The following is a 55544-nucleotide window of genomic DNA, read 5'->3' as shown; positions in this document are numbered from 1 at the left end:
TCGACCAGAACCGCGCCCGCTGGGACCAGCTCCTCATCCGCCGCGGCCTGGCCGCCCTGGAGCACGTGGAAGAGCTCGGCGGCGCCAGGGGGCCGTACGCGCTCCAGGCCGCCATCGCCGCCTGCCACGCCCGCGCGCTCAACCCCGAGGACACCGACTGGGTACGCATCGCCGGCCTCTACGAGGAGCTGGCCAAGCTCTCGCGCTCCCCCGTGGTCGAGCTCAACCGGGCGGTCGCCCTGTCCATGGCGTACGGCCCGGCGGTCGGGCTTGAGCTCCTGGACCAGATCATGGACGAGCCCTCACTGAAGGACTACCACCTGCTGCCGAGCGTCCGCGGCGATTTCCTGTACAAGCTGGGACGGCGGGAGGAGGCGCGGGCCGAGTTCGAGCGGGCGGCGAGCATGACCCGCAACGCCCGCGAGCGCGCCCTGCTGGAGGAACGCGCCGCCGCCTGCCGCGGCGACACTGGTTGATCGTTCCGGCGGCCCTGTCCTGTTCGTTGTTCGCGGTGCCGCGTCTCGAAGAGATCACCCCCGGCAATCTCTTTCCTCATCGCTCGTGAGGTTGACGCGGTCGCCGAACAGGCCGCTGGCGCGGGTCAGCAGGACGTCGCAGGCCGGGCATGCCCGGTGCTGGGCGATCAGGTCGCCGTCGGCGCCGTCCCCGTTCACTTGGCCGATGGGGATGGTGAGCACTGCCCGGTCCCGGGGTGCCGGCCCATCCCGGCGTTCGAGTGGGTCAGGGGCGGCGGCCGGTGAAGTACAGGAACGCGGTCTGCGGGTCGGCGTCCGCCGGGGGCACGGCCTGCGGCTCGAAGGCGCCGGTCGCCTGGAGGGCGGCGTAGTGGGGGCGCAGGCTCTCATGGGTGCTGATGACGGCCTCGCGGTCCAGGGTCTCGTCTCCGCCGACCGCACGGGCCAGGTCCCAGGTGTGGACGAGCAGTTCCAGGGCCCCCACGACGTCGGCCGCTCGCTCGACGGGGACGGGCCCGATGGGGCTGAACGGAAGGGGCGTGGCCGCCAGTGCCGGATCGGTGAGGATGGCGCGGAGTTCCGCCCGGACCTCGGCGTAGGCGGCGGCGAGGTGGGCGCCCGGCTCGACGTGCGGGGCGTCGGCCATGCCGGACACGCCGACGCCGTGAGAGGGCTGCGGCGGGGTGCCGCGCACGACCGAGACGATGCCGCGGTGCCCGTTGATGACGTGCGCCACGACGTCGCGGGCCGTCCATCCCTCGCAGGGACTGACGCGGTCCCATCGGTCCGCGGGAGTCGCCTGAACGCGGGCCAGGAAGCCCCCTGCGAGGCGGTCGAATCGATCGGCGATCGCGGACATGGATGATCCCATCTTCGAGGTCGGAATGAGGACGCACCCCACTATATGTAGGAAATTTCCTACACGTCACGTCGATCTTCGCCCGCGCCATGACCAGACCCCCGTCGGTACGGGGGTGACGTGGCCGGATCGCCGCGCCTACGGCAGGTCAGCGACCACATCCCCAGTCCGTACGTGCGCGGCCAGCTCGGATGCGGCGGGCACGGGGCGCGGCGAGAGCCCGGCCGCGGCGAAGGAAAACCGAACGTCGGCCCGGTTGTCCGGCGTCCTCGCGACTATGGGGGCCGATTTCCACCCTTGACCTGAGCATCCTGACAAAAGACTCTTTGCCGGATATCACCGTAAACAGGTTTTGCAACGGCAATTACCCAGATTTACTCGCGCGCGTTTTCACGATCAATCGCGTCCGGAGGCGACGCGGTCGCGCGGCGTCGGCTGGTGCCCTGCGCCAGGGGCATGGGGAGCCAGTGCTCGGACAGCCATCGGACACGTCTTCCGCGAAGACCGTTGGCGGACTGTCTCAAAAGCAGCTTCCACAACGTGAAAGAAACTTCAGCCCTATCGTCGGGGACGACGGGAGCCGCATAATTTCGCGTTCGTCAAGCATCTGATCGCGTTTGACGGAGCAGGAGGAGCAATGAGGTGATCTCAGGGAATTGCCGGTAGGTCGTTGTGCTCGAAATGGGTGAGGACAAGTCCTGCGCGGGCGATGTCGCCGATTCTGCTGGGGCTGACGGTGATGTGCTGGAGGGTCCGCCAGCGGCCTTTGAGCAGGGCGAATCCGCGTTCACCGAGACAGCGCAGGGCCCGTAGGAGCCGATTGTAGGTGCGGTTGTCCGGGCTGAGGATCTGATTGCCGGAGGGTTGTTTGATCGGCGTGTGGATGCCGATTCCGGCGCCGTCGTAGCCGCTGTCGGCGAGGGTGGGCAGGCCACGTGCGGCAGCGGCGTACAGCGCACCCAGGACGTTCGCACGGGCGGCTGTCAGATCATGGACGGAGCCGGGCTCGACCTCGCCGATCCACAACGGCAGGCCGTCTGGTGCCGAGAGGCTTGGAGGTTGCCGGCGTGCTGGTGGGCCTTGCCGGAGTACCACTTGCCGGAGTACCAGGCGTCGATGGACTCGCCCTTGACGCTGACGGTCTGCTCGGCGCAGCGATCGATCGGGATCAGAGTGCCGTCCAGGATCACATACGCCAGTCCCTCGGCTTGAGCGCGGTCCAGAGCTTCGGAAAGATCTGGGGCTTGATCTGCGAGAACCTCGATTGACTCGTGGATGTAGCGGTAGGCGGTGGGCCGGGAGACTCGGTGATCGCGGCCGAGCTTGGGGATGTCGTTCACGCCGCGGAACCAGCACAGCACCATGACCGCCTGCCGGAACGGGGTCAAGGCCCGGCTGCCCTTGGGCGTCCTACGCAGCCGGCGCTCTGCCCGCAGCAACCCCGCGACGTACTGAACCAGTGCACGAGAGACGTCAAGCGTGGGACGATGATCAATCACGTGGAGACTTCCGGCCGGTTGAGCGTCTTGTGGTGAGAGCTCTTCTACCGGGGGCTCCACGTCTGTTTCAGGCCTTCGGCAACTCCTCCCGAAAGGTCCGGAACGCCACCATAGGCGTCCAAGAAATCCCCATTCACTCAGTCGCTGGGCCACGGCGTCTACCGACTCCCTAGGCTGCGGCCGCGGGCCAGGTCGCGGTTCTGGCCCACATGTCGAAATGAGGGCCGGCGCCTAGGTCGCCGGTGCGGACCTGCCGGGTTTCGGCCACCCAGATGGAGCCATGGGCCAGTGGTGGAGCTGGAAAAGGGCCAGGTCGGCGAGGGTGGACAAGATGCCGGCGATGCCGTAGATGCCGCTGGGGAGGCGGGCTGGATTCGCCTTGCTCCCGGCCGCGGCCGGTCTCAGGCCTGGCCGAGAACCTCCGCCGTCTCGGCGGGTGCGGGTTCGGCGGCCGGTGGCTGTCGGCGGAGGGCCGCCAAGGCGAGCACGGCCAGGGCCAGGGTGGCGACTGCGCCGATCCCGGCGACGAGGTTGAGGCCTGCAGTGAACGCCTCCCGGGCGGGTGCGAGTACGGCTTCCGCCTGGGCGGGCGGGAGGTGTGCGACGGCGGTGACCGCGGCCTCGATCGAGTCGCGGGCGGCGGAGGTCGCCTCCGACGGGAGGCCGGCGGGAAGCGCGGTGGGCACGGCCTGACGGTAGACGGCGGCTCCGACGCTGCCCAGGACGGCCACACCCAGGGCCAGGCCGAGTTCGGTGCTCGTTTCGGACATGGCCGCAGCGGATCCGGCCTTCTCGGGCGGGGCGGAGCCGACAACGAGGTCGGTGCCCAGCGCCATGATCGGGCCCTGGCCGACGTAGACGACGACGATGCCGGCGATCAGGAGGGGGAGCCCGGCTGCCTGGCCGAGCAGGACCAGCAGGAGGAAGCCGGCCGCCGATACCGCCAGGGACCCGGCGACCACGACCCGCTCGGGCAGTCGCCGTACCAGGATGGGGGCAGCCAGGGAGGTGAGGATCATGGCAACCGACGAGGGCACCAGCCACAGGCCCGCCGCAAGCGGGGACAAGCCCTCGACTCCCTGGAGGAACCGCGTGACGAACAGGTAGGTGCCAGCGGTGGCGGCCAAGCCCAGGAGCAGGACGAGCAGGGCGCCGGCGAGGGCGCGATTCCGGAAGAGCGTCACGTCGAGCACCGGGTCGGCGAGCCCGCGCTGCCGCCGCCAGAACACCGCTCCGGCGGCCAGACCGGCCAGAACGATCCCGCCGCTCAGGACCGGGTCGCCCCCGTGGGACAGCAGCTTGACGCCGTACACGATCGTCAGCATGGCGACCAGGGAAAGCGCGACGCTGACCGGGTCGGGCCGCCCTGCGGTGGTGTCGCGGTACTCCGGGATCATTAGCGGCCCGCCCACCAGCAGCAGCGCCATCACCGGCACGGCGATCAGGAACGCCGCCCCCCATCCGAACGATTCCAGCAGCGCCCCGCCGACCACCGGCCCCAGGGCGACTCCGCCGGACATGCTCGCCGCCCAGATGCCGATGGCGGTCCCCCGCTGGCGTGCGTCCCGGAACATGTTGCTGATCAGCGCCAGCGTGGAGGGCATCAGCGTCGCCCCCGCAATCCCGAGCAGCGCCCGGGCGGCGATCAACGCCTCCGCGCTGGGGGCGTACGCAGCAGCCACCGATGCCATGCCAAACGCCCCCGCTCCCCACATCAGCAACCTGCGTCGCCCGATCCGGTCGCCCAGCGTCCCCATCGTCACGAGGAATCCGGCGATCATGAACCCGTAGACGTCGGTGATCCACAACATCTGCTCGCTGCTGGGCTGCAGATCCGCCACGAGATGTGGCACTGCGAGGTAGAGCACTGTGACGTCCATGGCCAACAGCAAGGTGGGCAGGGCCAGCATCGCGAGCCCGGCCCACTGGCGCGCCCCAGCGACATTCGGTCGCCGACTTGCGACTTCTCGTTGAGATGGTGATGTCATGCGGCCAAGCTAAACTGTCACATCGATGTGATAGTCAAGCCGTACGCCGGAGGGCAACATGCGCATCGGGGAACTCGAACACCGCACCGGGGTCAACCGGCGCCTCCTGCGCTACTACGAGGAGCAGGGCCTCCTCCGCCCCGAGCGCAAACCCAGCGGCTACCGGGACTACGCCGAATCGGACGTGGCAACCGTCCGCCACATCCGCAACCTGCTCGCCGCCGGACTGTCCACGATCACCATCGCCGACCTGCTGCCCTGCATGGGCAAGGACGGCGACGCTCTCATCGCCGACTGTCCCGAACTCCTGCTCGACCTCCACCGCGAACGCGCCCGTATCCAGGCCGCCATCCACGAACTGGAGACCGCCCGCACCACCCTGGACGCGGTCATCGCCACCGCACCCCCCGAGGCCGAGCAGGCCGCCCGCGCCTTGCTCACCCCAGCGTCCTGACGGATCCGATACGGCAGGCGCACGGGCTGCTGGGGCCTGGCCATCACCCACCGCAAGGGCAACCTGTCATGGATCTCCGCCGCCAAGCCCGGCCGCTCCAGCGAGATCACCATCGCCCGCCACAACAAGATCACTGCGCTTGCGGGAGGCCGGGCTCGGTGCCATCGGCGATCTGGGCTTCGTCGGCCTGGACGACGATCCTGACCATCCAGTCGTCATCACCGGCCGCCAGGCGGCCCGCGGCCGGCCGCTCACAGCCATAGACAAGGAGGTCAGCCAGCTCGTCAACGCCGAACGCGCCCCCGTCGAGCACGGCTTCGCCGCCCTGAAGAACTGGCGGATCCTCTAAGGTCCGCATGTACGCCGGTCGCGCCACCACGCTGCTGCGCGCCCTGATGGTCCCGGTCAACGCCGAGATCGCCCGATGACAGATGATCGCTCGATCAGAGACTCCGCCACTACCAGCACGAGTACGCCCCAACCGTGCCACACCAGGCTGTGCACCTGCGACTTCAGGATGAAACGATCTCAATCGCGCCGAACTATTTCGCTGAGATCACCTCAATGAGCGCCGAATTCGTCAACTGGAGCGAGGTCAAGGCCAAGCCGCGCGAGTTCGACCCCCGGAGCGATTCGGAACGTGAAGTGGGCCGGGAGGCGGCGCGGGCGCGGCGCGAGGCGTACCAGCACCCTCGCCAGAGAGCTGTTCGACCTTGTCGAGCAGAGCGAGCCATCGCCTCCCGGCCGCCGGGCCCGAGCTATCCGGTGTGCCGCCAGCCGGTTCGACACCTTTGCCGCGGTCTCCCATCGGATGGCCTGGAAGCTGACGCGCGCGCCCCGCCGGACGCTCTTGACGCCCCCGCACCGGCGCCCCCTGAGGTGTGAGTTGCCCAGGATGCGACACAAAAGATGTCTCTTGTGGTGGGAGCGCTCCCAATCAGCTCTTTGAGAGGTTTGTCCAGGAAAGTCGGGCTTCAGAGTTCCAAATCGCACCATTGGTAACGGTTACGTTTCGGCGGATTGACGTGCGGACCCGGCAAGTGCACCCTTTGTGGGAGCGCTCCCAAAGACTCCCACCGCGGCGGAGCGCATGCCGCGGTGCACTCCCCCACCATTCACCCGAGAAGGGGTCCACCCATGATGATCAGCAAGCGGCGCGGCGGTCTTGCCGCGGCCTCGGTGCTCGCCGCGGCGGCGCTGACCGTCGCGTCCTGCAGCTCCGGCGGCACCTCGCAGTCCAGCGCTCCCGCTTCCTCCGCCCCTGCCGAGCCGGTCACGATCCGCGTGCAGACCTTCGGCGGCGGCACCAACTTCGGCTACGAGAAAGCCGTCGCCAAGTGGAACGCCGAGCACAAGGACATCCAGATCAAGCACGAGAACCTGACCGACCAGTTCGAGCAGGTGTACTGGCCACAGATGATCCAGTGGCTCACGTCCGGCAACGGCGCGGGCGACGTGGTCGGCATCGACGAGGGCGGCATGGGCCTGGCCAAGGCGCACCCCGAATGGTGGGCCGACCTGAAGGAGCACGGCCTGGAATCCCGCAAGGCGGACTTCCCCGCCTGGAAGTGGGAGACCGGCGTCGCCTCCGACGGCAAGGTCTTCGGCCTGGGCACCGACATCGGCGGCATGAGCATCTGCTACCGCACCGACCTGTTCAAGAAGGCCGGCCTGCCCACGGAACGGGACAAGGTCAGCGCCCTGTGGCCGACGTGGGACGCCTTCATGAAGGTCGGCCAGGACTTCCAGGGCAAGGTCAAGGACACCAAGTGGGCTGACGGCACCAACACGCTGTACCAGGTGGTGCTGTACCAGGAGGCGGCCAAGAACGGCAACGTCGCCTACTTCGACCAGCAGAACAACCTCATCGTCGACAAGAACCCGGCGGTGAAGACGGCGTTCGACTTCGCCCAGAAGATGACCCAACAGGGCCTGACCGCCAAGCTGCGCAACTTCACCCCCGAGTGGGCGGCGGGCACCCAGAAGGGCGCGTTCGCCACGCTCGGCTGCCCGTCCTGGATGCTCGGCGTGGTCAGCGGCAACGCCGGCGAGAGCGGGTCGGGCAAGTGGGACGTGGCCTCGGTCCCGGGCGGCGGCGGCAACTGGGGCGGCTCCTGGCTGGCCGTGCCCAAGCAGTCCAAGCACCCGAAGGAAGCGGCCATGGTCGCCGACTACCTGACGCAGGCGCAGACCCAGGCGAGCATCTTCGCCGACTTCGGCAACATGCCGAGCAACACCAAGGCCCAGCAGGAGCCGGCCGTGCAGGGCGCGAAGAACGAGTTCTTCAACGACGCCCCCATCGGTGAGATCTTCGCCAAGTCCGCCTCGAGCCTTCAGCCGGTCTTCCTCGGCGTGAAGCACGCGCAGGTGAAGAACGCCATCGAGTCGGTCATCCAGGGCATGGACGACGGCTCCGTCGCCCACGACAAGGCCTGGCAGCAGCTGGTCGACGACGCGGTCAAGGCCGCGGGCTGATCTCCCCGCCCGGCCCGCCAGAAGCGGGCCGGGCACGTTGCCGTCGACAAGCTGCCGAAAGGTTCTGTCATGAGCCTCGACACCCTTCCGCGGGCGACGCGGAGCTCCCACCGCCGTGGGCGCCCGCCCGGCCGCCGCTGGCGTTCCCGGCTGGACGTCAAGGCGATGCCGTACGCCCTGGTGTCCCCCTACTTCATCCTGTTCGCCGCCTTCGGGCTCTTCCCGTTGGCCTTCACGCTGTACTACTCGCTCTACGACTACGACCTGGCCGGGACCACGGAGTGGGCCGGGCTGGACAACTACACCGCGCTGCTGGGCGACGAGGACTTCTGGCGTGCCGTCATCAACACGATCGGCATGTTCGTCATCGCCACCGTCCCGCAGATGTTGCTGGCGCTGTTTCTCGCCAACGCGCTCAACAAACGTTTCAAGCTGCGCCTCGCGATCCGCATGAGCGTGCTGCTCCCGTTGGTGACGTCGGTGGTCGCGGTTGCGGTGGTGTTCACGCAGCTGTTCGCCCGGGACTGGGGCCTGGTCAACTGGATCCTCAGTTGGTTCGGCATGGACGCGCTGAACTGGCGGGCCGAGCGCATCCCGTCGTGGATCGCCATCGCCACCATGGTCGACTGGCGCTGGACCGGCTACAACGCGATCATTTTCCTGGCCGGCATGCAGACGATCCCGCGTGACCTGTACGAGGCCGCCGCCATCGACGGCGCGTCCCGGCGCCGGCAGTTCTGGCAGATCACGCTGCCGATGCTGCGCCCCACCATGATCTTCGTGGTGCTCAACTCCACGATCGGCGGGCTGACGCTGTTCTCCGAGCCGACCACGTTCTACAACGGCAATGTCGACGGCGGGTCGCAGGGCCAGTTCCAGACGGTGGCCATGTTCATCGTCAAGGAGGGCTTCCGCGAGTTCGACTACGGCTACGCGGCCGCGGCCGCCTGGCTGCTGTTCCTTCTCATTCTCATCGGAGCGGCGATCAACTTCCTGTTCGTGCGCAGGATCGGGGGCACGAGATGAACAACTGGTCTCCGACCATTCTCACCAGGGTCATGCTGGGGGTGGCCGTCTTCCTGTCGGCGTTCCCGCTGTACTGGATGCTGGTGATCGCGTCGCGGACGAACGCCGACGCGGTGGCGATGCCGCCGCCGCTGCTGCCGGGCGGGAACCTCGGCGAGAACATCCTCGCGGTGATCAACCACGAGGACGCCAAGTTCCTGCTGGGCCTGACGAACTCGTTCATCGTCGCCACCACGGTCACCGTCTCGGTCGTCATCATCTCGACGCTGGCCGGCTTCTCCTTCGCCAACCTGAACTTCAAGGGCAGGAACCTGCTGCTGGTGCTGGTGCTGCTGACGATGGCGGTGCCGCTGCAGCAGATGGGCGTGGTGCCGCTCTACCGGCTCATGGTGAGCCTGGAGTGGACGGGCACGCTCAAGGCGGTCATCCTGCCGTACCTGCTCAACGGGTTCGGCGTGTTCCTGATGACGCAGTACACCCGGCAGGCCGTGCCGATGGAGCTGGTCGAGGCGGCCAGGGTGGACGGCGCCGCCACGCTGCGGATCTGGTGGAACGTCGTGCTGCCCGCCGTGCGTCCGGGCATGGCGGTGCTGGGCATCAACACGTTCATGCTCATGTGGAACGACTTCATGTGGCCGCTGATCGTGCTGAACGCGGACAACCCGACGGTGCAGATCGCGATCACGAATCTCAACGCGAGGTTCTCCACGAACTACACGTTGATCTTCGCGGGCACGGCGCTGTCCATCATTCCGCTCGTCGCGGTATTCGTCGTATTCGGCCGTCAGATCGTCGGCGGACTCATGGAAGGTGCGGTCAAAGCGTGACGACACAAGAGGAACAGACGCGTGCCGGGCTGCGCTTTCCCGCGGGCTTCACGCTGGGCGCGGCGACCTCGGCGTACCAGATCGAAGGTGCCGTCGACGAGGACGGGCGCGGCACCTCCATCTGGGACACGTTCGCCAAGACACCGGGCCGGGTGCTGAACGGGCACAACGCGGACGTGGCCATCGACCACTACCACCGCTATCGGGACGACGTCGCCCTCATGGCGGACCTGGGCCTGACGGCCTACCGGTTCTCGGTCTCCTGGCCCCGCATCCAGCCGACCGGCTCGGGCAAGGTCAATCAGAAGGGGCTGGACTTCTACAAGCGGCTCACCGACGAGCTGCGGGGGCACGGCATCGACCCGTGGCTGACCCTCTACCACTGGGACCTGCCGCAGGAGCTGGAGGACAAGGGCGGCTGGCCCAACCGCGACGTCGCGTACTGCTTCGCCGACTACGCGGCGACGGTGCACGAGGCGCTGAAGGATCACGTGCACACCTTCAGCACCGTCAACGAGCCATGGTGCGCCGCGTTCCTCGGCTACGCCTCGGGCGAGCACGCCCCTGGCCGGCGTGAGCCGCAGAACGCGATCAGGGGCGCGCACCACCTCAACTTGGCGCACGGGCTGGCGGTGCAGGCGATGGGCGCCCGGCGGGTGGGCGGCTGCGTCAACCTGTACGCGGTCGACCCGGCGACCGACAGCGTGGAGGACCTGGACGCGGCGCGGCGCATCGACGGGCTGCAGAACCGGTTCTTCCTGGACGCGCTGCTGCTGGGCCGCTATCCGGAGGACGTGCTGGACGACCTGCCGGTCGAGATCGACTTCATTCAGCCGGGCGACATGAAGACCATCAACGCGCCCATCGACCTGCTGCTCGTCAACTACTACAGCCGCTTCACGGTCTCGGGAGCACCAGGCGGCAAGCAGTCGGCGTCGGCCGCTCCCACGGACACGGGTTCGCCGTGGGTGGGCAGCGAGCACGTGTCGTTCGTCAGCGCCGGTCATCCGGTGACGGCGATGGGCTGGGAGATCGACGAGAGCGGCCTCGTGGAGGTCCTCACGCGGGTGGCACGGGAGTACCCGGCGATCCCGATGGTGGTCTCCGAGAACGGCGCCGCCTTCGACGACGAGCTGGTGGACGGCCGGATCCACGACCGTGAGCGGCAGGGGTACGTGGAGGCGCACCTTGGCGCGTGCAAGGAAGCCATCGACCGGGGTGTGCCCCTGGAGGGCTATTTCGCCTGGTCGCTGATGGACAATTTCGAGTGGGCGTGGGGCTACGGCAAGCGGTTCGGCCTGGTCCATGTGGACTTCGAGACCCAGGAGAGGCGGCTGAAGGACAGCGCGCTCTGGTACTCGGAGATCATCCGGCAGAATAGTCAGCATGAACCGACCGACTCTTGAGGCTGTCGCGGCTCGGGCCGGGGTAGGCCGGGGCACGGTGTCGAGAGTCATCAACGGCTCGCCGAACGTCAGCGCCAAGGCCCGCGAGGCCGTTGAGCTGGCCATTCGCGAGCTGGGCTACGTGCCCAACCGTGCCGCGCGTGCCTTGGTGACGCGCCGTACGGACACGGTGGCGCTGGTGGTGTCCGAGTCGCAGCTGCGGGTGTTCGACGAGCCTTACTTCGCCGGCACCATCCGCGGCATCGGCTCGGCGCTGGCCGAGACCGGGCTCCAGCTCATCCTGGCCATGGCGCGCACCCCCGAGGAGCACGAGCGCCTGGAGACCTACCTGACGGGGCAGCACGTCGACGGCGTGCTGCTGCTGTCGCTGCACGGCGCCGACCCGCTCCCGGGCCGGCTGGAGGCGATGGGGGTGCCGACCGTACTGGGCGGCCTCCCCGTCGGCCTCAACCCATACAGCTACGTGGACATGGACAACAGGGCAGGGGCCCGGCAGGCGGTCAAGCACCTGCTGGGCCTCGGCCGCCGCCGGATCGCCACGATCGCCGGCGCCCAGGACATGGGCGTGGGTGTGGACCGTCTGGCCGGCTACCGTGACGCGTTGCTGCCCTCGGGCCTGCCGGAGCTGGTGGCCTACGGCGACTTCTCCGAGCAGAGCGGCGCGGCCGCGATGGCCGAGCTGCTGGATCGCCATCCCGACCTCGACGCGGTGTTCGCGGCCTCCGACCCGATGGCGCTGGGCGCGATGCGGGTGCTCAAGGCCGCCGGCCGGGCGATCCCGGAGGACGTGGCGGTGATAGGATTTGACGACTCCAAGGCCGCGCTGAGCGCCGACCCGCCGCTGACCACCGTCCACCAGCCGACCGAGGCCATGGGCCGGCAGATGGCCAAGCTGCTCGTCGCCCGCATCAACGGCGAGGTGCTGCGCCAGCCCGTCGTGATCCTGGACACCCATCTCGTACGCCGCGAATCCGCCTGACCAGCGAGGAGTTCTGTGGACAGCAGGACCAAGCGCCAACTATCCGCCGCCGAGCTCGACGCGCTCGCCCGCCGGGCGCTGGGCACGGGCGTGGCGTCTTCGACCGAGCTGACCGACGGCTACGCCAACGCCGTCTGGCGGCTCGCGCTCGAGGACGGCCGCGACGTGGTGCTGAAGTTGTCGCCGCACCCCGACCTGGACCAGCTCAGCTACGAGCGCAACCTGCTGCGCACGGAGGCCGCCGCCATCGAGCTCGCGATCGGGGCGGGGGTCCCGGTCGCGCCGCTGGTGCACGCCGGCTACGACGACCCGGTGCTGGGTGGCGACTACCTCATGCTGGCCGCGCTGGACGGCGTGTCGTGGAACGACGTCAAGCCGGACGGCGAGGACGCGCTGCGCCGGGAGCTGGGCCGGCATCTGGCCAGGCTCAACGCGGTGACGGGCGAGGTGTTCGGCTATCCGTACGCCGGGATCGTGGGGACGACGTGGCGCGAGGCGTTCCTGGCGATGGTGGCGGCGCTGATCGCTGACACCGAGCGTTATCCGACGCCGCTGCCCCGGCCGGCCGAGGAGATCATGGCCGTGTTCGAGAACGCCTCGCCCGCGCTCGACGAGGTGACGACGCCGCACCTGGTCCACTTCGACGTGTGGGTGGGCAACGTCTTCCTGGACCTGCGCGGCACGCCGCGGATCCAGGCCATCATCGACCACGAGCGGGCGTTCTGGGGCGACCCGATCGCCGAGTTCGTCACACCGACGATCTTCGGCGAGCTGCGCGAGGACGACCCGCTGCTCGCGGGCTACCGGGAGGTGACGCCGCTGGAGCTGACTCCGGCGGCGCTCACCCGGCTCGACCTCTACCGGGCCTACCTCTCCTTGATCCTGCTGGTGGAGAACGGTCCCCGGCAATACCCGGAGGACGAGTACGCCAGGCTCCGCGACGGCGCGACGCGGTCACTGACCGACATGCTGGATCGCCTCGTACGCTCCTCCCTCGGCGCCCTGGGTTAGCTTCGCGCACTGGCCGGCGCCCGCGCCGGCCAGCTCGTTCGGCACGCCGAGGTCCGCCGGCGCGGATGTGTTGCCCATGCAGGCGAGGGCTCCCTTGACGGAGGCGCCGGACAGGATCGGCGCCGTGTTGCCGGTCAGCAGCGCGGCGCCGCGCAGATCGGCGCCCACGACGATCAGCTCGGCCGCGCCGCTGACGGTCAGGGCGCCCTCGACGCGGGCTTCGAGCAGGTGGACGGCGGCCGGCTTCGACGCGGCCAGCGCGCCCGTGACGCGGCCGCCGGTGACCACCAGCGAGGCGCCGGGCTTGACCGTGACAGGACCGGTCACCTGCGCGTGGTCGAGGCAGGTGACGCCGTCGGCGACGACGAGCGCGCCCCGGTGCTCGCCGGTGACCGTTCGGGTGCAGGCGGGCGGCGGCGCGATCGTGGTGACGGTGAAGCTCTTGGCCTTGCCGTAGTTGCCGGCGGCGTCGATCGAGCGGTATTCGATCGTGTGGCGGCCGCGCGGCAGCTTGCCGTACACGAGCGAGTCGATGACCGTGCCCTGCTCGGAGAACGTCCACGGCAGCTCGGAGGACGTGGGCCAGCCGAAGTAGTTGAACCAGCCGTCGCCGTCCACCCGGGACTCCGAGACCACGTACCCGTCGCGGTCGTCGGTCCCGGTGAGCCGCATCGAGAACGGGCCGTTGTAGACGTAGGTGTCACCCGACCGGGCCAGCGGCTGCGCCAGCTCGTACGCCGTACGCGGCCGCTCGGCGTCGACCGACCACGTGAGCGTGCGGGCGCCGAGCGCCGCGGTCAGCGTGTGCGTTCCCGGGCCGAGATCGAGCTCGCCCAGGTCGAGGTCGGTGCCGCCCTTGACCTGTTTCCCGTCGAGCGTCCAGGTGATCTCGGGGACGGCGCCGGCCGGGTGGGTGGTCTCGACGTACACGACGTCGGCGCGGCCGAGCGGCCGGTCCGTCGGCGTCGAGGAGACGACGGCGGGCTCGGCGCCGTCCGGCGGCGTGGTCAGCGCGGTGTCCACCGTCCAGGTGCGGGATCTGGTCATGGACTGCCTGATCGCCGGGTCCCTGACGAACTCGGTCGGGTCGGAGACGGTGGCCGTGACCGTGTGCGTGCCCGGCGCCAGGTTCAGCGTGCGCAGGTCGAGCGTGTCCCGGTCGTCCGGCAGGTCCCGGCCGTCCACGGTCCACGTCGTCGTCAGCGAGTGGCTCACGGGACGCATCGGCTCCACCCACAACACCCGGTCGGCGCCGACGGGCGCGTCCACGGGCGCGGAGTCCTGGATCAGCGTGGTCTTGGCGGTGATGCGCTGCGTCATGATCTCGCGGCTGACCTGGTCGAAGTAGTAGCCGAGCGTCTTCATCATCGAGTGCGCGCTCGGCCGCCACACGCCGGTCGTGTAGTAGAGGCCGCCCTCGTAGCGGCCGATCGGGCCGCCGGACTCGCTCGGCTCGCCCAGCCAGCGCCACCACTTCTTCTGCTGGTCGCGCAGCTGCTGCTCGGTCAGCAGGGTGTGGTGGGCGCTCGACGGCTCCGGGCCGGTGTAGGCGCCGCCGGGGACGCCGCGCTGGTAGTAGTCGTACTCGTCCTGCAGGCCGCCCAGGGAATGGCCCAGCTCGTGCGGGCTGATCAGGGCGGACATGCTGTTGCTGCCGGAGGCGGTGGCGTACGTGCCGCCGGCGCCGCCGTAGGTGGCGCTGTTGGCCAGCGCGAGGATCTGCCGGTTGGCGGGCGCGGTGCCGGTCACCAGGTTGGCGTACCGGGTGGCGGCGGCGTTGTCCATGGTGATGAGGCGCTGGACGCTGCTGGGGTTGCAGCGGCCCCAGAAGCCCATGCTCAGCGGCGTCGTCCGCCTGGGCGCGTCCAGGCCGGGGTCGCAGCTGATGCCGGACTCTCCGGAGACGATGTCGATCCGGTAGACGTTGATGTAGTTCCGGTACGACTTGAACGGCTCGATCGACCACATCACGTTGAGGTGCCGGTCGGCGTCGGCCTGGAACTCGGCCTGTTCGGCCTCGGTGTAGCCGTCGCCCATGAGGATCAGGTTGAACCGCTTGGCCGGCGGGCCGGTGACCTGCACGGGCACCACGGTGGCCGCGCCGGGCTCCGCGGCGACGGTGGCGGTGGCGGCGGCGGCGGCGGCGTCGGATAACGGGACGGACGACACGGACAGGACGGCGGCGGCCGTGATCAGGACCGCGAATCTGCGCATGCCTCGCACTATCTCTCAGCTGACGATCATTGCCCAGAGTGCCGCGGGCCGCCGGCGCGGGTTCAGGCCTCGGGCAGCTCGGCCAGCATGATGGGCTGCGTCGTGGGTTTCTCGGAGCCGCTCGCCGGCTCCACCGTGATCGCCACGCGGTCGTCGTCACGCAGCGGCGTGATCATCATGGGCGCGGTGACGCCGTCCTCGGCGGGGCCGAGCATCCCGGCCCGGCGCGGGCCGCCGGGGCCCATCAGCCACAGCTCGTACGCCTGCGTGTCCGGCAGCTTGCGCAGGTCGGACGAGGTGAACACCATGCGGCCCTTCGACCGCGAGATCACCACCGTGGCGGTGCCGCCGGAGGTGACCGGCCGGCGCAGCGTCTCGGCGTCGGGCGCGGCCAGGACGGCCACCAGCTCGCCGTTCCTGGCGGTCAGCTCGCCCAGGTCGCGGCGTGCGTCGAAGGCGACGGCGCCGAGCGCGACCGCGGCCGCCGCGGACATCGCCACCAGCCCCGCCACCACCTTCGAGCGCTTGCGCCGCAGCGGCACCACATTCCGGCGGCTCTCAGGACCGCCACTCTCGGGACCGCGACCCGCGGGACCGCCACCCGCGGACCGCGCCGGGTGTCCGGGCGGAAGGGCGAGCGTGGGCGCGTCGGCCGGCGCCGCTCCGGAGCCCCGTGTCTCGGGGCGCCGCCAGATCGTCGGGCTGTCGTCGGGCACCCCGCCCTCGCTCCGGGCTCGGGACTCGTGCGCGGCGGCCAGCAGGCGGCTGCGGAGCCGGTCGGGCGGCGACTCGGCCACCGTCTCCGCCAGCCTGGCGGCTGCCTCCCGCAGCCGCCGGACCTCGGCCCCGCAGACCTGGCACGCACGCAGGTGCTCCTCGAACAGCACCCACTCGGCGTACGGCAGTGCGTGCACAGCGTAGGCACCGGAGAGGGTGTGGGGTTCGTCGTTCATCATCCACTCCCACGGTGAGAGGCGGCTCACGCATGTACTTCGGCTGCTCGGGCACGCCGGATGGCCCCGGATCCTGCTCATTTCCCATGACGTGCGACACAGTGGACGGAGCGGGTGTCAAATCCTGGACATTGGGGTCGGTAGCGGCGGGCTACGTGGAATACCCTCGTATCTCGTGAGCAGCAATCTTCTGGATCTTGATTCCTGGCGAGCCCTCCCCGCGGCGCAACAGCCTGACTGGCCCGACCGCGGCGAGCTCGACAAGGTCGTCTCCGAGCTCGGCGGCCTGCCCCCCTTGGTCTTCGCCGGCGAGTGCGACCAGCTCAAGGACCAGCTGGCCGCCGTCGCCCGCGGCGAGGCCTTCGTCCTGCAGGGCGGCGACTGCGCCGAGACCTTCTCCGGCGCCACCGCCGACAACGTCCGCAACAAGCTCAAGACGCTGCTGCAGATGGCGATCGTGCTGACGTACGCGGGCAAGGTTCCGGTCGTGAAGATCGGCCGAGTCGCCGGCCAGTTCGCCAAGCCGCGTTCCAAGCCGACCGAGACCCGCGACGGCATCGAGCTGCCCGCCTACCGGGGCGACATGGTCAACGGTTTCGAGTTCACCGCCGAGTCGCGCAAGCCGGACCCGTGGCGGCTGCTCAAGGCATACCACTCCTCGGCCGTGACGCTGAACCTGGCGCGGGCGTTCACCAAGGGCGGCTACGCCGACCTGCGCCAGGTGCACGCCTGGAACCAGGACTTCGTGGCCGAGTCGCCGGCCGGGCGCCGCTACGAACAGCTGGCCAGGGAGATCGACCAGGCGCTGGCCTTCATGCACGCCTGCGGGGCCGATCCGGAGGAGTTCCACACGGTCGAGTTCTACTCCTCGCACGAGGCGCTGATCCTCGACTACGACCGGGCGCTCACGCGCATCGACTCGCGTACGGGGCTGCCGTACGACGTGTCGGCGCACATGGTCTGGATCGGCGAGCGCACCCGCCAGCTCGACGGGGCGCACGTCGACTTCTTCGCCCGCATCCGCAACCCGATCGGCGTCAAGCTCGGCCCGACGACCACGTCCGAGGAGGCGCTGGCGCTCGTCGAGCGGCTCAACCCGGGCAACGAGGCGGGGCGGCTCACGTTCATCACCCGGATGGGCGCCTCCAAGATCCGCGAGCACCTGCCCGCGCTGGTCAAGGAGGTCACGGCCTCCGGGGCACAGGTGGCGTGGATCTGCGACCCGATGCACGGCAACACGTTCGAGGCGCCGAGCGGGCACAAGACGCGGCGGCTCGATGACGTGCTGGACGAGGTGGCCGGGTTCTTCGAGGTGCACCGGGCGCTCGGCACGCATCCGGGCGGCATCCACATCGAGTTCACCGGCGACGACGTGACGGAGTGCGTCGGCGGCGGGCACGGGATCGTCGAGGGCGACCTGGCCACCCGCTACGAGACGGCCTGCGACCCGCGCCTCAACCGCAGCCAGTCCCTCGACCTGGCCTTCCGCGTCGCCGAGCTCTACCGCGGCTGACCCCGCACGCGGGCCGGACCACCCCGTCCGGCCCGCATCCGAACACCGCGTTCGGCCCGCATCCGGGCCAGATGTGCCCGCCCGCCGCGCCCGCCCCCACGTCCGCGGCGCATGCGCCCGCCCGCGCCCCCGGCCGCGTGTCCGGCCAGAACGCCGGATAGCCGCACCTGCCCGTGCCATCGCGTCTAGGGCGCGTATCCCTTCCGGCGAGGCCTTGCCTCCGTCGGCCCAGGTGGCGGACTGCCGCAGGCCTCCTCATAGGTGCCCGACCTGGGTCACGTGGCCGCCGTTCGCGGCCAGCCAGCCGCCCTCGCGGGGCGAATACATGGCGGCGGCGTGATCTGCGTCTCATCGGCGGCAAGACCAGAACGATTTTCGGGTTGCTGCGGGACCGGCGGCACTATGATCGCCCCCAAGACGCCAAAAATGGGAGAAAACGTGGACAGTGCCCCCGAGGGGGTGGACCCCAACGTCCCCAACGTCGCGCGAATGTATGACTATTACCTCGACGGCAAGGACAACTTCGCGGCCGACCGGGCAGCGGCGGAGCAGATACTCAAGACCTTCCCCAACACCAAGGAGGGCTGCCGCGCCAACCGCGCGTTTCTGAAGCGCGCCGTGCGGCACGTGGTGGACGAGGGCGTCCGGCAGATCGTGGATCTGGGCGCCGGCCTGCCGACCCAGGGCAACACTCACGAGATCGCCCCCGACGCGCGCGTCGTCTACGTGGACTACGACTCCGTGGTGTGCGTGCACGGCAGGGCGCTGCTGGCCAGGAGGGAGAACGTCGACTTCATCCAGGCCGACGTGCGCGATCCGGACGTGCTGCTGGACAAGCTGGACGGCCTGATCGACTTCGACAAGCCCGTGGCGTTCCTGCTGCTGGCCGTCCTGCACTTCGTCCCCGACGACAACGCCTACGACCTGGTGACGAAGCTGCGGGAGGTGAGCGCGCCCGGCAGCCACCTCGTGATCAGCCATGCCGTGGACAGCACGCCGGACACGACCCCGCAGGCGATCGAGATCTACAAGAAGGCCACGGCCTCGCTCAACCTGCGCACCCGCGAGGAGATCCTGCGCTTCTTCGACGGGTACGAGCTGGCCGAGCCGGGACTGACGTTCCCGGCCGGGTGGCGTCCGGACGACCCGGACGCCCCGGGCAACGGCATCGACTTCGGCTACGTGGGAGTCGCTCGCAAGCACAGAGCGGCGAACGCTTAGGCCCGAGAGCGGCAGCTTGCGTGACCAGCGAGGGCCGAGTGAGCGCGACCATAAGCACGAACATGCCGAAACCCCGCCTGGAAGGGCGGGGTTTTCGCGTTGTCAGTTCTGTTCGGCGTTCTTCATCTCCTCGGCGAGCTCGGCCCTGATGGCGTCCATGTCGAGCGCCCGCACCTGCCGGATCAGGTCCTCGAGCGCCGGCCCCGGGATGGCCCCGGCCTGTGCGAAGACCACGATGCCGTCGCGGATCGCCATGAGCGTGGGGATCGAGGTGATGTCGAAACCCTGTGCGAGCGCCTGCTCGGCATCGGTGTCAATCTTCCCGAAGGTGATGTCGTCGTGCTTGTCCGACGCCTGCTCGAAGATCGGCCCGAACTTCTTGCACGGCGGGCACCACTCTGCCCAGAAGTCGAGCAACACGATCCCCTTGTCGGCGATGTCGTTGAAGTTCTTCTCGGTTACTTCGATGGTCGCCACAAGCGGCTCCTTGCTCGTCGGTGACGTTTTGTCCTCGCTGTCAACCACGTACCCGCCTCCAGCATTCCATGCGCGGCCCCCGCTCGGGGCCGCGCATGGAAAGATCAGCGGGCGCTGGGCAGGCTCAGGCCCACGACCAGGGGATCATGGTCGGAGGAACGGTAGGCGTCCGGCTTGTACAGGCCGGGCGGGTTGTACTCGGTGTTGTAGTCGAGGATGCGCGGCTCGTCGGCGTTGATGTGCCAGATGGTCGCGCCGGTCACCCGCTTGAGCAGCTGCTTGCCGACCAGGGCGTGGTCGAGCTCGCCCGCGAGGCCGTCGAAGACGTAGCTGTAGCGCTGCGGCGCCGGCACGAACTTCTTGGTCACGCTGGCCAGGCCGCCGGCCTCCAGGGTGTCGATCGGGTCCTCCTCGCCGTAGGCGTTGAGGTCGCCGAGCACGATCGGGTTCGGCAGGTCCTGCTCCTCGATGATGCCGAGCAGGGCCTTGGCCTGGGCGACGCGGGTGGGGTTCCAGCAGCCCTGGCCGTCACCCTGGTCGGTGTCGGGGCCGCTGGAGGGGCAGGTGCCCTTGGACTTCAGGTGGTTGACCACCATCGTGAACGGCTGGCTGCCGCTCTTCCTGCGGAAGGTCTGGATCAGCGGCGGGCGGCTGAACACCGGGTCCTGGGACGCCTTGGCCTCGCCGACCGGGGTGAGCTTGCCCGGTTTGTAGATCAGGCCGACCTGGATGGCGTCGGTGCCGGGGTACGGGTGCGCGAGCGCCGCGTACGTGCCCGCCCCGACCTCGGCGTTGACGGCGTCCACGAGCGCCTGCAGCGCGGTCTGGCCGTTGTTCTCGACCTCCATGAGCGCGACCGCGTCCGCGTTGAGACCCTTGAGCGCGGCGACCAGCTTGGCGAGCTGGCGCTGCTGCTCCGCGGCGGTGGTGGCGCCGCGCGAGCCGAGCGTGGTGAACCAGTTGAGCGTGTTGAACGAGGCCACCTTGACGTTGCCGATGACCGGCAGCGGCCTGGGCAGGCGCGGGTTGAGGTTCTTGTAGTCGACCGGCTTGGTCGGCTGCAGCCGGTACTTGCCGAACCCGTACCCGAGCACGCCGGTGAGCCCGGTCGCCACGTCGCCGGCCCGCACGATCGGCGGCAGGGTGGCGGGGTTCTCCCGGTTGGAGCCGTCGTCGACGAGCAGCGAGCGGCGGGCGTTCAGCGCGGGGTCCGCGCCGGGCCGGTCCGTCGGCTGGTAGAGCCTGCCCTGCGAGGACAGCGTGACCTCGCCGTAGCGGCCCAGGTTGTAGTGGTCGCTGACGGTCAGCGGCTGCGTGAAGGTCAGCAGCATGTTCTCGGCGGGCTCGAGCCCGCCGGAGTCTGTGGGCAGCGTGTACGACTGCGCCGCCACGCTCCCGGCACCGCACACGTCCACCGCGGTGACCGGCGACAGCTCGGTCCACCCGTTGAACTCGATCGCGCGGCCGGTGACCAGCACCCGGTCGCCGACCTTGACGTCCTTGAACGACTCGCGCGCGAACGCGAACAACCCTTCGGAGGTCTTCGGGTCGGCGTCGGGCCGCGTGTCCTGCAGGAAGAAACCGCTGAGCTGGTCGGTGCGCTGGAAGTCGCCGGTCACGACGCCCTCGACGCGCACGGTCTGGCCGGCCAGCGGGGTGGCGTCACCGGCGCCCTGCACCTGCGCGACGCGGTGAGTGGCGGGGGTGTCGCAAGGGGTGGCCGGGGCGGCCGCAGCCGGGGTCGCGGAGAGGGCCATCGCGACCATGGCAGCAAGGGATGCTCGGGATAAAACGCGCATGCCGGGAACTTTACGGCCTGTTCGACCGCATATTTCCACGTAAAAGTGGATAAAACATTAAAACATCGAACCTTGACACGTGGCCCTCGCGGGTATGACCACTGCATGGACTGGGTCACCTGCGCGTATTCGGTTGCCTGCAGCGGAATCACTACCCGGCCGTCCGGCCTCTGCCTCGCCCATCTGCCGCCCGAACAACTCCCTGAGGCGCTCGACCAGATGTTCCCCGGCCGCCTGCTCGACCTGCGGGGCACGACCGTCACCAGTGACCTGTTGTCCAGGGTTCTGGAGGCCATCGGCGACAGGCCGGGCCGGGCCCGGCTGGACCGGGTCAGGTTCACCGGCGACGTGCGGCTGTCGGGCGTGACGTTCGCCGGCGACGTCTCGCTCGACGGCGCCAGATTCGACCGGCTCGCCTCGTTCTTCGGCGCCCGGTTCGAGGGGAACGTGTCGCTGGCCGGCGCCAGGTTCGCCCGCGAATTGTCCTTCCACGGCGTCACCGTGCGCGGGCACGTCTCGCTCGACCGGGCCATGATGGCCCGCGACGCGCTGTTCAGCCAGGCGGTCTTCGGCCACGGGCTGTCCTGCGAGCGGGCCAGGTTCGACGGGTACGCCACGTTCGACGGGGCCCGCCTCGGTGACGGGGCCGCCTTCAGAGGGGCGCGTTTCGGCCGTACGCTGTCCTTCCGCAAGGTCAGCGGGCACGCCGGGTTCGAGGCCGCGCACTTCGCCGCGGACGCGTACCTGTCGGCCACCGGCCGGTTGTCGGCCGCTCGCGCCCGCGCCGACGGCCTGCTGGACGTGGCGGTGGCGCGGTGCGGCGTGGACCTGCGCGGGGTGGAGGTGGCGGGGACGACCACGCTGCGGCTGACCGACTCGCAGGCCGACCTGGAGGGCGCGGTGTTGCGTGGCCCGGCCACGGTGAGCGGCCGGGGCACCTCCACGGTGACCTCGCTGCGCCAGGTGGACGCCGCCGACCTGGCGCTGCGCGGGCTGGACCTGTCCTCCTGCCGGTTCGCGGGGCTCGCCCACCCGGCGGGTGTGCGGGTCAAGGACTGCACCTTCGCGCTGACCACGCGCGGCGTACGGGTGAGCCTGCGCCGGCCGATGCTGCGCTGGTTCTCCCGGCGCAGCGCCCTGGCGGACGAGCACGGCATCGACGGCGGGCCGGCCCCTGGTGATCCCGGCGTCACGCCTGACCGGCTGGCCGCGCTCTACGCCGGGCTACGGCCCAGCGACCGCGCCACGTCGGCGGACTTCGCGTTCGCGGCGATGGAGATGCGCCGCCGGGCCGGCCACCGGTGGTGGTTGTCGGTGTGGTGGCTGCTGTCCGGGTCCGGCATGCGCATGGGCCGGGCGGCGGCCTGGTTCACGCTGCTCGCGGCGCTGGCCGCGGCCGCCGTCCTGTGGGCCTGAGCCGTACCCCCTGGCGGGGGCATCTGGCCAGGACGATGCACCGTTAGAGCTGTGCCGCGATGTCGGCGACGCGGCGGAAGTGGGACGGCCAGCCGCCGCCCATGATCCGGCGCGACAACTGCTGGAGCTCGTCGTCCGGATCGAAGCCCTCGTGGTCGAGGAACAGCCTGGTGCCCTTGCCCTCGGGCTCCAGCCGCCAGGTGACCGTCCAGTCGGCCATCTTGCGGTCGCTCCAGCTGATCCTCAGCAGCTTCTCCGGCTCCAGCTCCAGCACCTCGCAGTAGACGATCCCGTCGAAGCCCACCTGCTTCTTGGGCTGGGTCTGGAACGTGAACCGATGGCCCACCTCCGGCTTGAAGTCGTTCGGCATGAGCCACTGGGCGACCAGCTCCGGCTCGGTGAGCGCCCGCCACACCTTCGCCGGCGGGTGCGCGATGAACTGGTCGAGCCTGATCGCACGGAGGTCTTCAGCTGTCCTGTCCATGGTCTTCCATTTCGTCGAGGAGCTTCGTCAGGTTCGCGAGCTTCTCCCGCCAGAACCGTTCGTACGGGGAGAGCCAGTCGCGGATCTCCATCAGCGGCGCCGGCTCCAGCCGGTAGTGCCGCTCCCGGCCCTTGCGCGTCTCGGACACGAGCCCGGCGTCCCTGAGCACCTTGAGGTGCTCCGACACGCTGGGCCGGCTCATGTCGAACCGCTCGGCCAGCCGGCCGGCGGGCTGGCCGCCCTCTTCGAGCAGCAGGCGCAGCAGCTCGCGCCGGGCCGGGCTGGCCAGCGCGGTGAACACGTGGTCGGCGGTCATAGCTCGCTGACGACGAAGCCGTTGCCGAAGGGGTCGTGGAAGAGCAGCTGCCGTCCCCACGGCTGGTCGGACGGCCCTTCGCAGGCGACGCCGTTGTCGCGCAGCCGTGCGGCCAGCGCGTCGAGGTCCGGCGCGCCGACCACGAGGCCGCCGATCGGCGCCATGTCAGGGAACCAGGAGGCCAGCAGGAGCGCGGTCTCGGCGCCCTTGGGAGCGACGGTGAGCCAGCGGCCCATCGGGAACGGGTTGTCGGTGCGCACCTCGAAGTCGAGCACGCCGGTGTAGAACGCCAGCGCCCGCTCCTGGTCGGCGACTGGCACGGTTATGGTGAGGATGGAAGAGATCGGCATGCCAGCCACTATACGTAGGTTTTTTCCTACGCGACAACCCGGCCGCGCAACATCGGGGAATTCCCCGAGTGAACCCCTGAGGGGGTCCCTCGTAGACTGACCATCATGCGTATCGACGACTACGTGGCCGAGCTCGACCACGCGCTCGCCGGGCCCCACGGCCCCAAACGCGATCTGGTCGTCGAGGCGCGGGACAGCCTGACCGACACCGCCGACGCCCTCGAGGCCGGCGGGCTCGACCGGGCGGAGGCGGAGCGGATCGCGGTGGCGGAGTTCGGCCCCGTCGACGAGATCGCGCCCGGCTACCAGGCCGAGCTGACCTCCACGTCGGGGCGGCGGCTGGGTTTCCTGCTGTTCATCAGCGTGCCGATCATCGTGCTGATGTGGTCGGTGTTGTGGCGCATGTATCCCGCTGACGACGACGTCTGGAGGACCCAGCCCGCGTGGTTCTCGCCGGTCTCCCGGCTGCTGGACATCTTCCAGCTCGCGGTCGGCGTCTACGGCGGGCTCGTGCTGTTCGCGCTGGGCCGGGGCGCCAAGTGGATCCGCCGGCCGCGCCTGCTCACCAGGTCGCTGGCGGTGGTGGTGTGGATCTCGCTGCCGGTCAGCATCGGGCTCGCCCAGCTTCTCACGCACGGCACGGAAGGCGCCAACAGCCTGGACTTTCTGCCCTCCATGCTGGCCAACCTCGTGACCACGGCCCTGTGGGGACTGCAGGTCTACGGCGCTGTCTGGTGCATGCGCATCACCCGGGCCGCCCGCCCCGGCGCCGGCCGGTCAACCTGACGCCCGGGCCTCTGCGCGCAGCACGCTGCCGATCACGGTGGTGAACTCCCGCCAGGCCGACCGCTCCCCTTCGAGCTGCCTCCTGCCCGCGTCCGTCAGCCGGTACGTGCGGCGCTTGCGCCCGCCGACGGTCGCCCACTCGCTGGACAGATAGCCGATGCGCTCCAGCCTGCGCAGCGCCGGGTAGACCGTGCCCGTCGGCACGCTCAACGCTCCCCCGCTGCGTTCCTGCAACGCCTCGATGATGGCGTAGCCGTGCAGCGGCTCCCGCTCCAGCACTGAGAGCAGCAACGCGTCCATGTGCCCGCGCAGCGCGTCCGGATTCATATGTCAGATCTTAGGCAACCGGTCAGCATGTAGCCAGTCTACATGTAGGCTGTCTATATGTAGGTAGGCATAACAACGGAGTGGTGATGGATGTACTCGACCTGGCCCGCACCCAGTTCGCGGTGACCAGCGGCCTGCACTTCCTGTTCGTCGTGCTCACCCTGGGGCTTGCGCCGATGGTGGCGATCATGCACACCCGCTGGGCGATCTCGGGCAGGCCGCTGAACGAGGCGATGACCCGGTTCTGGGGGCAGATCTACGTCATCAACTACGCGCTGGGCATCGTGACGGGCCTGGTGATGGAGTTCCAGTTCGGGCTGTCGTGGAGCGGGCTTTCCCACTACGCGGGTGACGTGTTCGGCGCGCCGCTGGCCATGGAGACGCTGGTGGCCTTCTTCCTGGAGTCCACGTTCCTGGGACTGTGGATCTTCGGCTGGGGGCGGCTGCCGAAGTGGCTGCACCTGGCGTGCATCTGGCTGGTGACGCTGACGGCGTACGCCAGCGCGTTCTTCATCATGGTCGCCAACTCGTACCTGCAGAATCCGGTCGGCTCGGTCGTGCGCGACGGGCGGATGGAGCTGGTCGACTTCGGCGCGCTGCTCACCAACCCGTCGCTGGTCTTCGCGTTTCCGCATGTGGTGGCGGCCGGGCTGTTCACCGGGGCCATGGTGATGGTGGGGGCGAGCGCGTACCAGTTGCGGCGCCGTACCGAGCACGTGGAGTTCTTCACCAAGTCCCTGCGTGCCGGCGTGGTCGTGGCCGCGATCGGGATCTTCCTCACGATGGGGTTCGGCTACGCGCAGTTCGCCGTCATCCCGGTCGAGGGCAAATTCGACGGCAACGTGGGGGCGGCGATCGGGCTCGCGGTCATGATGGAGATCGGGCAGTTGCTGGGGCTGATCGTGCTGCTGGTGATGTTGCCGATGATCCGCGTCCTGCCACGCTGGCGGTGGACGCACCTGGTGCTGATGGCGATGACGCCGCTGCCGTTCGTGTTGTCCATCGCGGGCTGGGTGGCCAGGGAGGTCGGCCGGCAGCCGTGGATGATCTGGGAGAAGCTCACCGTGGCCGACGCCATGTCGCCGGGGCTGACCTCGGGCATGGTCACGGCCTCGCTGATCGGGTTCGTGGCCGTGCTGGGGTTGCTGGCGGTCGTCGACTACGTGCTCATCGCGCGGGTGGTCAAGCGGGGACCGCGCGGCCTGGATCTGGGCGCCGCCTCCGACGAGGCCCGTACGCCGGCTCTGAGCTTCTAGGGGTGCTGACATGGAAGTGATCTGGTTCGTTGTCTTCGCGGTGCTGCTGGCCGGCTATTTCGCCCTGGAGGGGTTCGACCTCGGGGTGGGGCTGCTCCTTCCCGTTCTGGGGAGGACGGGCGCCGGACGCGACCGCATGGTGGCCGCGGTGGCACCGTACGTGCTGGCGAACGAGGTGTGGCTGGTGGCGGTCGCCGGGACGCTCTTCGGGGTCTATCCGCTGCTCGAAGGCGAGGTGTTGTTCGGGCTGTACCCGGTGGTGGTGGCGATGCTGCTGAGCTGGGTGCTGCGGGACGCCGGGCTGTGGTTCCGGCGCAGGATCGACGGCTCGCGGTGGCGCGGGTTCTGGGACGCGATGATCGCGTTCGGGTCGCTGGGGTTGTCCTTCGGGTGGGGCATGGCGCTCTACGCCGCCGCCACCGGGTTCGCATCCTCGCCGGTGCATCCGCTCGGGCTGATGCTGGGCGTGGTGGTGACGCTGCTGTTCGCGCTGCACGGGTGGACGTTCCTGGCGTGGCGGGCGCCCGGCGAGTTCGGGGCGGCCCGGTCGGGGCGGGCGCTGCTGCTGTCCGGGGTCGTCGCCGCGCTGCCCGCGGCGGGGGTGCTGGCGGGGGCGATGCCGTACCTGCTGGAGCACAGCGCGCCGGCGGCGACCCTGAATGTGCTCAGTGTCATGGTCCTGCCGGTCGCACCCATCATGGTGGGCGCGCAACTATGGGTGTGGCGCACTTTCCGTCCAGGAAAGGATGCCTTCCGGCTCCCGTCGTTCTTCTAGAGGACTCGTGCACAAGGATCTCCTACGGCTCATGCGGGCCGAGCGGTCGGTACGCCGTCACCTGGCCGTCACCATGGCCGTGGCCGTGCTGGCCGGGCTGCTCGTGCTCGTGCAGGCCGAGTTGCTCGCCGGGGTGTTGTCCGGACGGTTCGCCGTCATCGCGCTGGCGGGGCTGGCGGCGGTGGTCTTCCTGCGTGCGGCGCTCGCGTGGACGCAGGGCGTCTTCGCCGGGCGTACCGCGACCGGGGTCAAATCCGCGCTTCGCCACCGGCTGCTGGGCCGGCTGCGCGAGCTCGGTCCTGGGCGGCTCACCGAGCACCGCTCGGGCGGCCTGGTCACCCTCACCGGGCGCGGGCTGGACGGGCTGGACGCCTACCTGACCGGTTACCTGCCGGCCATCGCGGTGGCCGCAGTGGTGCCGCTGGCCGTGCTCGTGCGGTTGTTCGCCGCCGATCTGGCTTCAGCGGTCATCGTGCTGGTCACGTTGCCGCTGATCCCGGTCTTCGGTGCGCTGGTCGGCATGACGACCAAGGCCGTGACCGAGCGCCAGTACCGGGCGCTGTCGCGGCTCGGAGGCCATTTCCTGGACGTGGTGCGCGGGCTGCCCACCTTGCGGGCCTTCGGGCGGGCGCGTTACCAGGCCGGCGTCATCCAGCAGGTGGCCGACGCGCACCGCAGCGCGACCATGAAGACGTTGCGGGTGGCGTTCCTGTCGTCGCTGGTGCTGGAGCTGTGCGCGTCGTTGTCGCTGGCGCTGGTGGCGGTGCCGATCGGACTGCGGCTGCTCGGGGGTTCGCTGGATCTGACGACCGCGCTGCTGGTGTTGTTGCTGGCGCCGGAGGCGTACCTGCCGCTGCGGGCGATGGGGACCCGCTTCCACGCCTCCATGGAGGGGGTGGCGGCGGCCGACGCGGCCTTCGCCGTGCTCGACTCCGCCGGCGACCCGCCGGCTTCCGGAGGGCGGCAGGCCGCGCCTTCCAGCGGCGCCCCGGAGATCCGGCTGGAGAACGTGACCGTCCGCTACCCGGGCAGGGACGCCGCCGCGCTGGAGCACGTCACCCTCACCATCGGGCCGCGCGAGCGCGTCGCCCTGGTGGGCGAGAGCGGGGGCGGCAAGAGCACGCTGCTGCACCTGCTGCTCGGCTTCGTACAGCCGTCGGAGGGGCGGGTCCTGGTGGACGGGGTCGATCTGCGGGAGCTGGATGTGGCGAGCTGGCGGGCGCGGCTCGCGTTCGTGGCGCAGCGGCCCCATCTGTTCGCGACGTCCGTGGCCGACAACATCCGGCTCGGTGCGCCCGCGGCCTCTCTGGACGAGGTACGCCGGGCCGCGACCGCCGCCCACGCCGACTTCGTGGCCGCGCTCCCCCAGGGGTTCGACACCGTCGTGGGCGAGCGGGGGGCCAACCTGTCCGCCGGGCAGCGGCAGCGCATCGCGCTGGCGCGGGCCTTCTGCCGTCCCGACGCGTCGGTGTTGCTGCTGGACGAGCCCACGGCGCGGCTGGACGGGCGCAGCGAGGCGGCCGTGGTGACGGGGACGGCGGAGCTGGCCCGCGACCGTACGGCCGTCATCGTCGCCCACCGGCCTGCCATGATCGACCTCGCCGACCGTGTCATCCGGCTCCACGAGGGACGCGTCATCTCCGACACCACCCGCACCCCGCCATCCCCCGCCCGCGAGCCCGCCGCGCCGCTTCACCGCGGGGTGGCCGATCATCGCGATCAGGGAGAGGCGCCTCAGGGCGGACCGGCAGCGGTGCTTCCGGGCGAGCACGGGGTGGCGGCTGCGGACGGGCACGTGGCGGCGGGGCGGCGTGAAGGGGACGAAGGATGACGGGGCGCATGGGGAAGCGGCTGGTGTGGGCGGTGCTGGCCGGAGCGGCGGCGGACCTGGCCGGGCTGGGTCTCATCGCCGCCGCGGCCTGGCTGATCACCAGGGCCGCCCAGCAGCCGCCCCTGGCCGCGTTGAGCGTGGCGATCGTGGCGACCAGGGCGTTCGCCACGAGCAAGGGCGTCTTCCGCTACGTCGAACGCCTCACCGGCCACGACGTGGCACTCCGCGCCCAGGCCGGCACCCGTGAGGACCTCTACCGGGCCCTGATCCCGCCCCAGCAGCCCCGCCACGGCGGCGCGGACCTGCTCAGCCGCATGGTCGACGACACCGAGGCCGTACAGGACCTGCTCGTCCGCTGCCTGCTGCCCGCGGCCGCCGCGGCCATCGCCGGGCTGGCCGCGGTGATCATCGGGCTGACGATCCTGCCGGCGGCGGCGCTGGTGCTGGTGGCCGGGCTGGCGCTGGCCGGGGTGCTGCTGCCCGCGGGTACGGCCGCCGCCGCCCGCCGCTGGTCGGCCAGGATCGCCCCGGCGAAGGCGGCGCTGGCGGGCCGGGTGGCCGACCTGGTGCACGGCTCGGCCGACCTGGCCGCGTACGGCGCCGACGACGCGGCACTGGACAAGGCGGAGGCGGCCGGCGAGGTGCTGGCCGCGCTGGAGCGCCGCCAGGCACGCGTGCAGGCCGCTGCCCTGGCCGGGGGCACGCTGGTGCAAGGGCTGACGGTCGCGGCCGTCGTCCTGCTCGCTCAAGGGGCAGGCGTCGGCTCGGTCGGCACGGCCGTGCTCGCGCTGACGGCGCTGGTGTCCTTCGAGCCGGTGCTGCCGCTGGCGGCGGCGGGCGAGCGGATGGCGGGCATCACGGCGGCGCTGCGGCGGCTGCGCGAGGTCCGCTCGGCGGCTCCGGCCGTCACCGACCCCGACGCCCCCGCGCCCGCTCCCGAGGGCCCGCTGACCATCGAGATCGACGACCTCGTGGTACGCCACGCCCCCCGCCCCACCGACCAGGACGACGCCACGCCGCCAATGCACGACGGCCGCCTCACCCCCACGGACGACGCCACGCCGGCGTTGGACGGGGTGTCGTTGCGGCTCACCCCGGGCAAGCGGGTGGCGATCGTGGGACCGAGCGGGGCGGGCAAGAGCACGCTGCTGGCCGTGCTGATGCGGCTGGTCGAGCCGGAGTCCGGGCACGTCAGGGTCAACGGCGTGGACGTACGGGACCTGGCCGGCGACGACGTGCGCGCGTTGATGACGGGCCTCACCCAGGACCCGTACATCTTCCGCGCCACCCTCCGCGACAACCTGCGCCTGGCCGGCCCCGAGGCCGACGACGAGACGCTGCGGGGCGCCGTACGGGACGCCAGGCTCGACACCTGGGTCGAGCGGACCGGCTGGGACACCGAGCTGGGCGAGGACGGCAGGACGGTCTCCGGCGGGCAGCTGCAGCGGCTCGCCCTGGCCAGGGCCCTGCTGTACGACCCGCCGGTGCTGCTGCTCGACGAGCCCGCCGAGGCGCTCGACGAGGAGACCGCCGACCGGCTGATGAACGACCTGCTGGACGTGACCAGAGACCGCACCACGCTGCTCGTGACGCACCGGCTCAAGGGCCTGGAGACCGTCGACGAGATCGTGGTGCTGGAGGAGGGCCGTGTGATCCAGCGCGGCCGCCACGACGAGCTCGTCGCCGTGCCCGGCTACTACCGCGACCTGTGGGAGTCCGAGATCCTGACCAGGAGGTAAGCCCCGTCCTGAAGATGGGCATTGAGTTGAGATCGCCAACAGGTTTAAGATGCAAACCAGTTTAAGGAATCGAGAGGTTTGCGATGTTGGACGATGAGCGGGCGCCCAGCCCGGAGGAGACGCTCCGCGTCATCAAGGAGCAGCAGGCCGCCGCCGAGCGGCACATCTACATCGACCCGCTCGTGCTCTACTTCCCCTGGGGCGTCGCCTGGCTGCTCGGCTTCACCGCGTACTTCCTGCACTACGGGCTGGACGGGCGGCCGTACGCGCCGATCTCGCAGCCTCAGGCGCAGTCCGTGCTGATGATCGCGCAGGTCGTGGCCGGGGCTGTGGCCGCCTACGGGATCGCGCGGATGAACAGGCAGGTCCGCGGCAGAACCCGCGCCCAAGGGGCGATGTATGGCTATACCTGGTTCGCCGGGATATCGCTGGTCTCCCTCATCGCCATCAGGCTGGGCCCCCTGCTGCCGGCCCAGGAGATCGGCCTGCTCTGGGCCGGCGCGATGCTGACGATCGTGGCGCTGCTGTACATGGCGGGCGGCGCCATCTGGCTGAACTGGCACATGTTCTTCGTCGGCGTCTGGGTGGCCGCCGTCAACGGGGTGGGCGTGCTGCTCGGCGCCGGCTGGCACGCGCTGCTGACGGCGGTGCTGCTGGGCGGCGGGTTCATCGTCGCGGGCCTGTGGCTGAGGCACCGCACATGACGGCGGAGCAGTCGCTGCCCGAGCTCGACCCGGTCATCCACGCCCAGGCCAGGCTCCGGGTGGTCGCCGCGCTCAACGTCCTCGGCGAAGGGGACGAGATGGCCTTCGGCTCGCTCAAGGACCTGCTGGGCATGACGGCCGGCAACCTGTCGGTCCACCTGAGCAAGCTCGAAGAGGCGCAGTACGTCCGCATCACCAAGACGCACAAAGGCCGCACCCCGGTCACGTACGTGGCGCTGACCAAACGGGGGCGGCTGGCTTTCGAGGACTACACCAAGGCGATCCGCGCCTTGCTGGACAACGCTGGGGGAACCATATGACGATCCTCGCCAGAGCGATCGACGTCACCCGCCGCTACGGCGACGTGCTGGCGCTCGACCGCGTCTCGCTCGACATCAGGGCCGGCGAGCTGGTCGGGCTGCTCGGCCCCAACGGCGCGGGCAAGTCCACCCTGATCAACCTGTTCGTGGGGCTGCGCCGGCCCACGTCGGGCACGGTCGAGCTGCTCGGCGGCTCGCCGCTGGACGCCGCCGTTCGCCGCGGCATCGGCGTGACACCGCAGGAGACCGGGCTGCCCGAGTATTTACGCGTCGGCGAGATCGTCGACTTCGTGTCAGCACATTTCCCGGAGAAGACGGACAAGGGAGAGCTGCTGGCCCGTTTCGGGCTGGGCGACCTGATCAAGCGGCAGGTGGGCGGCCTGTCGGGCGGGCAGCGGCGGCGGCTGGCCGTGGCGCTGGCGTTCACCGGGCGGCCGCGGCTGGTGTTCCTCGACGAGCCGACCACGGGGCTGGACGTCGAGGCCAGGCGGGCGCTGTGGGACGGCGTCAAGGCCTTCCACGACGACGGCGGCACGGTCCTGCTCACCAGCCACTACCTGGAGGAGATCGAGGCCCTGGCCGAGCGGGTCGTGGTCGTCGGCCACGGCCGCGTGCTCGCCGACGACACGGTGCGGGCCGTACGTGACATGGTGGGCGTGCGGCGGGTCTCCCTCGTCGCCGAGCACCTGCCCGAGCTGCCCGGCGTGCTCGGCTCCGAACGGGTGGACGGCCGGATCAGCCTGGTCACCACCGACCCGGACCGGCTGGTCGTCGAGCTGGTGCGCAGCGGCGCGCCGTTCTCCGGCCTGGAGATCAGGCCGACCACCCTGGAGGAGGCCTTCCTCGCCATCACCTCGAAGGAGAGCGCACATGTCTAGCCTGGTCGTCGCGCACACCCGCTATCTCCTGATCGAGCAGATCAGGGTGCCCATCGGCCTGCTGGCCGGCTCCCTGTTCCCGGCCATCGCGATGCTGGCCTTCGTGGTGCCGTTCGCGGGCCAGGATCCGAGGGCCGCGACGGCGGCGACGGGCTCACTCACGATCTTCGCCGCGATGTCGGCCGCCCTGCTCGGGCTCAGCATCTCGGTCTCGCAGGACCGCGAGCAGCCGTGGAACCCCTACCTGCGCACACTGCCCGCGGGCCCGTTCCCGCGCTTCGCCGGGCGGATCCTGTCGACGCTGGCCGTCATGCTGGTTTCGGTGATCCCCGTGGTGGTGGTGAGCGCGTTGTTCACCCAGGCGACGATCACGCCGGCCAGGTTGGTGCTCGGCCTGGGCGCGCTGGTGGTCGGCCTCGTCCCGTTCCTGCTGCTCGGCCTGTTCCTCGGTCTCACGCTGTCGTCCAAGGCCGCGATCGGGGTGTCGCAGCTGGTGTTCTTCCCGCTGGGCATCCTCGGCGGACTGCTGCTGCCGCCGCAGGTCTTTCCGGAGTTCGTCCAGGTCGTCTCGCCGTACGTGCCCTCCAGGGGCGCGGCGGAGCTGATCTGGTGGGCCACGTTCGGCACCGGCCCGAACACAGTGGCGCTGGTGATGCTGGCCGTGTGGACCGTGATCGCGGCGGCGGCCGCCGCGTGGGCCTACCGCCGTGACGAGGGCCGGCGTTTCACCTGATCAAGGGGGGTGTGCCGCCGAGTCCGCAGCGATCTCGACGGCACACCCGTCAATGTGGGGGTCCTGGGTTATTTCTTCTCTTGGAGCGTGACGGTGACTTCGTTGGTCTGACCGTCCCGCACATAAGTGATCTTGACCTGTTGGCCAGGTTTGAAACCTCTGACCTGCCCAACTACATTATCTCCCCCGTCAACCGCCTTGTCGCCGATCCTGGTGATCAGATCGCCCTGCCGCAGGCCGGCCTTGTCCGCAGGGCTGCCTGCGGTGACCTGCCTGATGAGGGCGCCCGGCACGTCGCCGGTCGCGTCGGTGACGCTCACGCCGAGGAAGGCGTGGCTCACCTTGCCGGTGCTGATGAGCTGATCGGAAACCTGTTTGGCGGTGTTGACGGGGATGGCGAAGCCGACGCCGCCGCCCGCGGCCTCCGAGGCGATCGCGGTGTTGATGCCGACCAGCTCGCCGGCCGCGTTCACCAGCGCGCCGCCGGAGTTGCCGGGGTTGATGGAGGCGTCGGTCTGGATGGCGCCGCCGATCGTGGTGGGCTCGCTGCCGCTCTGTTGCTGCTGCGGCCAGCCGGGCGGGACCTGCTGGTTCTGGTCGCCGCCGACGGTGAGCGTGCGGTCGAGCGCGCTGACGATGCCCTTGGTGACGGATCCGTCGAGGCCGAGCGGGCTTCCGATGGCCAGCACGTCATCGCCGACCTTCAGCAGGTCGCTGTTGCCGAGCGTGGCCTTGGTCAGCCCGGAGACGCCTTCCGCCCGGATGACGGCCAGGTCGGTGGCCGGGTCGGTGCCCACCACGCTCGCCTTGGCCGTCTTGCCGTCGCTGAACTTGACGGTCATCTGCCCGCCGCCCCGGCCGGCGCCCTCGACCACGTGGTTGTTGGTCAGGATGAGCCCGTCCTCCGACAGCACCACGCCGGACCCCTCACCGGTCTGGCCCTGGATCATCACGACGCTCGGCTGCACCTTCGCCGCCACCTCGGCGACGGTGAGCTCGGCGGAGGTGTTCTTGAAGACCGGGCTCGGCGTGCCGGTGTTGGTATTGGTGGTCGTGACGGCGACCGGGTCGGGCTGGAAGGCATTGGCGACGACGGCCCCCACGACGCCGCCGCCGATGGCGGTGACCGCCAGCGCCAGCCCGGCGACCGCCTTGCGCCCCAAGCCCGGCCTCTTCGGAGGCGCGGGCGGCGGCGGGGGCGGCTGCTCCATGATGATCGTGTCCCGCCGAGGGAAGCCCCCGGCGGCCGGCGGTGTGGCGCCGAACTGGCTCCACCCGGCACCCTGCTCGCGAGGCTCGTTCGCGTCCATCTGTCATCTCCCTAAGTCCCGATGACCCTAGAGTCGCAGGCTACGCGTAAGACCTGGTTAAGCCGGTCATCGGAGGACTGTGAAACGGTTCACGGCCGCCTTATCGGCGCTGCTCGCACGGCATGCAGCCGCCCAGAATCCCTCTGCGCGGCGTGCCTGCGGGTGATGTGCCGCATAATCGACCTCCCGCCGCGTAAGCGATGTGCGGTCCATCCCCCTCACCCGAGGAGGCGCAGCCATGACCGTAACAACGTCGTCCCGTTCACACCCCGGGCAAGCCCACCGGAGGTCACCCGCCGGCGCAAGCCCACCATCCCGGCCTGCATCCCGCTGCCCCCGCGCTCATCGGCCGGGAACTCGCGCTGCGCTCCGCGTACAAGAGCCGGAACACGACCACCATGTACCTGCGCACAGCAAACCGATTCGTCGTGTTCCTCGAGGCTGAAGGCGAGCCGGACGATGCGAACGCGTCGCCGCCGAGCAGGTCCGCGCCTTCCTCGTGCACGAGCAACAGAAGCGCGGCCTGCCGACGGCACTGGCCGCGCACGCCTACCTCGGCGTGTGGTTCAACTGGATCATTGATGAGCAGGAGCGCACCACGGTCTCCCTCGTGCTCAGGCAGGATCGACCGAAGCTGCCAAAGAAGATCCGCAAGTACGTCAACCTCGAGGAAGTCGGCCGGCTGCTGGAGGTGTGCAAGGGCTCGGACTTCGCGTCACGTCGCGACTCGGCGATCATCCGCGTGCTGTTCGACAACGGTGTGCGCGTCTCAGGGCTCACGGGCTTGCACCTTGACGATGTAGATCTGCAAGGCCACCGCCTGCGCATCACGCTCAAGGGCGGGGACGAGCATTGGGCGCCGATCGGCGCCAAGAGGCCGGCCGCCTGCTCGTCGCATTCAGCCCCGAATGCGCCCTGACCAGAGCGCAAGCAACTAGCCCGCACCAACGTGGAAACCCGGCTCCTGAAGATTGGTTACAACCCTCACCCGTTGGCTGCCACCGGCAACCCTGTGCCGTGTGGCATCGACACGCTCGGCGGCATTGCCCCGCCGTGCGTATGGCTCGAGGGCGGCGTAGCGTATCAGTTGTGACGCACCAAGACGCGCCGACCGACCCACCGCATGACGCGGTGGCTCCGGTGACCGCGCTTGTCGACGCCTGTCGGCACTTCGCCACCCACGTGCGGCTGCTGGCCGACCAACTCGGTGCGGTGGAGCTGAGCGACGACGACGTCGAGCTGGTCCACAATGCCGTCCATCAGGTTTTCACCGCGGCGGGGCTGGCGGGCGCGCTCGCCACCGGGATGCAACGGCACACCGGTGAGCAGGACTGCCCGCACTACAACGTGCTCACCGACGCCGAGTGGGCTCCGCTGGCCGAGGGCGGCCGGCACGAGCGCAAGGCCGTCTACGGCTGCGAGCTGCAGCCCGGCCACCCGGGCGCCCACGCGGCGCACGTCCAGCTGCTGCCCGGCCCCGACCGGTTCATCTGGATCCGCTGGGACATCCGCGCCCGCGAACTCGTCACGCTGCCACCGTGCCCGGCCGAACGCGCCGACCCCGACCCCGACCCGCGCTCCCCCTACGGCGACGAGCCGGCGCCGTGCCTGCTGTTCGAGGGGCACGTCGGACCACACCGCTACTGACCCAGATCGAGCCGATGCACGAAGGGCCATAGCCTCCGGGTTCCAACCTCGGCCGGTAGCCGCGTCTAGATGCCCGGGCCTGGGAACTTGCAGATCAGGGCACACTTGTGGAAGCCGTCTGCCGGATCATCCTCTTGGAAGTCCAACTCGCCAAGGCGCTGCAGATCAACACTTGCCGCGACCGCCCGCCGGAGACACGCACCGGCGGATTCGCCAACCTTGCGCTTGCCAAAAACCTCATCCTTACAGGTCAAGCGGCATGCGAGCACTCGCGAGGACCTGCGACCCGGCATCGCCGACGCTCGAGGAAGCAACCGAGACAGGGCAGCCAGCACGACGCGATCCCGACAACGGCCATCTCGCCAGTTCACTTGACGACGCAGCACAACCTCGTGATGTCGAAGGCCAGGAACTGATCGACACGCCCATAGGATCAGGTGGAGCGCAGAGGCCGCACCGCCAGCAGGATGCCTGAGACCGGACGATGTGCTCGAGCCGTGAACCCACAGGTCACCCTCTGACGACCGAAATCGCCGCACCCCACAGCACGACGTGTTCGCTGATCCAGGGACGGGCTGGTGCCGGGGCGGGAAGAGTCTAGGGCGGAACGGTGCGCGGAGGTGAGCCGCGCCTTTCGTACCGATGTCAGTCTGTGGGCCCCAGCCCGGCGATGCGTTGCTCACGCACGTCCTGCAGGGCTCGCAGGTAGCCGATCTCCAAGGCACGACAGATCAGGTTGTTCATCTCGGCAGAGCCATCGAGTCGTCCCCAACTGGAGAACTCGTCGGACACCGCTTCATCGGCCAACCGCTCGTCGCCGGGATCACCAGAACGTGGACCGTCGTAACGAATCCGGCCGATGAACTCGCTCCACTCCTCTAGCTCGGCACCCGCGTCATCATCGTTGCTCATACTGGCTATCGTGACCCATGATCACTCTCTTCACGAGCCCATCCGGCGTGCTCGGCGATGAAGCACCCTCTTCGGAGGAGGCGGTGGTCGAGAGGATCGAACAATGTCAGGTTCTTCGTGAGGATCTCAAGCTGGAGCTGTCGATTTTGATCGCTGACTGCCAGATTCGAGCCAAGACGCCCTACCCTGTCCGACCAGGCACGATGCCTTGCCGCAGGAGCGACCCGATTCTCGCGAGTTGACTCTGGGAGACAAGTGAGCCACAGCCAGGCCCCTCCCACCGCCGAAGCCGCGTCTACCCCATCGCCGGGAAATCGCTGCCTTTGTGGCGCTCAGTCACCTACTCCCTCATCGAGCTGCCTACCACCCACGCTGGTGTCGAGGAGGTGGGCCCCGGCATCGTGCAGGGTGATGCCATAGCCCGGCGTCTGGCCAGGAGGCGACCACTCGTTTGTCGCGCTGATCGCCTTGAAGCGGGTGTCGCGGGTCGGGCCGTCGCCGACGAGATGGCCGCGCAGATGGCCGTCACGGTCGTACACGGCCCACCGGCCGGCGCCCACCTGCGGCATGGCGACCGGGTTGTCCTTGAGCCACTGCGCGTTGGCCGCGTGATTGGGCCACTCGCCGGCCCCGTTCGGCTGGAAGGGGCCGCCTATGGCATGATCTTCGGTTTTGCGAGCACTACTCATGTTGTGTCGCTCTCTGATTGCGGCTGTTGCCTCCGAGACATCGGAGAAGCACTTTCAGCCTAGGAACACAAGGTATGGCACAGATCGCACTCAGCCCGACACCGTCGAGATGCGCCTCCAGGAGCTTGATCCGACTCGAGCTGCCCATCGAGGGCATCAGATGCGAGGTCAGTGCCGGACAGGAGCTGGGACGCACAGCCGATCCGATGTTCGGTCGGCCAGCCGACCGCGAGCGACGAACACGTCCGCCTGCCCACCGTCGGCCGCGCGCTCCGGGCGGAGGAGCGCGCCCGGCGACGGGCGTCCCGGATCAGCGCCGAGCGATCGGGCCGTGTCCGTCTTCATCGGAAGTCGGTGACCGCCGGGAACAGCAGCACGGCGCGGGATCAGGTGGCCGTGGGCCGTGCGGGCACGAGATCGGTGACGCGGCCGCCCTCGTTCTCCCATACGGTTGAGCCGTCGCGGCCGGGTATGCCCTCGTCCGGAGCCGCGGGGTGGAGGATGTCAGCAGGACGGATGCCGACCGTGCCCGCGGCGGCGAGCGTGAGGGCCGCCGTGGCCGGATCGTACGCGGTGCCGGGAGGAATGACCAGCAGAGTGATGGGCGCGGTTCCCGCGATGCTCAGGGTGATGAGGTGCGGGTCCGCGCTGCGGAACCAGCCCACTCTGACGTGGCGCCCGCGGGCCGGGATGCGGCGCGGGATGTGATCCCACGCGTCCCGATACAGGCCCACACGCAGGACGGCTCCGCCGAGCCGCTGGTCGACGGCGGAGATGAGGGTGGGCAGTTCGGCGGCGGCGTCACGGGTGCGGGGCCACCACGCCCCGTCGACGGTGCCTCTCCGGTCAATGAGGGGGTTCAGGCTGAGCCTGGGCACGGTATGCGCCGTGGGGACGGCAGCGGTGACAGGGTTTGACGGTGTGGACGGGAAGAGGAGTGTTGTCATCATCATTGCCTGGCCTGTCAGGCCCTCACCAAGGGCCGAAAGCGGTCTATCGCCGCGGGCGACGCTAACCTGAATGCCAACGCACGAAATGTCCTCGGTATTTTTATTGTACCTCGTTTCGCGAGACAAGAAGATGCATTACGTTGCCACCGGCGAAATCGGTGCTGTTATCGATTGCGGTGATAACCAGGTCGGCGGCTGCTTGTTTCCTGTTCTCGGTCCGGAAGAGCACCCTTGAGCCAGGCCGCGTTGCGGCCGTAAACGCCGGCCGGGCATGGTGCCCTGGTGACGGCGGATCCACGACTCTCCGGGACGGACACCCGAGAGCCGCTGAAGGGAAACGCTGTGAGTCTGACAAGAAAGATCAAGTCCAAGACGCGGGCTGTCCAGGGTTGGATCATGCTCTACTTCGGCCGCGCCACCGGAAACCAGCACCTGGAGTCGAAAGGCGCGGCCAGCCGACCCGGAAATAATCTGGGGCAGCGCAGTGGAAAGATCAAAGGCATGTTCAAGCGCTGACCGCGGCCACCATCAACGACATCGACGGCAAACGTCCAATGTGCCCGCCGAGGGGCGGGCACATTCCCGCTTCGAGCGATGAGCAAATAGATGGTGCAAATCTGGAGGAGCCATGAATCGTGTCATTTCGTGGGCGCCGAAGGTTCGGCCGCTGCGACGTCGGCCGTCGAGTGGGCGGCCGACGACGCCGGGCGGGCGGAAACCCGGCTGCGCATCGTCCACGCCGTGGACCGTTCATCGTACGAGATCGTGATGTCCTCCAACCCGGGTCCGGGCGATGCCGTCGCCCTCAGCGCGGAGAAGGTGATCGAGGACGTCCGGCGCGGTGGTACGGCCATGAGGCGTCCTGCTCGCCCTGGCCGGAGATGTGATACCCGAGCCGGCGGCCATCGGGGTGAATCAGTCGGCAGGATCGCTGTTGAGCAGCGGCTCGGACAGCACCGGCGGTGCGTCGGGCTGGACCGCAAGGCCGAAAACGAGCTTGTCGGACGGTGGTGGCAGCCTGCTCTTGCCCTCGTTGCCGCGCCTCAGCACGGACTCAGGCGGGAGCGGCGGCAGGTCGGCGGTTTCGTCGAGGCGTTCGTCGTCGTTGTGCATGTTCATGCAGCGTCACCTTGTCTTGAGCCGTTTCGGGAGTCTCCCTGGGATGTCGGCTGGTCGTCGCGGGTGTGGTCGGCGAGCTGAGGGTGATGTTCGCCAGTGTTGTCGAGCAGCTCCTGGAACAGGACGTGGTAGTGCACCATGGCCTGCCGCAGGTCCTCGGTGGAAGCGCTGCCGTGGGCGACGCCCCCACTGATCTCGTGAGCCTGCCGGTAGCGGTGCAGCTTGTGCCCGTGAGCCGCCGGCAATTCTGGTTGCCACCGCTCGAAGTCTTCGGCGGGATATCCGCACTCGGCCATGGCGGCGGTGACCAGCCGATCGGCCGCACGTACCGCGAGGCCCGGCGCGATGGCGAACTGCTTCTGGATCGCTGTCCAGCGTTCGGTGCAGGCCTGATGTGACTCAGAGGTGAGCGGCTTGATGTCGAAGGTGGCTCCCCGCCCTGGCCGGGTAGGCGGTACCTGCTCGGCGCCGCCGCGATGGTTCCCCTCATTCGGGGCGGCTTGTTTTCGGCGGCCGATGTACCGGCGAATGCCTTCCCAGCGCTGCTGCACCATGACGAAGCCGATTGCCGCGACCAGGATCGCCACCACAGCGATGGCGACGATTGTGGTCATCGTGGGCATGTCTGCCTCCAGGAGTTGCTTCTGCCCTCACCGCCTGCCGAAGGCTGGAGGGTGAGAGCAGCGGGTTGGCTCGGGCCGACCTTTCGCCGGCGGGCCGAGGGATGTCAGCTCCCGCGTACGGGCGACAGCGGCGCGCCCAGCCTTGCGTGAGGAACGGTGTGACGGTCGCAGCCGTTCAGCCGTCCCGCCTGGCAGCCGTCCGGCGCTGGTCAGGGCCGGCGGTTGCCGGGAGGCGTGCGAGCCCGAGAGCGCCGCCGAGTATCAGGATGACACCCGCGACGCGCAGGTCCAGGCCGCCCACCGAGCCGTCCGCCAGGGCGAAGGTGAGGATGGCGCCGAAGGCGATCACCGTGAGGGGGCCGCCTATGGGCATCACGCAGCACCTTCGCCCCGGCAGGACCGTGAAGCCCGGGGGTGCTGGGCGAGGTCATCGGCGACCGGCCCGGCGGTCCGGACGCCGACCGCTGATCAGGTGGTGGCCGCCCAGCAGGACTGCCGCGCCGACGATGGCGCAGAGCCAGGTGGACAGGTGGAAGACCACCTGGATGCCGGAGAGGTGCAAGATCTGGGTGGCCACGAGGCCGCCCAGCAGCGCCCCGGCGATACCGAGCACGAAAGTGATGATCAAACCTTGCGGATCCTTGCCGGGGACCAGCAGTCCGGCCACCGCCCCGGCGACCAGTCCGAGGATGATCCAAGCGATGATGCCCATGGCCGAACTCCTTTGGCGGTGCATCGATGGCTGCATGGGATCGGTTTTCCGGACCGGTCGAAGCAGGGGGCCGGCCGCCGCGTGGTTCCGGTGCCGACAGTCGAACTCGTTCACCTTGAGCCAACACCCGCACGTGCCCTGCCGAAACAGGCGATCTGGAAAGGATCCATCTCCAGAACCGATCACCAGGGTTTCGTGTGCACGCAGCGTTCTGAGCTCGGGCATCAGACGGGCTCATCACTGGGTCTGGTGGCGTCGCTCAGTCTCCGGCCGGGGCGCGGGCTTGTGATGGCGGAGCGGCGCGGCGGCGCTGGATGCGGTCGGCGTCGGGCCAGTGCACGTCGCTGGCCCAGCCCAGCCGCTCGAACAGGCGGATCACGGCGGCGGACGGGTCGACTTGGCCCCACTCGAGGGCGTGACGGGCGCAGCTGGGCTCGCTGTGATGGCCGTTGTGCCAACTCTCGCCGAACGACAGCAAGGCCAGCGGCCACACGTTAGTGGAGCGGTCGTGGCGGCGGGTCTTGAACGGCCTGCTGCCGATCACGTGGCACAGGGAATTGACGCTCCAGGTGACGTGCTGCAGCAGCGCGACGCGGATCAACCCGGCCCACAGGAACGCGGTCAACCCGCCGTACAGAGTGCCGGTGATCGCCCACCCGGCCAGGAACGGCAACGCCAGCGACAGCGCACACAACGCGGGAAAAGCGCGGGCCACCCGGACCATGGCCGGATCGGCCAGCAGGTCCGGGGCATAGCGCTCGGCCGAGGTCTGGTCGTCGATGAACAACCAGCCCAGGTGCGCACGGGCAAGCCCCCGAAGCTGCCCGCGCAGGCCGGTGCCGTACCGGTAGGGAGAGTGCGGATCCCCCGGCCGATCAGTGAAGGCGTGATGACGGCGATGCACCGCCACCCAGTCGATCACGTTCCCCTGAAACCCCATCGAACCAGCGACCGCCAACGCCACGCGCAACCATGGCCGCGCGGCGAAGGAGCCATGAGTGAGCAGCCGATGGAACCCGACCGTCACCCCGAGCCCGGTCACCACATACAAGCCCGCAGCCAGCAGCAGATCGGTGAACGCCACTCCCTGCCCCCACCCCAGGACGATCGCGACACCGAGCGCGAAGAACGGCAGGATCACGATCGCCGCCGCCAGCCCGATCTGGGCTCTGCCGGCCGGAGGGTGCTCCTTTGCCCCGGGAAATGGGGATGCGCCGTCATAGCCCAGCCGATCTTTCACCGGCCGTTCGAAAATGGTCATGATGTCTCTTCTGTCTTGTCTATACGGTCCGCCGGTGCACGTAACACCAGCGCCAGGTCGAGCCCGGGTCCAGGGCGGCGACCACCGGGGGGCCGGTTTCCTGGTAGATGAGCCTTGGCATGGCCGCCGCGAATCGTCGCTGCAGGCCACCCACCCGCAGGTCAGGCACACCAGCAACCGCGTCCAGGTCTGGCCGAGGGCCAGACATTCCTTACATTCGGGTAACCCGGGCTCCATGGCCGGGAGCAGATCGACGTGATCGCAACGCGGCGCCTGACCATTCAGACCGGCGCGCGCGGTCGCGCTCGTTCTTTGTGCGTCCAGGGTCATCACGACCCCCTCACCGTGACAGCGACGCAAGCTGCGCCGACTGGTCACCCACCAGTCAAGGTGCTCAGCGAGCCCGCGGAAACACGCAATCCCAGCAAGTCTCATCACCTGCGGCGATAGCGAGCCAGCCGGCACGTTGCCGACGCGCCGTATCTGACACGCAGCCAGCTCGATCCCGCACCTCGACAGAACTCCACCAAGCGATCGAACGGAGTTCCCTGTCACGGACTCCCACGGGGCTCTCGCAGTGAGTGCCGATCAACCTGATCATCCCGGGTGTCGAGCACTTCAACTTGCTCGTCATCCCACCGGTAACACACCCGCCGCCGCTGCCAACGCGCTCGGCATCTGATCACGCGTTTCGGTGCGGACCGCACACCCGTTACGGCTCCCTCCTGGCGAGCGCGTGGTCGGCCTCGGCGCTGAGCATCCGGGCGGCGGCAGCCACCTCAACTAGCTGACCAGGCGTCATCGCCTCAAGACAGACGGCGAGCCGCTGCCGGTCACCGCGGCAGGCCATGCTGGTCGCGTTCTGAAAGGCGAGTGCGCGCGAGGCTGTGCCGATCGCCTTCAAGACGTCGACCAGGGCCTGATCCATGTCATCGTTCGGATCCGGCCGCCGCGGAGGTCGATCATTCATCACCATTCACCGTGCCGTCCTTGAGATTCGAGAGTTGTCCGATCCCGTCGTACCCACCACAGGCCGGGGCTCTGCGCCAGGTGACGGCTGTGGTCAACAGGAGAGCGGCCCCTTCCCACGACACGGCACGAGGGGTGCAGGCGTCAGAACCGTCTGATCGCCCCGGCGATCTCGCGGGCCTGCGGATCGAGGGTGAGCTCGACCGTGCCACCCTGCCCGCACTCACCGGGGCCGGTGGGCCTCGATGACGGGCCGCGACAGCTTCTGCGTCGATCTCAGCGGCCCGGCGTTCTGCGATGTCGGAGGGCTCCGCACCCTGGTCACCGCCGCCGCCGTCAGCGCGGCGGCCACGTTCTGACGTTAGGCTCACCCTCCCCACACGTGCGACGCCTGCTCGAACTCACCGGCTGGCACCAGACGGCCGGTCTTCGGCTGCGGGCACCAGACTCTGCCGGGCCCACCCTGGCTCAGCTCATGAATCACGTGCCCCATCCTGCGATGGGTGAACGCGCGTACCGGCGAGCCTGGCATGGCATACGCGTACGGCATCGGCCAGTACCTCCGAAGCGCTCTCACCGACCTCCTCGCCACCGCGACGCGCCCGGATCAAGACGAGCGCCTGATCGGAGCAACTCATGACGACCCTCTACTCCCGCGCTGAGCAGGTTTCGGCACGAGTGGGCGGGCCATGGAACCGGCCTCTGACGACGTGGAAAGCGCCTCTCCCGGTGCGGCGGCCGGCACGACACTGCTGCTCTTCGCCACGTACTCCCTGATCATGCTCGCCTTTTGACTGGTTGGCACATCCCCCTGGCCGCGTAGCCGTCTTCCTCCGGATGCCGGCCCACCTTCGCGCCGAGGACCGGCCGACCGTTGATGATCGCCGGCAGTCTTCCGGGCCTGAACCGAGGCCCGCGCGAAGCCCTCGGCCGATGCACACGTGTCGGCGACCTTCGTCCCAGGCTCAGGCAGGGCCGGGGAGATCTTTCAGAGAGGCCACTGGATCGTCTTGACCTGCCGGATCGCGACTTTGAGGCCCGCCGGCCCGCAAAATCCGCCGGAGATTTCACCGGCGCAAACCTCCCACCATCTTATGCCGAGAGTGGAATTCGCTAATTTGTGCGAAATTTCCTTGCTATTTATTTCGGATGGGTATTGAATAAGGAATGCAAGTCAAGGAAAAGGGGAGGCTCTTATGAGCTTCGTACAGATTCTGGAATTCGACACCAAACGCGCCGGGGAAGTCGAGTCGCTCATGAACGAGTGGCGGACGCAGACCGAGGGAACGCGCTATGTAAGACGCGAGGTCGTGGCGAAGCACCGCGATCGCCCCGATCACTACGTGGCCGTCGTGGAATTCTCCTCCTACGAGGAGGCCCAGCGTAACAGCAAGCTACCGGAAACCGACCGGTTCAACGCGCACATGGCCAAACTGTGCGAGGGCCCGATCGAGTTCTCCAACTACGATGTGATTCGCGACAAGAGCTGATCACCAGCTGAACGTCGCGAAAAGCTCAACCTGTGCTGTGGCGTGCGAGAAGATTCTCGCGTCATGGCGCAGGCAATTTTTTATGCCAGCCTTCATGCAAAGGAGCTGTCGGCGTTGTAGCGTCCTCCGGCAGCCGGGGATTAACACCGACACCGAGCGCGAAGGGCGGCGGCGTCCGGAGAAATCGGGTTGGGGCCTTCGTGTGGCAGACGCCGGTCGAGGTCGCGGGGGCGAGCCGTTGACGGGCATACCGAGTGGATCAAGCGACTGGGCGCGGCGGACTTCCCTGAGCATCGGGGGCGTGTGCGGCTCCTACGCGCGGGACCGGCATGACGGCAGGCCCGAAGAAGGATCTGGCGGCGCTGACCGCCTGGTCGGCCGCTCTGGTGACCGCCCGCTTGGCGTGCCGGGTCAGTGACGTAGAGTCGAGGTATCCGGAAACGACGACATCCCGCCGCTTTTGAGGTGCCTGCCAGGCCGGCTCACCGAAAGGGTTGTCATGGACATCCTGCACCGCTTCCGTACCAGATCCGGGCCATCTGCTGAGACGGCTGAAGCCGATATGCCCCAAGGCGAGAGCTCACCGGCGTCGGCCGGGCGCCCCGCGGACCCGGGCTCAAGCGCCGAGAACTCCAGGCCGGTGCCCGTCACCCGCACTAGCGTGGCCTGGGCGGGCGTGTGGGCCGCCGCGCTCGTGTCCGTCGCCTTCATCGTGTTCATGCTGCAGAACACCACCCCCGTGCAGGTGTCCTTCCTCGGCCTGCACGGCACGCTGCCGCTCGCGGTCGCGATGCTGATCGCCATGATCAGCGGGATCCTGCTCACCCTGGTGCTCGGCACCGCCCGCATCACCCAGCTCCGTCGCCTGGCCAGTCGGCGCCGCCGCCAGAAGCGCTGACCGGGGAGCACTCCCCACGCATCAGAACGCTTTCGCCACCAAATCGCCCCGGCAGTCCCAAACCAACGCCGGCGGAGTGTAGCCGCTGTGCGCGTGGGCGGGCGGACGGGTTCAAGGGGGCGAAAGGACCTCCGCGTGCGATGAGGGGAATCTGGCATGGCTTCGACTAGTACAAGCGTTGTCGATCGGGAACGGGTCGGCACGGCGCCGATCACGACGGGCGTAACCCGGTCGCGGCGATAGTCGCGTTGTGGGTGTTCGTACTGGTGCCGTTCGCGGCGCTGGCCGCCGCCGTGCCGGTGGCCTGGGGGTGGGGGCTGAGCTGGGCTGACGTGGCGATCGCCGCCGGCGCCTACGTCCTGACCGGGCTCGGCATCACGGTGGGCTTCCACCGCTACCTCACCCACGGCGCGTTCAAGGCAGGCCGGTGGCCGCGGATCGGCCTGGCCGTGGCCGGATCCCTGGCCATTCAGGGCCCGGTCATCCAGTGGGTGGCCGACCACCGGCGCCACCACGGCTTCGCCGACCGCGACGGCGACCCGCACTCGCCCTGGCGCTACGGGCACAGCGTCCGCGGCCTGGCCAAGGGGCTGCTCTTCGCACACATCGGCTGGATGTTCGAGCGTGACCTCACCAACCGGCGGCCCTTCGCCAAGGACCTGCTCGCCGACACCGACATCCGCAGGGTGGACCGGCTGTTCGGGCCGCTGGTCGCGGCATCGCTGCTGCTCCCCCACCATCGGCCTGCTGGCCACCGGCACCTGGCACGGCGCGCTGACCGCGTTCTTCTGGGGCACCCTGATACGGATCGCGATGCTGCACCACATCACCTGGTCGATCAACTCCATCTGCCACGTCTTCGGCGAGCGGCCGCTGAAAACCCGCTCCGGGGAGCAGGCCGCAAACTTCTGGCCGCCGGCGATCCTGTCGTTCGGCGAGAGCTGGCACAACGGCCACCACGCCGACCCCACCTGCGCCCGCCACGGCGTACTGCCCGGCCAGATCGACATCTCCGCCCGGCTGATCCGGCTGCTGGAAAGGCACGGCTGGGCCCACGACGTACGCTGGCCGACCCCGGCACGCCTGGCCGCACGACGCCGCGCACCTTCCCATGACCGGCCCTGAGAAGGCGTCCCGTCAAAGTGGGCTGGTTCCGCACCATCGATCCCCACGTGGTCAACGTGATCATCCCAGGTATCGAGCACCTCAACCTGCTCGTCATCCCACCCGACACCGCACCCGCCGCCGCTCACAAAGCGCTCGCCATAGCCACCCAATGCCGTGATCGCGTGGAGCGACGACGTAGGGGTGGGCCTGGAGGTGGTCGACGCCGCCGGTACCCTGAGCGAGCCGATCTGAACCTAGAACTCGACCTCGCCGTCGGTCACGGTGCCGGCCTGCGGCTGATCCGGCGCCTGTGTGACGAGGTCAGACTCGAAGGCGATGCGGGCAGCGCCCGGCTACACCTGCGCCTGCATCGCCGGGCAGATGCCACGGCCTGACCCCCCAGGGCGAGGAATCGTCCATCGGAGCGCGACGAAGGGCATCCCTTTCTGAACCTGGGTGAACCCCTGTCGCGTGTTGTGTGCGGAGAAGGTGCCCGGCAGGACTCGGTGCGCATCAGAGGCTTGTCCGGTCTGCGGGCCGCGGTTCACGGTGAGGCGTGGCGGCGCGGGACCAGGGAGATCGGCATTGCTCAGGGCAAGGTTCGGCCGCCCGCACCCCGCCAGTGGCTGGTCGGTGATCGCCGGTGGTGATAAGCCTGGCTCAAATCGGTAATTTCCGCTCCGGCGAGCCTGCTGGATGATTCAGATCACTGCACGCACGACACCGCTCACGCTGGCACCCTCGCAACGTGTTCATGCCGCCTCAACCCGCGGCCCTCTTGTCTCCCGTACTCCCCTCGTAGGAGCCCGGCATGAACACCACGCGCGCCGCCAGCACCTCCGCACTCGTGATCGCCGCCCTGATCGAACGACTCGTGATCGCGCTCACCCCGAACACCGCCGCCGACCGGCTCCTGCGCATCACCCCGCTCGCCGAGCGTGCGGGCCTGCGGATCGAGGGCGAGCTCGACCACTCCACCCTGCCCGCCCTGAGGCGGGCGCTGGCCTCAATGACGAGCGACGGTGCCGGCTTCTGCGTCGATCTGAGCGGCCTGACATTCATCGACACCGGCTGCCTGCGCGCCCTCGTCGGCGCCGCCGCCGCGCTCCACGACGACGGCGGCGACCATGTTCTGACGTTGCGCTCGGCTCCCCCACACATGCGACGCCTGCTCGAGCTCACCGGCTGGCACCAAACGCCCGGTCTCCACCTGCAGGCATCGGCGTGCCCCGGCTGACCTACGCCTGACCCAGCTCCACTCATGAGTCCACCTGCCCCGGGGAATGCCCCCGGTGTGGTGCCGCCGGCCACCAGTGCAGCACGGTCACCGACCTCATTCGACCTCATCGCGGAGCCCTATCCCCGCGAGGCCAGCATCCACTGATGCCCCCGATCGGAGCACCTCATGACCACCCTCCATCCGCCCCCCGTCCGCACCTGGCCAGGGTGCTGCGCCTCACCGGCCTGGACCGCAGCTTCCCGATGTACGGCACCACCCCTGGGCAGAGGCGTCGGCAGGGATACGGACAGGGTCGGGCTCGGCCCCGCGACCGCGCGCTGAGACATCGCCCGCACATGGCTTTCGTCGGCGCTGCTCTCCTCGGCCGTCCCGGGCAGAGGAGTCGCCATCGGCGAGAAGACGGCCTTGGCTCTCCTGATGGGGCAACGCCATCGGTCTGACACCTCCGTGAGTTTTCCGTGGCACGGCCACTGGGTGAATCCATCGATCGTGTTTCCGGCCCACGGCCTCCTGAGCGCCCGCGGCCTACCGGCGGGGACCCGCAGTTCCGTGTGGGCGTGTCAGGGGTGCCCGAGCGGCAGCCCGAGCCCGGAGCGGCCGCTGGTCGCCGCCGATGAGGTCGTCGAACAAGGCGTGATAGTGCGTCATGGCCTGCCGCAGTTCCTGGATCGACACCCAACTGCCTGCGGCGCGCCCGCTGATCTCGTGGGCCTGGCGGTAGTGCTCCAGGGTGCGACTGTGTCGCAGCGACAAGTCGGAGGCCTGCTGCGCGAAGTCCTCAGTGCTATAGCCGCGCTTGGCCATGACGGCCCGCACCAGCAGATCGGCCTCGCTGACCGCGGGACCCGGTTCGTTCACGAAACGCTCCTGCACCGCGGCCCACCTGTCGGCATAGCCGCGGCGTGATTCGGGATCGAGCGGCTGTATGTCGAGTGGGCCTGATCGCGTTCGACGGGCTCGCAGCTCACGCTCGGCCGCCCTGCGGTCGCCCGCGGCGGCGACAGTGCGCTCGTACTCGGGGCCGAATCGCTCGCGAAGACGATCTCGACGCCTCCGCAGCAAGAAGAAACCGACGGCCGGCACCACCACCATCACCCCGACGATGACGGCCACCCACATCACGGTCTCGGTGGACATGACCGCCTCCTTCCCAATATCGCCGGCGCATCCCGCCCGAAGGCAGGTAACCGGACACTGTCAGTCAACGCCGTCTGCCCGGCGACGGATATGGGCGTTCGGAGCAAAGCTCATCGCGGGAGCTGATCACCGCTCACGCCCCTGGATGGGCTGAACTGTCGCCTCAGCCCAGGACGGGCACCGTGACGCCGTCGAGATCACCCCGATCCGCGCCCGGCCGGATCCAAGATCTGGATAATGCGCGCATGCCGCTAGTTGATCATGGAGAGAGTCCGACGGCGGGTAGTGACGTGATCTCAGCGAATTGCCGGTAGGTAATTGTGCTCGAAGTGGGTGAGGACAAGCACTGCACGGGCGATGTCGCCGATTCTGCTGGGACTGACGGTGATGTGCTGGAGGGTCCGCCAGCGGCCTTTGAGCAGGGCGAATCCGCGTTCACCGAGACAGCGGAGGGCTCGTAGGAGTCGGTTGTAGGTGCGGTCGTCCGGGCTGAGGATCTGGTTGCCTTCGGGCTGCTTGATCGGCGTGTGAATGCCGATTCCGGCGCCGTCGTAGCCGCTGTCGGCCAGGGTGGGCAGGCCACGTGCGGCTGCGGCGTACAGCGCTCCCAGAACGTGAGCGCGGGCGGCGGTTAGATCGTGAACGGAGCCGAGCTCGACCTCGCCGATCCACAACGGCAGCCCGCTCGGTGCCGACAGTGCTTGAAGGTTTCCGGCGTGCTGGTGGGCCTTGCCCGAATACCACGCCTCGATCGGTTTGCCCTTGACGCTGACGGCCTGCTCGACGCAGCGGTCGATGGGGATCAGCGTGCCGTCCAGGATCACGTGTGACAGTCCTTCGGCCTGGGCACGCTCGAGTGCTTCGGGCAGATCCGGTGCTTGAACTGCGAAAACCTCGATCCCTTCGTGGATGTATCGGTAGGCGGTGGCCCGGGAGACGCGGTGATCGCGGCCGAGCTTGGGGACATCGTGCTCACCTCGGAACCAGCGCAGCACCATGACCGCCTGCCAGAACGGGCTCAAGACGCGGCCGCCTTTCGGGGTGCCACGCAGCTGGCGTTCTTCGTGCAGGAGGCGGGCGACGTACTGAACGAGTGTGCGGGCGCTACAACGACCCCAACGAGCCCGAATGGCCCGTCATTTACCTCGGCGCCGAGCGCGGACAGTTCTCCTGGCACATCACCCCCGAAGACCTGGACCTGTTCCAGCACGTGCAGGTGGTCGACCCCGACGCCATCGAGTGGGACGGACACACCACCGCGGAGAGTGCGAGCGGCTTGCCGCTCTCAGTTCCACGGATCAGTGACGTCGTAGCTTGCTCAACCAGTTCCGCGCCCGTGCCTGGTGGCGCGGGTCACGAGCCATCCGCTTCGCCTTCTCAACCGTCTGCTGCCCCTTCGGGCTGTGCAGATATTTGCGCACTCGATCCATCAATTTCGTCATACATAACCCTCTACCCGGGAGGTCGACTTTATGCCGCTGCCGAGCGGCGGCAAGTGGCCGCCCAAAGCGCTGAACCCGATCTACCAGCAGTACGCCGTGCTGCTGTCATCGCTACGCGGCGGCGTCCACATCGACTTCTGATGACAGCCATCCTGCTTGATCAGCCCCTCAACTGTGGCCGCCCGCGTGGGGCCTTGGATGCGCGCCCCACCAAAGGGTGCGCGGGCGGCCCGCTACGGAACCAGCGGCGGGAGTACGCCGTACGCCCGGAGAAACCCCACGACCACCGCAACTGGGATGATCATCACCAGCGCCACGACACGCGCCCGCCGGTACAGGCGGACCAGCTTGCGCACCTGACGCAGTTCGCGTTCCCGCTCCCGTTGAGCCCGTAACTGGGCGATCTGATGACGGCTCGTCACCTTGAGCCTGCTGCGGTCGATCTCTTGCCGCTTCATGACCTGAATTCTGCCCACCCGCGGCGCACGCCCTACCCCCGGATAGGAGCGCCGTGACCGGCAACTGACGGGTAGTCGCCGCCGGCGGCCGGGCTCGCCGTGTGGCGGCAGCGAGATGTCCTCGATGCGCCCCCAGATTGCGGCCAGCATCCGAATGGGTTTGACGACCAGCATGTACAGGCCTGCGGCGGCTGCGGAGAGCGCGACGATGAGGGCGGAGATGTCGAGGACGATGTCTGACCCTCTGCCAGGCATCGATCCGGGTGAGGTTCATCGCCGCGGCGATGAGTAGCTGCTCGAGATGGATGTTGGCGGTCCCGCGGTAGCGGCATCTGCAATTCGTTGGACGTCTGTCGGACATTCTGCGACCATCCGCACGGTGACAGATGAAGCCGATGGCCAGACGTCGTTCCCCACCAGTCCAAAGCATGTGCGCTTTGTCGAGTTGTCGAGCACTGCGATGTCCGCTCTGCTCGATGGGGATCTGCCCACAGCCAGCAATACGGCTGGGGTCGCTCTGACCGAGTACTTTGTGACAGACAGAGCACGGTGGCTGTGGCGGTTTCGGATCGACCAGATGGCCGCCGATCCCGGCCACGCACGGTGGATGGTGCGGCAGGTGGTAACCGGGCCTGAAGGTGTCGTCATCGGTCACGCCGGATTTCACGGACCGCCCGATGAGGCGGGCATGGTAGAGATCGGCTACTCGGTTGCTCCCGACTTCCGTCGCCAGGGGTATGGCCGAGCCATCCTGATCGAGTTGCTGCGTCGGGCCGCGGCCGAACCGGCGGTCAAGACCGTACGAGCGACGATTAGTCCCGATAACGTGGCGTCCCTGGCCACGATCGCCGGCTTCGGCTTCGTCGAGGTCGGAGAACAGTGGGACGAAGAGGACGGTCTCGAACTCATCTTTGAAGTCCCTGCCAACCGCAGCTGCTAGGTGCAACCAGCCGGTGAAGGTCACCGGTCACAGCATAAGCGACCAAGGGTCGGCATTGGCAGCGGACCGCGTGGGCTTGTCGTTGATCGCAGTTCGCCGCCAGCCAGCCAGCCAAGATCAAAGACTTGGGGTGATCCCCGACCTGATCCTCATCCCGAGCCCCGCCCTCATCCTGTTGCTTTCAGCGGTGAAGCTGGCTCGGCATACAGCTCCTAACATCGGAAAGGCCCGTGATCACTAACGTGATCACGGGGCCTTCCCGTTCGATCTACTGCGCCAACAGCGTCTCTTCCGGGAGGGGCGGGGGCTCTTCGTCGTTCAGCGGCGGCCGCGGTTGGCGAGCTTCACCACAACGAACACGATGCCTCCGATGACCAGCGCGCCGACGGCGAGAAACGCCAAGATCACGAGGAGCTCAGGAAGACCAATGTTCATGCTTAGCCTCCAGATCAGGTGAGAGAGACTCGGACGCCTTGGGAGAACAGCGAGTCGTGCAGCTCGATCTCCGTGGGCTTCATGTTCTTCGGGATGTCGAAGAGCACCACATCCTTGACGCTGTTACCGGGGTTGATCTTCTCGTACAGCGACTTGCTGTCCTTCAGGTAGATGGCAGCCTCCGAGCTGGCCTCGTACTCGCGGCCCTTGGCGTCGAACAGCTTCTGGTTCGCGCCGAAGAACGACCCCGCCTCGTCGCCGATGTTCTTCACCGTGACGTGCACGAGGAGGAACACGCCCTGGGCGTCCGTGCCGAGGAACTCGTTGCCGACCCGGGCCAGTTGCTCGGTCTTGGTGACCTTGAAAGAGAAGTCGCCGTCGCGCACCACCGTGCCGATCCCGGCCGTCTTCGGCTCCTCCGCATTCGGCTCTTCCGACGTCGTCTTCTTCTTGGGCCGTGATCGGCGGCCTGCTGCTTGGCGTGAACCCGCATTGATCCTGATCCCGAGCCTCGCCATGATCCTGTTGATCTGCGGTGGACCGAACAACGGGTTCCACGCGATGGATCAGTGACGACCGGCGGCGGGGTCAGCCCGCGCCGTGGGACTCGTCGGTGATCAGCAGGGCCTCCAGCTCCTTGAGCAGCGCCACCGCCCGGTCGGCGTCCGCCGGGTCCGGCACCGCTCGCCGCACCACCTCTTCCACCGGCGTCGTCGCGCGCCGGAACAGCGCGTGCATGGCGGCATCGGCCACCCGGACCTGGGTGCGGCGGCCGTCGGCAGGGTCGGGGCCGGTCTCCAGGATGCCGCGCTCCCGCATCCGGGCCACCGAGGCGGAGACGTGGCTCTGGGCGAACCCCGTGCGGGCCTGGATCTCCCCCACCGCGCTGCCCGCGTGCCGCAGCACGTCCTCGAAGACCGCCTCCTCTCCGGGCGTCAGCATCGGCCGGTCGTCGTCGTCCGCGGGCTTGGACAGCTCCACAAGCCGCCGTCCCAGCCTGCGCAATCTCGCGATGTTCATGACGGCATATTACATCGCTACCGATACATCTCTACCGATGGAAGCCGGTCCGTGACACAGATCACGAGGCGGATGAGGAATAGCGGGATCTCACCATGTCGTTTGCAACGGCGTGAACGAGGCATACGCGAACGAGCACGGCGCCCACCGGGCCGCCGCGTGTTGTCGCATGCGTATGGGGCGAATGCCGGCCCGCTAGACAAGACCGTCCGCCCGTTCTCCTCGAAGGTCATCATGATCGCACCTGGTTTCGTGCTGCGCAGGCTGAGCCACCTGCCGTTCCACCCCGGCACGCGCTGACCCGGCCGCCATCACCGGCATCTGTTCGTCCCAGCGGCCCCGGGCCGCTCTCAGTCGTGGGGATTTTCCGTGATCCAGGCTTCTGGCCTGCGCAAGCAGTACGGCGAGACCGTCGCTCTCGACGGCGTCGACCTGCACGTGCGCGAAGGCGAGATCTACGGCGTGCTCGGCCAGAGCGGCGCCGGCAAAAGCACCCTGCTGCGCTGTGTCAACCTGCTCGAACGCCCCACCGCGGGCACCGTCATCGTGGCCGGCCAGGACCTGACCGCGCTGCGCGACGCCGAGCTGAACCGGGCCAGGCAGCGCATCGGCATGATCCACCAGCACTTCGCCCTGCTGTCCTCGCGCACGGTGGCGGGCAACATCGCCTTCCCGCTGGAGGTCATGGGCGTGCCGCGAGCCGAGCGCGAGCGCCGCGTCGGCGAGCTGCTGGAGCTGGTCGGGCTCGAAGGCCGCGGCAAGGACCGCCCCCACCAGCTGTCCGGCGGGCAGAAGCAGCGGGTCGGCATCGCCAGGGCACTCGCGGGCAACCCGTCCGTGCTGCTGTCCGACGAGGCCACCTCCGCGCTGGACCCGGCCACCACCCAGTCGATCCTGGCGCTGCTCAAGCGGCTCAACGCCGAGCTCGGCCTGACGATCCTGCTCATCACCCACGAGATGAACGTCGTCAAGAGCGTCTGCGACTCCGCGGCCATCATGGCGCGCGGCCGCATCGAGGAGTCTGGCTCCATCGCCGACCTCATCAAGACGCCCGGATCCCGCCTGACCAGGGAGATCTTCCCGCTTCCCGAGCCCGCCCCGGCCGGCTCGGTCACGCTGACGTTCACCGGCGATCCGCGGCAACCGGTGGTGTCGGAGGTCGTGCGGAAGTTCGACGTGGACCTGAGCATCCTGGGCGGCTCGATCGAGGACCTCGCCGGCGGCTCCGTCGGCCGGTTGCGCGTGTCGCTCGACGGCACCGACGCCCCCGCCGCGCTCGCGTACCTGCGCGGCTCCGGCCTGATCGTGGAGGAGGCCTCGTGAGCGAGCGAAGCGAGAGAACAATGAGACACAGCACGTTCGTCACGAGGCCGACGGAGGAGGCCTCGTGACGTGGGAAGAGATGCTGCCGTTGCTCTGGCCGGCGACGCTGGAGACGGCGCAGATGGTCGGCTGGTCGGCGGTGTTCACGCTGCTGCTCGGGTTGCCGCTGGGCGTGGCGCTGGTGGTGTTCGACCGGGACGGGCTGCGGCCGGCGCCCGCGCTCAAGTCGGCGCTCGGGTTCGTGGTGAACATCGGCCGGTCGCTGCCGTTCATCGTGCTGATGATCGCGATCATCCCGTTCACCCGGCTCGTCGTCGGCACCACCATCGGGACGGCCGCCTTCGTCGTGCCGCTCACCGTCGGGGCGGTGCCGTTCTTCGCCCGGCTGGTCGAGACCGCGCTCAGGGAGGTCGGCACGGACGTCGTGCAGGCCGCCCAAGCCATGGGCGCGAGCCGGACCACCATCGTGCGCAAGGTCCTGCTGCCCGAGGCCCTGCCCGGGCTGGTGGCGGGCCTGACCGTGACGGTCGTCGCGCTCATCGGATACTCCGCCATGGCCGGCACGCTCGGCGGCGGGGGGCTCGGGGACCTGGCCGTCCGGTACGGCTACCAGCGCTTCGAGACCCTCCTGATGATCGTGACGGTCGTCCTTCTCCTCGTGATCGTGCAACTCCTGCAGAGCCTGGGCGACTGGGTCGCTCGGCGCCTATCGCACAAGTAAGGAAACAAAATGAAATTTCGTGCCATTGCGGGTGCTGTCGCACTAGCCC

Annotated in this window: 57 protein-coding genes and 3 pseudogenes (2 of these 60 running past the window's edge); 33 read left to right on the top strand and 27 right to left on the bottom strand. The window is 69.0% G+C overall.

All coding sequences use genetic code 11. The annotated features are described in order from the left end of the window. On the top strand, positions 1-476 hold the final stretch of the coding sequence (locus EDD27_RS12645) for an RNA polymerase sigma factor (protein WP_127932601.1). 775 nt of this gene lie to the left of the window's left edge; 476 of the gene's 1251 nt are visible here — the last part of the coding sequence; its start codon lies beyond the left edge, outside the window; its stop codon occupies positions 474-476. Between the two features lie 54 nt (positions 477-530). On the opposite strand, the gene EDD27_RS54120 is transcribed toward EDD27_RS12645, so the two are convergent. From EDD27_RS54120 to EDD27_RS12630, 4 genes and pseudogenes are all read right to left on the bottom strand, one after another. Continuing rightward, entirely contained in the window at positions 531-698 is a 168-nt protein-coding gene (locus EDD27_RS54120) for a hypothetical protein (protein ID WP_164903591.1), read from the bottom strand. A 43-nt stretch (positions 699-741) separates the two neighbouring features. After that, positions 742-1335, bottom strand: coding sequence for a TIGR03086 family metal-binding protein (locus EDD27_RS12640; RefSeq protein ID WP_164903590.1), 594 nt, complete (start codon positions 1333-1335; stop codon positions 742-744). A 648-nt stretch (positions 1336-1983) separates the two neighbouring features. After that, positions 1984-2834: pseudogene (locus EDD27_RS12635) on the bottom strand (transposase). Positions 2835-3235: 401 nt separating this feature from the next. Continuing rightward, positions 3236-4822 (bottom strand): MFS transporter, encoded by a 1587-nt coding sequence (locus tag EDD27_RS12630; RefSeq protein ID WP_421915145.1) that lies wholly within the window; start codon positions 4820-4822, stop codon positions 3236-3238. 58 nt (positions 4823-4880) lie between these two features. Between EDD27_RS12630 and EDD27_RS12625 the strand changes: the two genes are divergently transcribed. The 8 genes from EDD27_RS12625 to EDD27_RS12590 all read left to right on the top strand — a co-directional run bounded on the left by EDD27_RS12625 (position 4881) and on the right by EDD27_RS12590 (position 13000). After that, positions 4881-5276, top strand: a complete 396-nt coding sequence (locus tag EDD27_RS12625; RefSeq protein WP_127932598.1) for a MerR family transcriptional regulator — start codon at positions 4881-4883, stop codon at positions 5274-5276. Between the two features lie 139 nt (positions 5277-5415). Beyond that, positions 5416-5625 carry a hypothetical protein gene (locus EDD27_RS12620; RefSeq protein WP_127932597.1) on the top strand — a complete coding sequence of 70 codons (210 nt, stop codon included), beginning with the start codon at positions 5416-5418 and terminating at the stop codon, positions 5623-5625. 788 nt (positions 5626-6413) lie between these two features. Continuing rightward, the gene (locus EDD27_RS12615; protein ID WP_127932596.1) at positions 6414-7751 is read left to right on the top strand and encodes an ABC transporter substrate-binding protein; all 1338 of its coding nucleotides are present in this window, start codon (positions 6414-6416) and stop codon (positions 7749-7751) included. A 69-nt stretch (positions 7752-7820) separates the two neighbouring features. Next, complete coding sequence (locus EDD27_RS12610; protein ID WP_127932595.1) at positions 7821-8777, top strand: carbohydrate ABC transporter permease; 957 nt, start codon at positions 7821-7823, stop codon at positions 8775-8777. Then, complete coding sequence (locus tag EDD27_RS12605; RefSeq protein ID WP_127932594.1) at positions 8774-9604, top strand: carbohydrate ABC transporter permease; 831 nt, start codon at positions 8774-8776, stop codon at positions 9602-9604. The genes EDD27_RS12610 and EDD27_RS12605 overlap by 4 nt, the downstream gene beginning before the upstream one ends. Then, positions 9601-11010: a GH1 family beta-glucosidase gene (locus EDD27_RS12600; protein WP_127932593.1), complete on the top strand. Its 1410-nt coding sequence runs from the start codon at positions 9601-9603 to the stop codon at positions 11008-11010. The genes EDD27_RS12605 and EDD27_RS12600 overlap by 4 nt, the downstream gene beginning before the upstream one ends. Further along, positions 10991-11989, top strand: a complete 999-nt coding sequence (locus tag EDD27_RS12595) for a LacI family DNA-binding transcriptional regulator (protein WP_127932592.1) — start codon at positions 10991-10993, stop codon at positions 11987-11989. The genes EDD27_RS12600 and EDD27_RS12595 overlap by 20 nt, the downstream gene beginning before the upstream one ends. Before the next feature lie 15 nt (positions 11990-12004). Beyond that, a complete protein-coding gene (locus tag EDD27_RS12590) occupies positions 12005-13000 on the top strand; it encodes a phosphotransferase family protein (RefSeq protein WP_127932591.1) in 996 nt (331 codons plus the stop codon). Here the strand turns inward: EDD27_RS12590 and EDD27_RS12585 are convergent. Next, complete coding sequence (locus tag EDD27_RS12585; RefSeq protein ID WP_127932590.1) at positions 12944-15214, bottom strand: M64 family metallopeptidase; 2271 nt, start codon at positions 15212-15214, stop codon at positions 12944-12946. The genes EDD27_RS12590 and EDD27_RS12585 overlap by 57 nt on opposite strands. Before the next feature lie 62 nt (positions 15215-15276). After that, on the bottom strand, positions 15277-16167 hold the full coding sequence (locus EDD27_RS12580) for an anti-sigma factor (RefSeq protein WP_164903589.1): 891 nt from the start codon (positions 16165-16167) through the stop codon (positions 15277-15279). A gap of 175 nt (positions 16168-16342) precedes the next feature. On the opposite strand from EDD27_RS12580, the gene EDD27_RS12575 reads away from it, so the two are divergent. After that, a complete protein-coding gene (locus EDD27_RS12575; RefSeq protein WP_127932588.1) occupies positions 16343-17680 on the top strand; it encodes a class II 3-deoxy-7-phosphoheptulonate synthase in 1338 nt (445 codons plus the stop codon). Between the two features lie 438 nt (positions 17681-18118). Then, a complete protein-coding gene (locus EDD27_RS12570) occupies positions 18119-18901 on the top strand; it encodes an SAM-dependent methyltransferase (RefSeq protein WP_241563995.1) in 783 nt (260 codons plus the stop codon). 102 nt (positions 18902-19003) lie between these two features. Here EDD27_RS12570 and EDD27_RS12565 read toward each other — a convergent pair whose 3' ends face one another. Together EDD27_RS12565 and EDD27_RS12560 are read right to left on the bottom strand one after the other, a co-directional pair. Next, a complete protein-coding gene (locus EDD27_RS12565) occupies positions 19004-19378 on the bottom strand; it encodes a thioredoxin family protein (protein WP_127932586.1) in 375 nt (124 codons plus the stop codon). 104 nt (positions 19379-19482) lie between these two features. Then, positions 19483-21177: an ExeM/NucH family extracellular endonuclease gene (locus tag EDD27_RS12560; RefSeq protein WP_127932585.1), complete on the bottom strand. Its 1695-nt coding sequence runs from the start codon at positions 21175-21177 to the stop codon at positions 19483-19485. Positions 21178-21282: 105 nt separating this feature from the next. Between EDD27_RS12560 and EDD27_RS12555 the strand changes: the two genes are divergently transcribed. After that, positions 21283-22593, top strand: coding sequence for a pentapeptide repeat-containing protein (locus EDD27_RS12555; RefSeq protein WP_127932584.1), 1311 nt, complete (start codon positions 21283-21285; stop codon positions 22591-22593). Between the two features lie 43 nt (positions 22594-22636). Here the strand turns inward: EDD27_RS12555 and EDD27_RS12550 are convergent, their stop codons facing one another. The 3 genes from EDD27_RS12550 to EDD27_RS12540 are packed head-to-tail and all read right to left on the bottom strand — an operon-like array spanning position 22637 to position 23743. Continuing rightward, entirely contained in the window at positions 22637-23077 is a 441-nt protein-coding gene (locus tag EDD27_RS12550) for an SRPBCC family protein (protein WP_127932583.1), read from the bottom strand. After that, positions 23061-23393 carry an ArsR/SmtB family transcription factor gene (locus EDD27_RS12545; RefSeq protein ID WP_127932582.1) on the bottom strand — a complete coding sequence of 111 codons (333 nt, stop codon included), beginning with the start codon at positions 23391-23393 and terminating at the stop codon, positions 23061-23063. Before EDD27_RS12545 ends, EDD27_RS12550 begins: the two co-directional genes overlap by 17 nt. After that, the gene (locus EDD27_RS12540) at positions 23390-23743 is read right to left on the bottom strand and encodes a VOC family protein (RefSeq protein WP_127932581.1); all 354 of its coding nucleotides are present in this window, start codon (positions 23741-23743) and stop codon (positions 23390-23392) included. The genes EDD27_RS12545 and EDD27_RS12540 overlap by 4 nt, the downstream gene beginning before the upstream one ends. A gap of 105 nt (positions 23744-23848) precedes the next feature. Between EDD27_RS12540 and EDD27_RS12535 the strand changes: the two genes are divergently transcribed. Continuing rightward, positions 23849-24529 carry a permease prefix domain 1-containing protein gene (locus EDD27_RS12535; protein ID WP_127932580.1) on the top strand — a complete coding sequence of 227 codons (681 nt, stop codon included), beginning with the start codon at positions 23849-23851 and terminating at the stop codon, positions 24527-24529. Here the strand turns inward: EDD27_RS12535 and EDD27_RS12530 are convergent. Further along, the gene (locus EDD27_RS12530) at positions 24521-24856 is read right to left on the bottom strand and encodes a helix-turn-helix transcriptional regulator (protein WP_127932579.1); all 336 of its coding nucleotides are present in this window, start codon (positions 24854-24856) and stop codon (positions 24521-24523) included. The genes EDD27_RS12535 and EDD27_RS12530 overlap by 9 nt on opposite strands. An 86-nt stretch (positions 24857-24942) precedes the next feature. Here EDD27_RS12530 and EDD27_RS12525 point away from each other — a divergent pair, with 86 nt between their 5' ends. From EDD27_RS12525 to EDD27_RS12490, 8 genes are all read left to right on the top strand, one after another. After that, a complete protein-coding gene (locus EDD27_RS12525) occupies positions 24943-26112 on the top strand; it encodes a cytochrome ubiquinol oxidase subunit I (RefSeq protein WP_127932578.1) in 1170 nt (389 codons plus the stop codon). A 10-nt stretch (positions 26113-26122) separates the two neighbouring features. Beyond that, the gene (locus EDD27_RS12520; RefSeq protein ID WP_127932577.1) at positions 26123-26887 is read left to right on the top strand and encodes a cytochrome d ubiquinol oxidase subunit II; all 765 of its coding nucleotides are present in this window, start codon (positions 26123-26125) and stop codon (positions 26885-26887) included. Between the two features lie 7 nt (positions 26888-26894). Continuing rightward, positions 26895-28718, top strand: a complete 1824-nt coding sequence (cydD, locus tag EDD27_RS12515; RefSeq protein WP_277750706.1) for a thiol reductant ABC exporter subunit CydD — start codon at positions 26895-26897, stop codon at positions 28716-28718. An 8-nt stretch (positions 28719-28726) separates the two neighbouring features. Then, positions 28727-30457: a thiol reductant ABC exporter subunit CydC gene (gene cydC / locus EDD27_RS12510; protein ID WP_127932575.1), complete on the top strand. Its 1731-nt coding sequence runs from the start codon at positions 28727-28729 to the stop codon at positions 30455-30457. A gap of 83 nt (positions 30458-30540) precedes the next feature. Beyond that, positions 30541-31161: a hypothetical protein gene (locus EDD27_RS12505; RefSeq protein WP_127932574.1), complete on the top strand. Its 621-nt coding sequence runs from the start codon at positions 30541-30543 to the stop codon at positions 31159-31161. Beyond that, positions 31158-31481 (top strand): transcriptional regulator, encoded by a 324-nt coding sequence (locus EDD27_RS12500; RefSeq protein WP_127932573.1) that lies wholly within the window; start codon positions 31158-31160, stop codon positions 31479-31481. The genes EDD27_RS12505 and EDD27_RS12500 overlap by 4 nt, the downstream gene beginning before the upstream one ends. Next, positions 31478-32359, top strand: a complete 882-nt coding sequence (locus EDD27_RS12495) for an ABC transporter ATP-binding protein (RefSeq protein WP_127932572.1) — start codon at positions 31478-31480, stop codon at positions 32357-32359. Before EDD27_RS12500 ends, EDD27_RS12495 begins: the two co-directional genes overlap by 4 nt. Continuing rightward, entirely contained in the window at positions 32352-33092 is a 741-nt protein-coding gene (locus EDD27_RS12490) for an ABC transporter permease (protein WP_127932571.1), read from the top strand. The genes EDD27_RS12495 and EDD27_RS12490 overlap by 8 nt, the downstream gene beginning before the upstream one ends. A gap of 68 nt (positions 33093-33160) precedes the next feature. On the opposite strand, the gene EDD27_RS12485 is transcribed toward EDD27_RS12490, so the two are convergent. Beyond that, complete coding sequence (locus EDD27_RS12485) at positions 33161-34402, bottom strand: S1C family serine protease (RefSeq protein ID WP_127932570.1); 1242 nt, start codon at positions 34400-34402, stop codon at positions 33161-33163. Between the two features lie 499 nt (positions 34403-34901). Here EDD27_RS12485 and EDD27_RS12480 point away from each other — a divergent pair, with 499 nt between their 5' ends. Next, positions 34902-35321, top strand: coding sequence for a tyrosine-type recombinase/integrase (locus EDD27_RS12480; protein WP_127932569.1), 420 nt, complete (start codon positions 34902-34904; stop codon positions 35319-35321). 170 nt (positions 35322-35491) lie between these two features. After that, positions 35492-36049 (top strand): hypothetical protein, encoded by a 558-nt coding sequence (locus EDD27_RS12475; RefSeq protein ID WP_127932568.1) that lies wholly within the window; start codon positions 35492-35494, stop codon positions 36047-36049. A gap of 645 nt (positions 36050-36694) precedes the next feature. On the opposite strand, the gene EDD27_RS12465 is transcribed toward EDD27_RS12475, so the two are convergent. The 3 genes from EDD27_RS12465 to EDD27_RS12455 all read right to left on the bottom strand — a co-directional run bounded on the left by EDD27_RS12465 (position 36695) and on the right by EDD27_RS12455 (position 38528). Further along, positions 36695-36961 (bottom strand): hypothetical protein, encoded by a 267-nt coding sequence (locus tag EDD27_RS12465; RefSeq protein ID WP_127932567.1) that lies wholly within the window; start codon positions 36959-36961, stop codon positions 36695-36697. Between the two features lie 332 nt (positions 36962-37293). Beyond that, complete coding sequence (locus EDD27_RS12460; protein ID WP_127932566.1) at positions 37294-37650, bottom strand: hypothetical protein; 357 nt, start codon at positions 37648-37650, stop codon at positions 37294-37296. 386 nt (positions 37651-38036) lie between these two features. Then, a complete protein-coding gene (locus tag EDD27_RS12455) occupies positions 38037-38528 on the bottom strand; it encodes a DUF5994 family protein (protein ID WP_127932565.1) in 492 nt (163 codons plus the stop codon). A 678-nt stretch (positions 38529-39206) separates the two neighbouring features. Between EDD27_RS12455 and EDD27_RS56450 the strand changes: the two are divergent. After that, positions 39207-39374, top strand: a pseudogene (locus EDD27_RS56450) (universal stress protein); the annotation flags it as partial. A 141-nt stretch (positions 39375-39515) separates the two neighbouring features. Here the strand turns inward: EDD27_RS56450 and EDD27_RS56445 are convergent. The 6 genes from EDD27_RS56445 to EDD27_RS12425 form a co-directional block, all read right to left on the bottom strand. Beyond that, positions 39516-39719 (bottom strand): hypothetical protein, encoded by a 204-nt coding sequence (locus EDD27_RS56445; protein WP_241564955.1) that lies wholly within the window; start codon positions 39717-39719, stop codon positions 39516-39518. Further along, the gene (locus EDD27_RS12445; protein WP_127932563.1) at positions 39716-40342 is read right to left on the bottom strand and encodes a hypothetical protein; all 627 of its coding nucleotides are present in this window, start codon (positions 40340-40342) and stop codon (positions 39716-39718) included. Before EDD27_RS12445 ends, EDD27_RS56445 begins: the two co-directional genes overlap by 4 nt. A gap of 175 nt (positions 40343-40517) precedes the next feature. Next, positions 40518-40715: a hypothetical protein gene (locus EDD27_RS12440; protein ID WP_127932562.1), complete on the bottom strand. Its 198-nt coding sequence runs from the start codon at positions 40713-40715 to the stop codon at positions 40518-40520. Between the two features lie 54 nt (positions 40716-40769). Then, positions 40770-41054 carry a GlsB/YeaQ/YmgE family stress response membrane protein gene (locus tag EDD27_RS12435; protein ID WP_127932561.1) on the bottom strand — a complete coding sequence of 95 codons (285 nt, stop codon included), beginning with the start codon at positions 41052-41054 and terminating at the stop codon, positions 40770-40772. A 259-nt stretch (positions 41055-41313) separates the two neighbouring features. Further along, the gene (locus EDD27_RS12430) at positions 41314-42315 is read right to left on the bottom strand and encodes an acyl-CoA desaturase (RefSeq protein ID WP_127932560.1); all 1002 of its coding nucleotides are present in this window, start codon (positions 42313-42315) and stop codon (positions 41314-41316) included. A gap of 712 nt (positions 42316-43027) precedes the next feature. Further along, complete coding sequence (locus EDD27_RS12425) at positions 43028-43291, bottom strand: hypothetical protein (RefSeq protein ID WP_127932559.1); 264 nt, start codon at positions 43289-43291, stop codon at positions 43028-43030. A 1189-nt stretch (positions 43292-44480) separates the two neighbouring features. Here EDD27_RS12425 and EDD27_RS12420 point away from each other — a divergent pair. From EDD27_RS12420 to EDD27_RS12400, 5 genes and pseudogenes are all read left to right on the top strand, one after another. Further along, positions 44481-44774 (top strand): hypothetical protein, encoded by a 294-nt coding sequence (locus EDD27_RS12420; RefSeq protein WP_127932558.1) that lies wholly within the window; start codon positions 44481-44483, stop codon positions 44772-44774. Between the two features lie 661 nt (positions 44775-45435). Beyond that, on the top strand, positions 45436-45672 hold the full coding sequence (locus EDD27_RS54115; RefSeq protein ID WP_164903588.1) for a LapA family protein: 237 nt from the start codon (positions 45436-45438) through the stop codon (positions 45670-45672). Positions 45673-45911: 239 nt separating this feature from the next. Continuing rightward, positions 45912-46797 (top strand): annotated as a pseudogene (locus EDD27_RS12410) (acyl-CoA desaturase). Beyond that, entirely contained in the window at positions 46794-47174 is a 381-nt protein-coding gene (locus EDD27_RS12405) for a DUF5994 family protein (RefSeq protein WP_277750829.1), read from the top strand. Before EDD27_RS12410 ends, EDD27_RS12405 begins: the two are co-directional and overlap by 4 nt. A 416-nt stretch (positions 47175-47590) precedes the next feature. Next, the gene (locus tag EDD27_RS12400) at positions 47591-48016 is read left to right on the top strand and encodes an STAS domain-containing protein (protein WP_127932555.1); all 426 of its coding nucleotides are present in this window, start codon (positions 47591-47593) and stop codon (positions 48014-48016) included. Positions 48017-48544: 528 nt separating this feature from the next. On the opposite strand, the gene EDD27_RS12395 is transcribed toward EDD27_RS12400, so the two are convergent. The 3 genes from EDD27_RS12395 to EDD27_RS12385 all read right to left on the bottom strand — a co-directional run bounded on the left by EDD27_RS12395 (position 48545) and on the right by EDD27_RS12385 (position 51056). Continuing rightward, complete coding sequence (locus EDD27_RS12395) at positions 48545-49156, bottom strand: hypothetical protein (protein WP_127932554.1); 612 nt, start codon at positions 49154-49156, stop codon at positions 48545-48547. A 296-nt stretch (positions 49157-49452) separates the two neighbouring features. Beyond that, entirely contained in the window at positions 49453-50286 is an 834-nt protein-coding gene (locus EDD27_RS12390; RefSeq protein ID WP_127932553.1) for an HARBI1 family protein, read from the bottom strand. A 545-nt stretch (positions 50287-50831) separates the two neighbouring features. After that, positions 50832-51056 carry a hypothetical protein gene (locus tag EDD27_RS12385; protein ID WP_127932552.1) on the bottom strand — a complete coding sequence of 75 codons (225 nt, stop codon included), beginning with the start codon at positions 51054-51056 and terminating at the stop codon, positions 50832-50834. 379 nt (positions 51057-51435) lie between these two features. Here EDD27_RS12385 and EDD27_RS12380 point away from each other — a divergent pair, with 379 nt between their 5' ends. Then, entirely contained in the window at positions 51436-51996 is a 561-nt protein-coding gene (locus tag EDD27_RS12380; RefSeq protein ID WP_206641374.1) for a GNAT family N-acetyltransferase, read from the top strand. A 449-nt stretch (positions 51997-52445) separates the two neighbouring features. Here EDD27_RS12380 and EDD27_RS12370 read toward each other — a convergent pair whose 3' ends face one another. Both EDD27_RS12370 and EDD27_RS12365 read right to left on the bottom strand, forming a co-directional pair. Continuing rightward, on the bottom strand, positions 52446-52949 hold the full coding sequence (locus EDD27_RS12370) for a DUF4352 domain-containing protein (RefSeq protein WP_127932549.1): 504 nt from the start codon (positions 52947-52949) through the stop codon (positions 52446-52448). A gap of 70 nt (positions 52950-53019) precedes the next feature. Next, a complete protein-coding gene (locus EDD27_RS12365; RefSeq protein WP_127932548.1) occupies positions 53020-53451 on the bottom strand; it encodes a MarR family winged helix-turn-helix transcriptional regulator in 432 nt (143 codons plus the stop codon). Between the two features lie 369 nt (positions 53452-53820). On the opposite strand from EDD27_RS12365, the gene EDD27_RS12360 reads away from it, so the two are divergent. From EDD27_RS12360 to EDD27_RS12350, 3 genes are all read left to right on the top strand, one after another. Beyond that, positions 53821-54774, top strand: coding sequence for a methionine ABC transporter ATP-binding protein (locus EDD27_RS12360; RefSeq protein WP_127932547.1), 954 nt, complete (start codon positions 53821-53823; stop codon positions 54772-54774). 64 nt (positions 54775-54838) lie between these two features. Continuing rightward, complete coding sequence (locus EDD27_RS12355) at positions 54839-55495, top strand: methionine ABC transporter permease (RefSeq protein WP_206641373.1); 657 nt, start codon at positions 54839-54841, stop codon at positions 55493-55495. A gap of 9 nt (positions 55496-55504) precedes the next feature. Further along, positions 55505-55544, top strand: the start of a protein-coding gene (locus EDD27_RS12350) for a MetQ/NlpA family ABC transporter substrate-binding protein (protein ID WP_127932546.1). The gene runs 785 nt beyond the window's last position; the window shows 40 of its 825 coding nt (coding positions 1-40); it begins with the start codon at positions 55505-55507; its stop codon lies off the right edge, out of view.

This window comes from Nonomuraea polychroma, from assembly GCF_004011505.1.
Taxonomy (GTDB): Bacteria; Actinomycetota; Actinomycetes; order Streptosporangiales; family Streptosporangiaceae; genus Nonomuraea; species Nonomuraea polychroma.
This window is presented reverse-complemented; position numbering and strand designations above follow the sequence as displayed.

What these genes read in the sequence shown, in the direction of transcription:
- EDD27_RS12640 (WP_164903590.1), bottom strand. Translation starts at nt 1,335, where the DNA reads ATGTCCGCGATCGCCGATCGATTCGACCGCCTCGCAGGGGGCTTCCTG.
- EDD27_RS12630 (WP_421915145.1), bottom strand. Translation starts at nt 4,822, where the DNA reads ATGACATCACCATCTCAACGAGAAGTCGCAAGTCGGCGACCGAATGTC.
- EDD27_RS12625 (WP_127932598.1), top strand. Translation starts at nt 4,881, where the DNA reads ATGCGCATCGGGGAACTCGAACACCGCACCGGGGTCAACCGGCGCCTC.
- EDD27_RS12615 (WP_127932596.1), top strand. Translation starts at nt 6,414, where the DNA reads ATGATGATCAGCAAGCGGCGCGGCGGTCTTGCCGCGGCCTCGGTGCTC.
- EDD27_RS12610 (WP_127932595.1), top strand. Translation starts at nt 7,821, where the DNA reads ATGAGCCTCGACACCCTTCCGCGGGCGACGCGGAGCTCCCACCGCCGT.
- EDD27_RS12605 (WP_127932594.1), top strand. Translation starts at nt 8,774, where the DNA reads ATGAACAACTGGTCTCCGACCATTCTCACCAGGGTCATGCTGGGGGTG.
- EDD27_RS12595 (WP_127932592.1), top strand. Translation starts at nt 10,991, where the DNA reads ATGAACCGACCGACTCTTGAGGCTGTCGCGGCTCGGGCCGGGGTAGGC.
- EDD27_RS12585 (WP_127932590.1), bottom strand. Translation starts at nt 15,214, where the DNA reads ATGCGCAGATTCGCGGTCCTGATCACGGCCGCCGCCGTCCTGTCCGTG.
- EDD27_RS12580 (WP_164903589.1), bottom strand. Translation starts at nt 16,167, where the DNA reads ATGAACGACGAACCCCACACCCTCTCCGGTGCCTACGCTGTGCACGCA.
- EDD27_RS12560 (WP_127932585.1), bottom strand. Translation starts at nt 21,177, where the DNA reads ATGCGCGTTTTATCCCGAGCATCCCTTGCTGCCATGGTCGCGATGGCC.
- EDD27_RS12555 (WP_127932584.1), top strand. Translation starts at nt 21,283, where the DNA reads ATGGACTGGGTCACCTGCGCGTATTCGGTTGCCTGCAGCGGAATCACT.
- EDD27_RS12550 (WP_127932583.1), bottom strand. Translation starts at nt 23,077, where the DNA reads ATGGACAGGACAGCTGAAGACCTCCGTGCGATCAGGCTCGACCAGTTC.
- EDD27_RS12545 (WP_127932582.1), bottom strand. Translation starts at nt 23,393, where the DNA reads ATGACCGCCGACCACGTGTTCACCGCGCTGGCCAGCCCGGCCCGGCGC.
- EDD27_RS12540 (WP_127932581.1), bottom strand. Translation starts at nt 23,743, where the DNA reads ATGCCGATCTCTTCCATCCTCACCATAACCGTGCCAGTCGCCGACCAG.
- EDD27_RS12535 (WP_127932580.1), top strand. Translation starts at nt 23,849, where the DNA reads ATGCGTATCGACGACTACGTGGCCGAGCTCGACCACGCGCTCGCCGGG.
- EDD27_RS12530 (WP_127932579.1), bottom strand. Translation starts at nt 24,856, where the DNA reads ATGAATCCGGACGCGCTGCGCGGGCACATGGACGCGTTGCTGCTCTCA.
- EDD27_RS12525 (WP_127932578.1), top strand. Translation starts at nt 24,943, where the DNA reads ATGGATGTACTCGACCTGGCCCGCACCCAGTTCGCGGTGACCAGCGGC.
- EDD27_RS12520 (WP_127932577.1), top strand. Translation starts at nt 26,123, where the DNA reads ATGGAAGTGATCTGGTTCGTTGTCTTCGCGGTGCTGCTGGCCGGCTAT.
- cydC (WP_127932575.1), top strand. Translation starts at nt 28,727, where the DNA reads ATGGGGAAGCGGCTGGTGTGGGCGGTGCTGGCCGGAGCGGCGGCGGAC.
- EDD27_RS12505 (WP_127932574.1), top strand. Translation starts at nt 30,541, where the DNA reads ATGTTGGACGATGAGCGGGCGCCCAGCCCGGAGGAGACGCTCCGCGTC.
- EDD27_RS12500 (WP_127932573.1), top strand. Translation starts at nt 31,158, where the DNA reads ATGACGGCGGAGCAGTCGCTGCCCGAGCTCGACCCGGTCATCCACGCC.
- EDD27_RS12495 (WP_127932572.1), top strand. Translation starts at nt 31,478, where the DNA reads ATGACGATCCTCGCCAGAGCGATCGACGTCACCCGCCGCTACGGCGAC.
- EDD27_RS12490 (WP_127932571.1), top strand. Translation starts at nt 32,352, where the DNA reads ATGTCTAGCCTGGTCGTCGCGCACACCCGCTATCTCCTGATCGAGCAG.
- EDD27_RS12485 (WP_127932570.1), bottom strand. Translation starts at nt 34,402, where the DNA reads ATGGACGCGAACGAGCCTCGCGAGCAGGGTGCCGGGTGGAGCCAGTTC.
- EDD27_RS12465 (WP_127932567.1), bottom strand. Translation starts at nt 36,961, where the DNA reads ATGAGCAACGATGATGACGCGGGTGCCGAGCTAGAGGAGTGGAGCGAG.
- EDD27_RS12460 (WP_127932566.1), bottom strand. Translation starts at nt 37,650, where the DNA reads ATGAGTAGTGCTCGCAAAACCGAAGATCATGCCATAGGCGGCCCCTTC.
- EDD27_RS56445 (WP_241564955.1), bottom strand. Translation starts at nt 39,719, where the DNA reads ATGAACATGCACAACGACGACGAACGCCTCGACGAAACCGCCGACCTG.
- EDD27_RS12445 (WP_127932563.1), bottom strand. Translation starts at nt 40,342, where the DNA reads ATGCCCACGATGACCACAATCGTCGCCATCGCTGTGGTGGCGATCCTG.
- EDD27_RS12440 (WP_127932562.1), bottom strand. Translation starts at nt 40,715, where the DNA reads ATGCCCATAGGCGGCCCCCTCACGGTGATCGCCTTCGGCGCCATCCTC.
- EDD27_RS12435 (WP_127932561.1), bottom strand. Translation starts at nt 41,054, where the DNA reads ATGGGCATCATCGCTTGGATCATCCTCGGACTGGTCGCCGGGGCGGTG.
- EDD27_RS12430 (WP_127932560.1), bottom strand. Translation starts at nt 42,315, where the DNA reads ATGACCATTTTCGAACGGCCGGTGAAAGATCGGCTGGGCTATGACGGC.
- EDD27_RS12425 (WP_127932559.1), bottom strand. Translation starts at nt 43,291, where the DNA reads ATGGTGATGAATGATCGACCTCCGCGGCGGCCGGATCCGAACGATGAC.
- EDD27_RS12420 (WP_127932558.1), top strand. Translation starts at nt 44,481, where the DNA reads ATGAGCTTCGTACAGATTCTGGAATTCGACACCAAACGCGCCGGGGAA.
- EDD27_RS12400 (WP_127932555.1), top strand. Translation starts at nt 47,591, where the DNA reads ATGAACACCACGCGCGCCGCCAGCACCTCCGCACTCGTGATCGCCGCC.
- EDD27_RS12395 (WP_127932554.1), bottom strand. Translation starts at nt 49,156, where the DNA reads ATGTCCACCGAGACCGTGATGTGGGTGGCCGTCATCGTCGGGGTGATG.
- EDD27_RS12385 (WP_127932552.1), bottom strand. Translation starts at nt 51,056, where the DNA reads ATGAAGCGGCAAGAGATCGACCGCAGCAGGCTCAAGGTGACGAGCCGT.
- EDD27_RS12370 (WP_127932549.1), bottom strand. Translation starts at nt 52,949, where the DNA reads ATGGCGAGGCTCGGGATCAGGATCAATGCGGGTTCACGCCAAGCAGCA.
- EDD27_RS12365 (WP_127932548.1), bottom strand. Translation starts at nt 53,451, where the DNA reads ATGAACATCGCGAGATTGCGCAGGCTGGGACGGCGGCTTGTGGAGCTG.